At 47.3% G+C, this 56497-nt stretch carries 64 protein-coding genes, 1 pseudogene and 1 riboswitch (2 of these 66 cut by a window edge); of the genes and pseudogenes, 3 read left to right on the top strand and 62 right to left on the bottom strand.

The features are described from left to right. From DWW70_RS10165 to DWW70_RS10310, 29 genes are all read right to left on the bottom strand, one after another. A protein-coding gene (locus tag DWW70_RS10165) for a VanZ family protein (RefSeq protein ID WP_025580950.1) crosses the window boundary here: on the bottom strand, nucleotides 1-368 show its 5' portion. The gene continues 256 nt to the left of window position 1, outside the view; 368 of the gene's 624 nt are visible here — the first part of the coding sequence; its start codon is at nucleotides 366-368; its stop codon lies off the left edge, out of view. An 80-nt stretch (nucleotides 369-448) separates the two neighbouring features. Next, nucleotides 449-628, bottom strand: coding sequence for a cysteine-rich KTR domain-containing protein (locus DWW70_RS10170; protein WP_074021989.1), 180 nt, complete (start codon nucleotides 626-628; stop codon nucleotides 449-451). A gap of 128 nt (nucleotides 629-756) precedes the next feature. Continuing rightward, on the bottom strand, nucleotides 757-1407 hold the full coding sequence (locus DWW70_RS10175; RefSeq protein WP_006861334.1) for an ABC-2 transporter permease: 651 nt from the start codon (nucleotides 1405-1407) through the stop codon (nucleotides 757-759). Then, the gene (locus tag DWW70_RS10180) at nucleotides 1400-2260 is read right to left on the bottom strand and encodes an ABC transporter ATP-binding protein (protein WP_117686263.1); all 861 of its coding nucleotides are present in this window, start codon (nucleotides 2258-2260) and stop codon (nucleotides 1400-1402) included. Before DWW70_RS10180 ends, DWW70_RS10175 begins: the two co-directional genes overlap by 8 nt. After that, nucleotides 2253-2636 carry a GntR family transcriptional regulator gene (locus tag DWW70_RS10185; protein ID WP_002578893.1) on the bottom strand — a complete coding sequence of 128 codons (384 nt, stop codon included), beginning with the start codon at nucleotides 2634-2636 and terminating at the stop codon, nucleotides 2253-2255. Before DWW70_RS10185 ends, DWW70_RS10180 begins: the two co-directional genes overlap by 8 nt. Nucleotides 2637-2840: 204 nt before the next feature. Next, entirely contained in the window at nucleotides 2841-3611 is a 771-nt protein-coding gene (locus DWW70_RS10190) for a response regulator (protein WP_117686262.1), read from the bottom strand. Nucleotides 3612-3798: 187 nt separating this feature from the next. After that, nucleotides 3799-6183 (bottom strand): ABC transporter permease, encoded by a 2385-nt coding sequence (locus DWW70_RS10195; protein WP_117506281.1) that lies wholly within the window; start codon nucleotides 6181-6183, stop codon nucleotides 3799-3801. Between the two features lie 14 nt (nucleotides 6184-6197). Further along, on the bottom strand, nucleotides 6198-6863 hold the full coding sequence (locus DWW70_RS10200) for an ABC transporter ATP-binding protein (RefSeq protein WP_004611618.1): 666 nt from the start codon (nucleotides 6861-6863) through the stop codon (nucleotides 6198-6200). A 5-nt stretch (nucleotides 6864-6868) separates the two neighbouring features. Then, nucleotides 6869-7129: a hypothetical protein gene (locus DWW70_RS10205; protein WP_117686261.1), complete on the bottom strand. Its 261-nt coding sequence runs from the start codon at nucleotides 7127-7129 to the stop codon at nucleotides 6869-6871. Nucleotides 7130-7311: 182 nt separating this feature from the next. Next, nucleotides 7312-7728, bottom strand: a complete 417-nt coding sequence (locus tag DWW70_RS10210) for a hypothetical protein (RefSeq protein ID WP_004611616.1) — start codon at nucleotides 7726-7728, stop codon at nucleotides 7312-7314. A 27-nt stretch (nucleotides 7729-7755) separates the two neighbouring features. Beyond that, a complete protein-coding gene (locus DWW70_RS10215) occupies nucleotides 7756-8787 on the bottom strand; it encodes a sensor histidine kinase (RefSeq protein WP_117686260.1) in 1032 nt (343 codons plus the stop codon). Next, the gene (locus DWW70_RS10220) at nucleotides 8784-9476 is read right to left on the bottom strand and encodes a response regulator transcription factor (RefSeq protein WP_055158531.1); all 693 of its coding nucleotides are present in this window, start codon (nucleotides 9474-9476) and stop codon (nucleotides 8784-8786) included. Before DWW70_RS10220 ends, DWW70_RS10215 begins: the two co-directional genes overlap by 4 nt. 86 nt (nucleotides 9477-9562) lie before the next feature. Further along, nucleotides 9563-11971 carry an ABC transporter permease gene (locus DWW70_RS10225; RefSeq protein WP_118649807.1) on the bottom strand — a complete coding sequence of 803 codons (2409 nt, stop codon included), beginning with the start codon at nucleotides 11969-11971 and terminating at the stop codon, nucleotides 9563-9565. Between the two features lie 847 nt (nucleotides 11972-12818). Beyond that, nucleotides 12819-13304 carry an NUDIX hydrolase gene (locus tag DWW70_RS10235; RefSeq protein ID WP_223385983.1) on the bottom strand — a complete coding sequence of 162 codons (486 nt, stop codon included), beginning with the start codon at nucleotides 13302-13304 and terminating at the stop codon, nucleotides 12819-12821. Nucleotides 13305-13306: 2 nt separating this feature from the next. Continuing rightward, entirely contained in the window at nucleotides 13307-13963 is a 657-nt protein-coding gene (locus DWW70_RS10240; RefSeq protein WP_005361145.1) for an HAD family hydrolase, read from the bottom strand. After that, entirely contained in the window at nucleotides 13953-14594 is a 642-nt protein-coding gene (thiE, locus tag DWW70_RS10245; protein ID WP_077326105.1) for a thiamine phosphate synthase, read from the bottom strand. The genes DWW70_RS10240 and thiE overlap by 11 nt, the downstream gene beginning before the upstream one ends. An 11-nt stretch (nucleotides 14595-14605) precedes the next feature. Beyond that, nucleotides 14606-15409 carry a bifunctional hydroxymethylpyrimidine kinase/phosphomethylpyrimidine kinase gene (thiD, locus tag DWW70_RS10250; protein ID WP_004611583.1) on the bottom strand — a complete coding sequence of 268 codons (804 nt, stop codon included), beginning with the start codon at nucleotides 15407-15409 and terminating at the stop codon, nucleotides 14606-14608. Then, a complete protein-coding gene (locus tag DWW70_RS10255) occupies nucleotides 15406-16080 on the bottom strand; it encodes a TenA family protein (RefSeq protein ID WP_118535721.1) in 675 nt (224 codons plus the stop codon). Before DWW70_RS10255 ends, thiD begins: the two co-directional genes overlap by 4 nt. Nucleotides 16081-16303: 223 nt before the next feature. Further along, nucleotides 16304-16403: riboswitch (TPP riboswitch) on the bottom strand. 57 nt (nucleotides 16404-16460) lie between these two features. Next, the gene (locus tag DWW70_RS10260; RefSeq protein ID WP_118535723.1) at nucleotides 16461-17870 is read right to left on the bottom strand and encodes a relaxase/mobilization nuclease domain-containing protein; all 1410 of its coding nucleotides are present in this window, start codon (nucleotides 17868-17870) and stop codon (nucleotides 16461-16463) included. Nucleotides 17871-17958: 88 nt separating this feature from the next. Next, nucleotides 17959-18249, bottom strand: a complete 291-nt coding sequence (locus DWW70_RS10265) for a CD1845 family protein (RefSeq protein WP_117567363.1) — start codon at nucleotides 18247-18249, stop codon at nucleotides 17959-17961. Nucleotides 18250-18334: 85 nt separating this feature from the next. Further along, nucleotides 18335-18679: a plasmid mobilization protein gene (locus DWW70_RS10270; RefSeq protein ID WP_117468891.1), complete on the bottom strand. Its 345-nt coding sequence runs from the start codon at nucleotides 18677-18679 to the stop codon at nucleotides 18335-18337. Next, nucleotides 18676-19374: a hypothetical protein gene (locus DWW70_RS10275; RefSeq protein WP_118427316.1), complete on the bottom strand. Its 699-nt coding sequence runs from the start codon at nucleotides 19372-19374 to the stop codon at nucleotides 18676-18678. The genes DWW70_RS10270 and DWW70_RS10275 overlap by 4 nt, the downstream gene beginning before the upstream one ends. Further along, nucleotides 19374-20294: a DUF4316 domain-containing protein gene (locus DWW70_RS10280; protein ID WP_117504575.1), complete on the bottom strand. Its 921-nt coding sequence runs from the start codon at nucleotides 20292-20294 to the stop codon at nucleotides 19374-19376. The genes DWW70_RS10275 and DWW70_RS10280 overlap by 1 nt, the downstream gene beginning before the upstream one ends. 13 nt (nucleotides 20295-20307) lie before the next feature. Then, on the bottom strand, nucleotides 20308-20901 hold the full coding sequence (locus DWW70_RS10285) for a hypothetical protein (RefSeq protein ID WP_182438755.1): 594 nt from the start codon (nucleotides 20899-20901) through the stop codon (nucleotides 20308-20310). A 193-nt stretch (nucleotides 20902-21094) separates the two neighbouring features. Further along, nucleotides 21095-21463 carry a cysteine-rich VLP protein gene (locus DWW70_RS10290; RefSeq protein WP_117567357.1) on the bottom strand — a complete coding sequence of 123 codons (369 nt, stop codon included), beginning with the start codon at nucleotides 21461-21463 and terminating at the stop codon, nucleotides 21095-21097. A 5-nt stretch (nucleotides 21464-21468) separates the two neighbouring features. Next, nucleotides 21469-21852, bottom strand: a complete 384-nt coding sequence (locus tag DWW70_RS10295) for a hypothetical protein (RefSeq protein WP_117567355.1) — start codon at nucleotides 21850-21852, stop codon at nucleotides 21469-21471. Further along, complete coding sequence (locus DWW70_RS10300; RefSeq protein WP_118427312.1) at nucleotides 21849-23957, bottom strand: DNA topoisomerase 3; 2109 nt, start codon at nucleotides 23955-23957, stop codon at nucleotides 21849-21851. Before DWW70_RS10300 ends, DWW70_RS10295 begins: the two co-directional genes overlap by 4 nt. 3 nt (nucleotides 23958-23960) lie before the next feature. Continuing rightward, entirely contained in the window at nucleotides 23961-24086 is a 126-nt protein-coding gene (locus tag DWW70_RS10305) for a DUF3789 domain-containing protein (protein WP_081017347.1), read from the bottom strand. 65 nt (nucleotides 24087-24151) lie between these two features. Beyond that, on the bottom strand, nucleotides 24152-24661 hold the full coding sequence (locus tag DWW70_RS10310) for an SLOG family protein (RefSeq protein WP_117514300.1): 510 nt from the start codon (nucleotides 24659-24661) through the stop codon (nucleotides 24152-24154). 149 nt (nucleotides 24662-24810) lie between these two features. On the opposite strand from DWW70_RS10310, the gene DWW70_RS10315 reads away from it, so the two are divergent. After that, nucleotides 24811-25125, top strand: coding sequence for a helix-turn-helix domain-containing protein (locus DWW70_RS10315; protein WP_005361112.1), 315 nt, complete (start codon nucleotides 24811-24813; stop codon nucleotides 25123-25125). Between the two features lie 119 nt (nucleotides 25126-25244). Here DWW70_RS10315 and DWW70_RS10320 read toward each other — a convergent pair whose 3' ends face one another. The 23 genes and pseudogenes from DWW70_RS10320 to DWW70_RS10430 all read right to left on the bottom strand — a co-directional run bounded on the left by DWW70_RS10320 (nucleotide 25245) and on the right by DWW70_RS10430 (nucleotide 47872). Further along, nucleotides 25245-25658 (bottom strand): dUTP diphosphatase, encoded by a 414-nt coding sequence (locus DWW70_RS10320; protein WP_118427310.1) that lies wholly within the window; start codon nucleotides 25656-25658, stop codon nucleotides 25245-25247. Beyond that, nucleotides 25655-26422: an FAD-dependent thymidylate synthase gene (locus DWW70_RS10325; RefSeq protein ID WP_256372856.1), complete on the bottom strand. Its 768-nt coding sequence runs from the start codon at nucleotides 26420-26422 to the stop codon at nucleotides 25655-25657. The genes DWW70_RS10320 and DWW70_RS10325 overlap by 4 nt, the downstream gene beginning before the upstream one ends. Then, nucleotides 26418-26735: a hypothetical protein gene (locus tag DWW70_RS10330; protein WP_029676883.1), complete on the bottom strand. Its 318-nt coding sequence runs from the start codon at nucleotides 26733-26735 to the stop codon at nucleotides 26418-26420. The genes DWW70_RS10325 and DWW70_RS10330 overlap by 5 nt, the downstream gene beginning before the upstream one ends. 83 nt (nucleotides 26736-26818) lie before the next feature. Then, nucleotides 26819-27817 carry a nucleotidyl transferase AbiEii/AbiGii toxin family protein gene (locus DWW70_RS10335; protein WP_025577928.1) on the bottom strand — a complete coding sequence of 333 codons (999 nt, stop codon included), beginning with the start codon at nucleotides 27815-27817 and terminating at the stop codon, nucleotides 26819-26821. Beyond that, nucleotides 27814-28431, bottom strand: coding sequence for a DUF6088 family protein (locus DWW70_RS10340; RefSeq protein ID WP_025577929.1), 618 nt, complete (start codon nucleotides 28429-28431; stop codon nucleotides 27814-27816). Before DWW70_RS10340 ends, DWW70_RS10335 begins: the two co-directional genes overlap by 4 nt. Nucleotides 28432-28619: 188 nt before the next feature. Continuing rightward, nucleotides 28620-29102, bottom strand: a complete 483-nt coding sequence (locus DWW70_RS10345) for a hypothetical protein (RefSeq protein ID WP_071144309.1) — start codon at nucleotides 29100-29102, stop codon at nucleotides 28620-28622. A gap of 62 nt (nucleotides 29103-29164) precedes the next feature. Next, nucleotides 29165-34075 (bottom strand): class B sortase, encoded by a 4911-nt coding sequence (gene srtB / locus DWW70_RS10350; RefSeq protein WP_118595121.1) that lies wholly within the window; start codon nucleotides 34073-34075, stop codon nucleotides 29165-29167. Nucleotides 34076-34114: 39 nt separating this feature from the next. Further along, a complete protein-coding gene (locus DWW70_RS10355; RefSeq protein WP_117468867.1) occupies nucleotides 34115-35227 on the bottom strand; it encodes a DUF4366 domain-containing protein in 1113 nt (370 codons plus the stop codon). Then, nucleotides 35217-35462 (bottom strand): DUF4315 family protein, encoded by a 246-nt coding sequence (locus DWW70_RS10360; RefSeq protein WP_025577937.1) that lies wholly within the window; start codon nucleotides 35460-35462, stop codon nucleotides 35217-35219. Before DWW70_RS10360 ends, DWW70_RS10355 begins: the two co-directional genes overlap by 11 nt. Before the next feature lie 18 nt (nucleotides 35463-35480). Further along, nucleotides 35481-38159, bottom strand: a complete 2679-nt coding sequence (locus DWW70_RS10365; protein ID WP_118000663.1) for a CD1108 family mobile element protein — start codon at nucleotides 38157-38159, stop codon at nucleotides 35481-35483. 33 nt (nucleotides 38160-38192) lie between these two features. Next, entirely contained in the window at nucleotides 38193-40628 is a 2436-nt protein-coding gene (locus DWW70_RS10370) for a VirB4-like conjugal transfer ATPase, CD1110 family (RefSeq protein ID WP_415336853.1), read from the bottom strand. Then, nucleotides 40567-41001, bottom strand: a complete 435-nt coding sequence (locus DWW70_RS10375; RefSeq protein ID WP_071144312.1) for a PrgI family protein — start codon at nucleotides 40999-41001, stop codon at nucleotides 40567-40569. Before DWW70_RS10375 ends, DWW70_RS10370 begins: the two co-directional genes overlap by 62 nt. Nucleotides 41002-41037: 36 nt before the next feature. Next, the gene (locus tag DWW70_RS10380; RefSeq protein WP_330415222.1) at nucleotides 41038-41778 is read right to left on the bottom strand and encodes a hypothetical protein; all 741 of its coding nucleotides are present in this window, start codon (nucleotides 41776-41778) and stop codon (nucleotides 41038-41040) included. Between the two features lie 2 nt (nucleotides 41779-41780). Further along, nucleotides 41781-42338, bottom strand: coding sequence for an MT-A70 family methyltransferase (locus DWW70_RS10385; RefSeq protein WP_118000665.1), 558 nt, complete (start codon nucleotides 42336-42338; stop codon nucleotides 41781-41783). Beyond that, nucleotides 42338-42790 (bottom strand): SpoVG family protein, encoded by a 453-nt coding sequence (locus DWW70_RS10390; protein WP_117442477.1) that lies wholly within the window; start codon nucleotides 42788-42790, stop codon nucleotides 42338-42340. The genes DWW70_RS10385 and DWW70_RS10390 overlap by 1 nt, the downstream gene beginning before the upstream one ends. 38 nt (nucleotides 42791-42828) lie before the next feature. Beyond that, nucleotides 42829-43692 carry a VirB6/TrbL-like conjugal transfer protein, CD1112 family gene (locus DWW70_RS10395; protein ID WP_117442478.1) on the bottom strand — a complete coding sequence of 288 codons (864 nt, stop codon included), beginning with the start codon at nucleotides 43690-43692 and terminating at the stop codon, nucleotides 42829-42831. A 10-nt stretch (nucleotides 43693-43702) separates the two neighbouring features. Beyond that, nucleotides 43703-43918 (bottom strand): Maff2 family mobile element protein, encoded by a 216-nt coding sequence (locus DWW70_RS10400; protein WP_005361081.1) that lies wholly within the window; start codon nucleotides 43916-43918, stop codon nucleotides 43703-43705. Nucleotides 43919-44163: 245 nt separating this feature from the next. Continuing rightward, a pseudogene (locus tag DWW70_RS10405) lies at nucleotides 44164-45003 on the bottom strand (VirD4-like conjugal transfer protein, CD1115 family); the annotation flags it as partial. Nucleotides 45004-45089: 86 nt separating this feature from the next. Continuing rightward, on the bottom strand, nucleotides 45090-45455 hold the full coding sequence (locus DWW70_RS10410; RefSeq protein ID WP_009589131.1) for a hypothetical protein: 366 nt from the start codon (nucleotides 45453-45455) through the stop codon (nucleotides 45090-45092). A 78-nt stretch (nucleotides 45456-45533) separates the two neighbouring features. Further along, nucleotides 45534-45707, bottom strand: a complete 174-nt coding sequence (locus DWW70_RS10415) for a transposon-encoded TnpW family protein (protein ID WP_005924807.1) — start codon at nucleotides 45705-45707, stop codon at nucleotides 45534-45536. 64 nt (nucleotides 45708-45771) lie between these two features. Next, nucleotides 45772-46635: an ATP-binding protein gene (locus DWW70_RS10420; RefSeq protein ID WP_118649808.1), complete on the bottom strand. Its 864-nt coding sequence runs from the start codon at nucleotides 46633-46635 to the stop codon at nucleotides 45772-45774. Beyond that, nucleotides 46632-47360, bottom strand: coding sequence for a phage replisome organizer N-terminal domain-containing protein (locus DWW70_RS10425; protein WP_118649809.1), 729 nt, complete (start codon nucleotides 47358-47360; stop codon nucleotides 46632-46634). The genes DWW70_RS10420 and DWW70_RS10425 overlap by 4 nt, the downstream gene beginning before the upstream one ends. 113 nt (nucleotides 47361-47473) lie before the next feature. Then, nucleotides 47474-47872 (bottom strand): cysteine-rich VLP domain-containing protein, encoded by a 399-nt coding sequence (locus DWW70_RS10430; protein WP_118649810.1) that lies wholly within the window; start codon nucleotides 47870-47872, stop codon nucleotides 47474-47476. Nucleotides 47873-47998: 126 nt separating this feature from the next. Here DWW70_RS10430 and DWW70_RS10435 point away from each other — a divergent pair, with 126 nt between their 5' ends. Together DWW70_RS10435 and DWW70_RS10440 are read left to right on the top strand one after the other, a co-directional pair. Beyond that, nucleotides 47999-48277 carry a type II toxin-antitoxin system RelB/DinJ family antitoxin gene (locus DWW70_RS10435; protein ID WP_005924829.1) on the top strand — a complete coding sequence of 93 codons (279 nt, stop codon included), beginning with the start codon at nucleotides 47999-48001 and terminating at the stop codon, nucleotides 48275-48277. Then, on the top strand, nucleotides 48274-48564 hold the full coding sequence (locus DWW70_RS10440) for a type II toxin-antitoxin system YafQ family toxin (RefSeq protein ID WP_066085058.1): 291 nt from the start codon (nucleotides 48274-48276) through the stop codon (nucleotides 48562-48564). The genes DWW70_RS10435 and DWW70_RS10440 overlap by 4 nt, the downstream gene beginning before the upstream one ends. A gap of 107 nt (nucleotides 48565-48671) precedes the next feature. Here the strand turns inward: DWW70_RS10440 and mobQ are convergent, their stop codons facing one another. The 10 genes from mobQ to DWW70_RS10490 all read right to left on the bottom strand — a co-directional run. Beyond that, nucleotides 48672-50117, bottom strand: coding sequence for a MobQ family relaxase (gene mobQ, locus DWW70_RS10445; RefSeq protein WP_118649834.1), 1446 nt, complete (start codon nucleotides 50115-50117; stop codon nucleotides 48672-48674). A 187-nt stretch (nucleotides 50118-50304) separates the two neighbouring features. Next, complete coding sequence (locus tag DWW70_RS10450) at nucleotides 50305-50595, bottom strand: DUF3847 domain-containing protein (protein WP_118649811.1); 291 nt, start codon at nucleotides 50593-50595, stop codon at nucleotides 50305-50307. Nucleotides 50596-50623: 28 nt separating this feature from the next. Then, nucleotides 50624-51085, bottom strand: coding sequence for an RNA polymerase sigma factor (locus DWW70_RS10455; protein ID WP_118649812.1), 462 nt, complete (start codon nucleotides 51083-51085; stop codon nucleotides 50624-50626). 9 nt (nucleotides 51086-51094) lie between these two features. Beyond that, the gene (locus tag DWW70_RS10460) at nucleotides 51095-51547 is read right to left on the bottom strand and encodes an RNA polymerase subunit sigma-24 (protein WP_118649813.1); all 453 of its coding nucleotides are present in this window, start codon (nucleotides 51545-51547) and stop codon (nucleotides 51095-51097) included. A 103-nt stretch (nucleotides 51548-51650) separates the two neighbouring features. Then, nucleotides 51651-52064, bottom strand: coding sequence for an RNA polymerase sigma factor (locus DWW70_RS10465; protein WP_118649814.1), 414 nt, complete (start codon nucleotides 52062-52064; stop codon nucleotides 51651-51653). A 444-nt stretch (nucleotides 52065-52508) separates the two neighbouring features. Then, a complete protein-coding gene (locus DWW70_RS10470; protein WP_029732360.1) occupies nucleotides 52509-52970 on the bottom strand; it encodes a hypothetical protein in 462 nt (153 codons plus the stop codon). A 7-nt stretch (nucleotides 52971-52977) separates the two neighbouring features. Then, entirely contained in the window at nucleotides 52978-53757 is a 780-nt protein-coding gene (locus tag DWW70_RS10475) for an ABC transporter permease (RefSeq protein ID WP_002594767.1), read from the bottom strand. Between the two features lie 2 nt (nucleotides 53758-53759). Further along, nucleotides 53760-54545: an ABC transporter permease gene (locus DWW70_RS10480; protein ID WP_012816192.1), complete on the bottom strand. Its 786-nt coding sequence runs from the start codon at nucleotides 54543-54545 to the stop codon at nucleotides 53760-53762. Next, on the bottom strand, nucleotides 54538-55464 hold the full coding sequence (locus DWW70_RS10485) for an ABC transporter ATP-binding protein (protein ID WP_118649815.1): 927 nt from the start codon (nucleotides 55462-55464) through the stop codon (nucleotides 54538-54540). Before DWW70_RS10485 ends, DWW70_RS10480 begins: the two co-directional genes overlap by 8 nt. Before the next feature lie 134 nt (nucleotides 55465-55598). After that, nucleotides 55599-56497, bottom strand: partial view of a sensor histidine kinase gene (locus DWW70_RS10490; RefSeq protein WP_118649816.1) — the 3' portion only. 19 nt of this gene lie beyond the right edge of the window; only the last 899 of its 918 coding nucleotides appear in the window; the start codon falls outside the window, past its right edge; the stop codon is at nucleotides 55599-55601.

Consider the following 56497-nt stretch of genomic DNA (forward strand, 5'->3'; position numbering starts at 1 on the left):
AAAGAAAACAGAAAGCCAGTCAATGCAACCGTCTTCATGTGATGATATTTCTTGTACAGCAGCGGCAGGAAAAATCCCAACGGGACAAACAGAATAATATTCAGAATGGTATCAATTGGCCCAGTTATCATACCGATAAATGGAGTCCAAGAAATGTTCGGGCGAAAGGTCATTGTGCTTGTAAAGCCGATGCCTGTGACGGTCAAAAGTCCGAATAAATAATAACCAAAAACAAACACTGCAGCGGTATGGAGAAAACTTTGTGTTCTCCCCAATTTTTTGAGCCACAAGAAATACAGTACGAAGACTGGAACCATAAACACATACCCACTAATTGAGCGGATGAGAATATCAGAAATTGGTATCATTATTATCTCCTTGTCAAATTCAAATTTATTGCCCATTCCAGCATTGAGCATTTTCTCATAAAGCAAACAGAATACTGTCATTAGTAACGACGGTATTCCCATAATGCTAATCGTAAGTCTAATTGTTCAATGTCGATTAGACATTCACTTTTACATTTTGGACAAAAGAGAGGAAAATTTTTAAGTACGGTATCTTCCCGAATTTTGTCGCGTGTTTTATTCCCGCAGACTGGGCAGCGGATGAACTCTGTTTTCTCCATATTGTTCACTCCGAATTGCGATCATTCTTTTTCTTATCCCGATATTTCCGTATGAGTTTATTACGGATAGGAACGCCAACACCAAGCAAAAGCACAACTGCCAAAATTGTGAAATCCATACAATCACCTCACATTTCTTTGTTCTTCATAATCCGAATGGACAAGAAGATCGAAACCGCATACATCACGACAATAGCAAAAACCGCAAGGAAAACGAGAAGTATCGGAGAAGATTCAACGACTGAAATAATTGATTTCCCGATGGCTGGCATTTTAGAGAGAAGAAGTAAAGTCACCAAAAAACCGGCCACTGGAATATACATAAATACCCGTCCTTTGATTGAACCGTACTTGTAATATCCCGGAATCTGGAACACGGTATAGAGTGCAAATAAGAATACTCCTGCAATAGCGGCAGTTACAATGTCAAATACGCCAACTGTTTCACCCAGCACTTTCAAGACAAGCGGCTGTGCAATCAAAGAAATAATCAAGGAAAGAAGCCCCATTGCAAGGACGAAAACATAGCGTCCGATCACAAGCTCGCTTTTCCGAACAGGTAAAATACCAAACAGCCGATCCATGCTGTTTTTTTCTGTGATGGAAAAGGTATATCCCGTCGTCATAGCAATAAAGCACATGGCAAATGATACCCCTGTCAGCAAAGAACGGTTGATTGCGGCAAACACAATCGGCAGAAGCAGGGTAAAGCAAATCGTCTTAAAATATGGTTTTACCAATGCAATATCTAATTTTGTGGATTTCAAAATATTACTCATAATCGTCACCTTTCTTGCTTGTAAACACTACAATTTCATCAATAGTGGCAGGCTCAACGGTCAGGTTAGGGAAACCGCTAATATTTTCGGTTTTCATCAGCGCCTCAAATCCCGTAGGGAATGTACGAATACCAGCCGCCTTATTTTTCAGATCATCGGACAGTTCCTCAATTCCACCTTTTACAATGCGGAACATATCTACAAAATCATCTTTGCTGCCAGTAAAGAACAACTCGCCATAACTGATGTAGGTAATATAATCGGCTGCACGCTCCAAATCGCCTGTGATATGGGTGGAGAACAAAACACTATGTTCGCCATCTTCAATATACTCCGAAAGAATTTTCAAAAGTTCATCTCTGGAAACCGGGTCAAGTCCACTGGTCGGTTCGTCAAGGATCAGCAGTTTTGCGTCGTATGAAAACGCACAGGCAAGCATTAACTTCATCTGCATACCTTTGGAAAGTTCTTTTACCTTTTTGGTTGGTGCAATGTGAAATTTCCGTAACATATCCGCAAATTTCTGGCTGTCCCAATTTGGATAAAATACCGAAATAGACTTTTCAACCTGCGACACTTTCCAATCATCACTGAAATAATTTGTATCGAAAACAACGCCAAGCTCTGATTTTACTTTTTGTTCTTCTGCGATATTATCCAGCCCCATCACTTTGACTGTGCCGCCGGTGCGCTTGAGCATATTCAAAATCAGTTTGATTGTCGTTGTTTTGCCAGAACCATTCGGGCCGATCAAGCCCATAATATATCCCTTTGGCAAAGTAAAGCTGATATTGTGAAGTTGAAAAGAATCAAAAGATTTTGAAAGATTCGTTACCTCTAAATAATTAGTCATCTGTTTTTACCTCCGTTAAAATGTCCAAAAGGCGATGTAATTCCTCTGTGGATAGATTTGCCATTCTTGCAGCTTTTATTGCTTCGGTGAGATTGTTTTCTACTTTGCAAATAAGCTGCTCCTTAATCAGTTCTGAACCAGACCCCATTACGAAACATCCACGCCCCTGCACATTTTTAACAAAGCCCTCTTGCTCTAATTCTGTGTATGCCTTTGTCACTGTTAAGACGCTGATCTTTAAGTCTTTGGCAAGTGTTCTAAGGGAGGGCAAAGTTTCTTCGGCTTGAAGCTCGCCAGATAAAATAGCCGCCTTGATCTGCTGTTTAATCTGCTCGTATATGGGGACGCCAGATACATTTGAAATAATCAGTTTCATTGCTGCATCCTCCGTGTGTTTTAACTGTTGTGCTGTTATGTATAACAGTATAACACGAAATTTTTCAAAAAGCAATATAGTTTAAGAAAAGTTCATAATAGCAAAAATTGGTCGGGACAATAAATTTACTGTCCTGACCAATTTCTCATAAAAAAGCGTCTATCCTGTCCACTACAAAGACATATTTTTATATGTGTAACGATCTCATTCCACAAAGAACAGAACCCGCCGGATCAGCTCCGGGATATTGACCGGGGCGGTGATATAGTCGTTCACGCCCTCATGCCGGTATTCATATTCCGTGGCAGGGTCGTTGTTCTCGGTGAGGATAAAGAACGGCAGAAGCCGGACATGGGGATTCTTCATTTGGAACATCCCCGCCACCCGCCGTAGCGTATGAAACAGCTCCATTGCTGTGCCGTCCGGCAGTTCCAGATCGCACAAGATCAGTTCTATTTCCTTATCCTCAAAAATCCGGCGCTTGGCTTCCCAAATCGAGGAAACCAGAATCAGGTCAAAGCCCTTTTGTAGCATAGCAGCCCGCAGCACTTCGGCGCTGGTATCTTCTGCATAGACAAAGAGCAGCTTGTGAAAAGTCGGGGCCTTTTCGCCGGATAACTGCCGGTAGGCGTATTCCACCAGCTTATCTTGTAGTAGCAGTCCTTTCATTTTGTCCATGCACAGCGTCGCGCCCCGGCGCATAGCCTCCTGTTCGTAGTCGTCCTTGTCATGGCAGGACGCCAGAACAAAAGGCAGCTCCTTGTCTGCGGCCCGCACCTCGTCCAGAAAGTCCATGCCAGAACCATCCGGCAGGTCGAGATCACAGCAGACCACCAGCGGCATTTCCTCTTGGATGGCGGCCCGCGCTTCTTTCAGCGTACAAGCCGTTTTCACCGGGTAGCCCCGGTGCTGTAAGTATATTTTCAGACACCATGTATAGGTGTCGCTGTCGTCGATCAGCAGTATCTTTTTCATGTGTCCTCACCCCCAATATTGATTTACCACAAGCATAAACTACAAATGTTACACAAATGTCCGAGGTGCCTTTGATTTCGACAGAAAAACAGGCTGAATTGTTACAACGCTCGGACATTTCAAAAATTTTTTTGAGAAATGGCGAAAAAAGCGGGGCAGCACACGCCGCCCCGCCGATCCCATACGGCTATTCCATCGTCCTGATTTGCTCAACAAGAGATTGTTTTTTCAGATTTCCAGTTGTGTAAGAAATCAAGGTGAATTGCACAATCAGCAGGATTGCTAAATATATCAATACGATCAGCCACGGAAATGAATAGTAAAAGTATGGATTCATCGTTTTCACAACTACCTGTACGGATAGGAAGCCCAGTCCAGTCCCCAAAACCAATGTTACCAGCGTAGCAAAAACTGAATACATCAACCCCTCATAGCACAGCATTTTGATAAGCTGCTTTTTACTCAAACCAATCGCCTGTAACATTCCAATTTCCTGCCTACGGGATAAGAAGTTTGTGATTGTCGTATTGACAAGGTTGATTAAAGAAAAGCACACAACAATAACAGCCACGATCAACAATACCCCGATGGAAAGTTGTTGAAGTCCGCTATAATAAGTGATACTTTCTTTTATGGTTTCCATAACCAAATCGCTATTTCCGTCTATCAGTTGATTTAATGCAGCTTCAACTGTATCAAATTTTTCCATATCGGTAATTACAGAAATCGTACCTGTGCAATCTATCCCGGTCGCTTCATTCATAAACTGCTCCGGAAGCGCAAAGCATTTTGAGAAGCCGGAGTAAGAATATTCGTTTACAATGCCCATGACGGTATAGGTCTTTGTGCAAATTTGGCCGGATTCGGTTTTATAGTCCACTTCGACGGTATCACCCAACGCAGCCTCAATATCATAGAGATCGGCACGCTCTTGAAGCAAGACAATTCCATTTCCTGCCACCAGTTCATCATAATCAGTCGTTCCCGCAATTCGCTCTTTCTCCAAATTCTGCTGTTCATCTCGGCAAAAGCCCTGAATCCATTTTCCAGAATTACCATTTACACGATATTCTGCGTCCGTGTAATACCAGTGCTTGATTCCTGTAACGCCATCAATAGATTCTACTGCATTTACAAAATCGGCATTTAGAGAATTCTTTTGCTGCAATCCAGACAAAGAAATACCAGCAGTGTCCCACGATTGATTTGCGTTGAGCTGAATGTTAAATTCACCGACAGGGAACGCCCTGCCTCTTGCCTCTGCAACGCCATCATAGGAAACTAACATTGTCGAAATCAATACAACCAATACTCCGCCGAGTGAAAGAGAAAGTATTGTTAAAGTGGACTTTGCCTTTTGTCTGGACAGATTCATTTTAGCAAGTGAAGCAGGCGTTATTTTACGGTGCAGCACGGAACTTTCTTTCATTTTCCCCTGATAATCGGAATATCGCAATGCTTCCAGCGGAGATACTGCCGCAGCTCTTTTTACAGGAGTATGAATGGCAATCATCACAATAATAAATGCAAAAAGGCCAACCCCGGCCGTCACACATAAAGTGGTCAGCCAGTACCAACCGGCAGGAACCAGAAAGTACCCAATCACATTTCCAATAACCAGACCAATTGGGATAGCAATGGCAGCAAGTAATTTCCCCTCGCGGTAAACCATCTTTTTGATCTGTCGTTTTGTAGTTCCGATTGTGCGAAGCTGTCCATAGTTACGGATACTGCTTGCTACTGAAATATAAAAAATCGAATAGATCACAATGCCGGAACCAATGAAAGTTACAAAACCAATCAAGAAATAGAACAGCATATCGCTTCCGTGATTTTCGTCCTTTAAGTTAAAATATGTGGAACGGACAATCACATTATCATCGGAAATTTTTAATTGCTGCGCCAGAGTGTTTGCATAGTTGGTGGCTTCTTCCTCGCTCATATTTTGAGCGCCTTTCAGCCCAATGTAATAATCAATCATGCCCTCGTCGCCATACTGCTGTCTTACTAATTCTTTCGATATAATGGCTGTATAGCGCCCAATATCGCCGGTTTTCACATCTAAGATTCCCGTCAATTTGAAATCATGGGTAGTGCCGTCAGAAAAGGGGATTTGAATTGTCTGTCCCAATTCATTTGAATAGCCCAAACTATCCAAAAAGGATTCTTGCACTACAATTTCATTCTCCGAAGCTGGTAAATCTCCCGAATAGGGCATACTTTGGGATTTTAGCATATCTGCATTTGCATAAGTAAAATTCACGGTTGAATGGTTTACCTGTTCAGAAAATGCGTTAAAAAATTCCCCAACCCACGCAATTTCTTCTTGCTTGTATAGTTCCTGTCCCTGTTGTTCAGAAATCGCATGATACATAATCTGCGCTGTTTTTTGGTTGCGGTTCTGCGTTTCCTGCATAACCCCAAAGCCATAGAGGACAATAGCAGATAGCAATGCGCTGGCAAGTGCAATCGTCAAAATAATAAAGATATTTCTTTTTCGATTTGCCGATATACTGCGGTTTGATATGCGCTTTACTATGCCGTTGGTATCATTTTCAAAAGGCCATGTCATAGCCTGCCACCTCCTTACTCCACAATCTTTCCGTCCTCAATGCGGACAATCCGATCTGCAAGGCGGGCAATGTCGTCATTGTGCGTAATCATCACAACAGTTTGCCGGAACTCCGCACTGGTGCGCTTGATAAGCCCCAGCACCTCGGCGCTGGTCTTGCTGTCAAGGTTGCCGGTCGGCTCGTCGGCCAGCACGATAGCCGGTTTGGTAATCAAGGCGCGGGCGATAGCCACACGCTGCTGCTGTCCGCCGGAAAGATTGTTCGGCATATTTTTCAGTTTATCTTCCAGCCCCAGCAGGTGAACGATCTCGTCCAAAAACTTCTGATCCACCGTGTCCCCGTCCAGCTCCACCGGCAGGACGATGTTCTCATACACATTCAGGATGGGAACAAGGTTATAGTTCTGGAAGATAAAGCCGATGTTGCGGCGGCGAAAGATGGTGAGCTGTTCGTCGTTCATCTTCGACAGTTCTTTGTCCCGGACAATCACATTGCCGGAAGTAGGGGTGTCCAGCCCGCCCATCATGTGAAGCAGGGTAGACTTGCCGCTGCCGGAGGTTCCCACAACGGCCACAAATTCGCCGTCATTTACGGAGAAGTTCACGCCGTCAAGGGCGCGGGTGATGTTCGGCTCTGTGCCGTAATACTTTTTCAGGTCGATAGTCTGTAAAATGCTCATAAAATTCAATCCTTTTTTTGTTTGTTGTAAATGCGGAACGCTGCTGCGCCGGTGGCCGCCAACTGCACCAGAATCAGCACAGCGAACAGGCCGAAGCTCTCATAGTAGAACAGTTCATCCCAAAATAGGAGAACATCACAGAGAGCAGTCAAGGCAACCGTGCAGCGGATGTGCCGGACCAGCCATTGCCGGAACACCAGCACAAGGGCAACGGGCGGGACGATCAGCAGCGCCAGATTCAAAATCAATGTCGGGGTCAGTTCCATTGCGTCGCCTCCTCACTTTTGTTGATAAGGGTATTGTAAAACCCAAATGTCCGCGAAATGTTACAGCGGCCAAAAAATTTCATTGAAAATCGGGGTGAAATGTTACAACGCTCGGACATTTCAAAAAAATTCACGGCGGACAGCCGGAAATGGTCGTCCGCCGAATCATACTACACAATCTTTTAGATAGATTGATTGTGAAATAATTTCAATCCAATCACCACATCTATCATAAGTTCCACAATGAGAATTATACTAATGGCAACATTAAAATTACATAGGTTATATAATCCGATATAGATTTCACAAGTAAGAAATACAACTTGCAGACACAAATTTAAGTATGTCACTAAATGCTCGTTAGTTCTATTCCACAATCTAAACAGGAACATTGTAAAAATAGGTTTTCCCGTAAAAGCAAAAAGCACTGACAATACCGGCACCAAAAATACATAGTAAGAATCTACTGCATTGCTGGGGGATGTACCTACCCATTGAATTGCTATTTTATCAGGAACAACGAAAAATAAAACAATAGATAAAATAACATTGATTATTAAGATGATTGTTGTTGCTTTGCAAAAATTGATTTTTTTCATGGTGTTTTCTCCTGTTATAAGTGTGCTTTATTTAGTCGGCAACATAATGGAAAATTCCGAACCCTTGCCCGGCTCCGAAACCACTTTGATATAGCCGCCCTGCCGTGTTACGATCTCGCGGGCCAGATACAGGCCAATGCCCACGCCCTGCTGTTCGTGTACTTCTTCCTCACGATAGAAGCGCCGGAAGATGGCGGCCTGATTGCTTTCGGAAATGCCCTTGCCGGTGTCGGCTACTTTGATTTCCACATACATTTCCCACAGCACCACCGACACAGCGATTTTCCCGCCTGCCGGGGTGTACTTCACCGCATTGTCCAGCAGGTTAAAAAGGGCTTCGGATGTCCACTTGCTGTCATGGAAAACGGTCAAATCCTCCGGGCAGTCCACGGACACGACGATTTCCTTTTTCTCTGCTGCATACACAATTCCACTCATGGCCTGTGCCACGGTATCAAAGAGGCGGCCCGGTTTCTTATCCAACTGGATCACGCCCGTTTCCAGACGGGAGGTTTTCACAAGGGCCTGAAAGAGAAAGTCCAGCTTATCCGTCTGGCTGCGGATTCCCCGGATAAAGTCGGTGCGCTCCGCCTCGGTCATGGGCTTTTCCAGCAGCGTGTCCGTCGCCATTTTCAGATTGCTTACCGGCGTTTTCACCTGATGGGAAATATCCGATACAAGGGTCTGTAACTCCTGCCGTTCCTCGTCCACCCGGCGGCGGTTCTCCTGCATGATCTGGTAGAGCCTTGCCAGACGGTGCCCAATTCTGGCAAGCTGGGTTTCGCTGTCCTCTGGGCGCTGGGGCGCTTCATTCCCGGCGATCATGTGGTCTAAGGTCTGGCACAGGTCAGCGGTAAACTGCGACAGCCGCTTTCCAAACGCCTGCGTCAGTACGAAAATCCCCACAAGGGCGCACAGCAGCAGCGCCCCGCCTGTCAGCAGCACCGCCGTCTGTTTTGTCACAAAAAACAGGACTATGGTAATCCCGGACATGGAAAGGACAAGCCCCATTGCTACCCGGCCAAACAGCCGCTTTACCGAGAGGTTTTGCAACTTCATTTTGCCTCGCCTCCCGTCCATTGATAGCCCATGCCGTAAACAGTTTTGATGTAGGGCGCGCCGCCGTCGGATTCGATCTTACTCCGAATCCGGCTGATGGAGGTTGTCAGGGTGTGTTCGTCCACAAACTTCTCGTCTATATCCCACAGCTTTTCCAAAAGCTGCCCACGGGTCAGCACTTGCCGGGGATTTTTACGGAACAGGTTCAGCATTTTGTACTCCATCGGGGATAGGGTCAGGGGCTTGCCGTTTAAGGAAGCCGTCTGCTCCGAGAAGTCCAGAAACAGCCGCCCATCGTCGTAAATGTCCTTGGCCGGTTTGTGGTGTTCCAGCATGGCGAACATGGCTTTGATTTTTCGCTGCAAGGCCCCGATCACAAAGGGCTTTGTGATGTAGTCCACCGCGCCCACCTCATAGCCCCGTATCTGGTCGCTCTCCTGATCGTTAGCGGTCAGGAAAATCACAATGGTGTCCGGGTGCTGGGGCTTTATCAGTTTGCACAGCTCAAAACCGTTGCCGTCCGGCAGGTTGATGTCCAGCAGCACTAAGTCAAATTCCCGCTGGCGTATGGCTTCGGCTGCGGTTCTGGCGTTTAGGGCAGAAGTCACGCCGTAGCCGTCTGCGGTCAGGTTATAGGCCAACATCTTATTCAAAAAACTGTCGTCCTCGACAATTAAAATCTGCTTCATATCCTCACTTCCTTTGCTTCTTGTAGATAGTATAACAGGCAAATGTCCTTTGTTGCAGAAAACACAATTTTCTGATAAAGGAAAATTTACTCCATTGTTTTAATGCGCTCGATCACAGGATGTCTTTTGCTATATCGTACAGAGAAAACGGAGTAAGCGGCCAGTATGAAGAAAAGCGCTACAAAACATATGCTTATTTCTAAAACTGGAAAATGATAAGTCAATGTCCCGAATGTCCCAACCTGATTGAAAACTTTGCAAAGTACAAATCCTGTTAAAGTTCCAATCGTTAAAGTTAAAATAGTCGTACCAGAAACATAATAGAAACATTCTGTTTGCAGCATTTTGGAGAATTGCTTACTGCTCAATCCCACAGACTGTAAAATACCAAATTCCTGCTGTCTTGATATAATGTTTGTCATTAGCGTGTTGATAAGGCTGATTAGTCCAAAAACAGCAATGAAAAATACCAATCCGTATAACGGCATTTTTATGTTATCCATTTCCTCTTGCAGATAAGTAATAATATCGCTGATACTGAAAACTTCTATACCTCCACGATTTTCCGCCAACTGGAAAATCTTATTCTCAACTTCTGTAAGCTGATCTCTTTCCACATCTACAATGCAGGTTATGTTGAAGTTGGAAACATTTTCTTTCATCATAGGTAAGAGTTCCTGCGGAAAATAGAAAGAAGCTGAATCCCCACCGAGATTAGGAGCTTTCCCAATCCCCATTACAGTAAATTCTTCCCATTGTCCATCCGCTGTTTCCACTTTGACTATATCGCCAATTTGAGGAGTGTAATTATAATAGTCGCTTAACAGCTTGGCGGAATTATCTACAATAACTCCTTTTCCGTTGATAAGTTTCTGGCGGTCTGCGGTTCCCTCAATTAGTCCTTGTGAAAAGGCCTCGTACTGATTTTCGGGGATTCCAATTTGGGTAAAGAAATGGCTGTTACCATCCTTGAAAGGAGTGGGAAATTCCATATTTGAAACACAGCCCTGTATAAATTCAATATTCTTTACGCCATCCATATCTGAAATCGTTTCTTCCAAAACTTCATCCAATGGATTTTTCGTTTGAAGTGCATTGATCCCGGCGGGGCGATCTTCCGCATTTGTGTTGGCGGGATCAAGGGAAAGTACAATGTCGCCATTTGCAAATTGCTGTTTTGCCATGCTTTCTACATCAGTTGAATTAAGGTAGGTGGCGGCACACATCAGTAAAACTCCGGCAAATCCCAAAGACAATACGGTTAGTATAGCTTTTTTCTTGTTCCGGGCAAAGCTCATTCGGGCAAGCGAAGATGGCGTAATTTTTCGATGTTCGATCCGCGTTTTTTCTGTCGCCGGTGTATCAGTCGTATTGATTCGCAGCGCCTCAATAGGCGATACCATAGAGGCTTTCTTTACAGGGGTATGGACAGCAATTTTCAAGGCAATTTCTGTAACAAGGGCAATCACAACGGCACATTCCAGTGTAGTCATCCAATGCCAGCCGTCCGGGACGAAACAATAGCCCAAAACACTTCCCAATACAACACCGATAGGAATTGCAGCACAGGATAACAAAAAACTTTCTTTTCGCACGATACGCTTGATCTGAACCGATGTAGCCCCCAGCACACGCAGTCTGCCATATTCATGTGTTTTCCCGATAACAGAAATGTAGAACAGGCTGTAAATAACCAAAGAACAGGCCAGTACAATTAAACTGCTTGCTCCGATAATCACCAATAGCTCCAGCGTGGATTTTTCTTCTGCCAATCCAAAGTAGGTAGAGCTATACATAACATACTGTTCAGGTACACCGCTTTGTTCCGCAATTTCGTTTATCAGCAGTTTCAAAGTTTCGCTGTCCATATTTTCGGTATTTTTCACGCGAACCAAAAGATCGTAACAGTTTGCTTTTTCATACCGGCTATATAAGCCATCCGATACAATGACTTGATAAATACGGGACGCATTACTGCTTTGAATAATGCCGCAAACATGATATGTCTGATTTTTTCCAAAAGGCATATCCAGTGTAACGGTTTGATCCAGTTGAACCGGCAACCCTAAATGCTCCAAATAGGACTGTTCCACAATGATTTCATTTTCTGCCTCCGGCATTTTTCCCAGCAAGTCAGTAACGCCTTTTAGTTCAAGTGCATTTTGATCTCTGTAATACACATCCAAAGTATAGTCATTGATACGGCTCGTTCCCATTGCAGCCTCTTTGCCGACTGCTTCAATCTGGTTGTTATGTTCCAGTTTTTCAAAGACGGTACTGGTACTGTTAATAAAGCTGCCCTGATAGCGTCCTTGCAGATAAAGCCTATTTTCACGGTCTGTTCCGAGATTATATAGTGCTAATACCATCATCAAACTAACTGCAAAAGCAATCGTTATGATAATAAACGCATTGCGTCTTTTATCCGCTTTCATGCTTCGGTCTGCTAATTTTTTTACAATGGCGCTGGTGTCATTCTCAAAAGGCCATGTCATAGTTGTATCACCTCCATATTTGATAAGGCCATTGTAAACCCCAAATGTCCGCGAAATGTTACAGCGGACAAAAAATTTTATTTTTTTGCATTTCTCTGTTATAGCAGTTCAAAATAATAACTCTATTATAGGCAGTTATCAAAGGTTTATCAATGCGGCAACTGTAAACAGATTCTCTGCCAAAGACTCTTAAAACTACTGGCAAGCAATGCAATCTTACGTAAGATTGCGTATTTAGCAGAAATCCCGTTTCCGGAATTCCTGCTAATGCTTGTTGGTGACATATCCCCAAACCCCTGAGATCATTGCCGGTGGCAATGGCTGCGCGTTCCGTTGGAACGCTGAAAACCAAAAGCAGACAAATCTTATTGACGGGATTTTTCTGTGCTGCGCTGCGGTTGTGGTGGGGAAGAAATCTCTAATAGATATTCCACATTGGCCCGAACATTATGAAGTTCTTTCATATCATTTTTGGCCTGCTTATAGGCAGAATAGGCTTTCCGTTTTTGTTCCAGAAGATCGGTGTATTCCTCTCGGAGAGATTTGACAGAGGGGAGCTTTTTGATTCCCAGTTCGTCAAAATGATTCTTCGCTGTCTGGTGCAGTAAGATTTCCGCCTCATGTGCAACACGGAATTAAAAGGCTGAGCGCCAGCGGAAAAGATACCTCCTGTCTACGCATTTAGGGCGTTAAAAGTCCACGGAAATCAAGGGTTTTTCCGCATGGCAGGCAGGCAGGTGGATAAAGTTATCCTGTTCCCCGCAAAACGGGGTTCTAAATGCGGGAAAAATGACAAAAAAGAAGCGCCAGATGCAGAGGCTTTGATACCTCTGCGCCCGGCGCTTTTTCAGCCTATTAGCTGATCTACATAGGTAATTAGAGGGTGCAGATGTTTCAGGCGAAACATCTCAAATAACTTATCTGGATTTACCCATTGAACATCCACAACTTCTGTTTCCTGTAAACGCATTTCTTCAATCTTTATATCCTTATGAAATAGCCAAACATCGTAAAAATCCTGCACATTTTCCCGTCTGCTCTGATAAATCAATTTTTCACTTCCGGGAGTAAGCAGTATTCCTAATTCTTCTTTTACCTCTCGGATTGCTCCTTGTAAACTGGTTTCCCCGGAAAGTACAGAACCACCCGTACATTCCCAATAAAGAGGGTATTGCTTTTTCGGATGCCGCTGTGATAAAAGATACTGCCCCTGCTGGTTGACGATCCATACACTCACAGATAAATGATACAGCCCTTTGGGTATGATTTCTCCACGGCACACTGTTATTCCAGACTTTTCCCGTTTTGCATTATATAAATCCCATTTTTCCATTTTCATACCTCTTTGTGTGGGATCGGTGCTTGCCGAAAATCAAGTAAGTAAATATCCGCAATCCTTTCTATTTCTGTACGCTGATCTGCGGAATACTTATCATAAATCCCGCCTGCTAACATACGGGCTGCCTTTGCGCTTTTAATTGCTGGAAGCACATCATCAAACACAATACAGTGTTCAGGTGCAACCCCTAATTTTCTTGCGGCCAATTCAAAGACATCCGAATATTCTTTTCCCCGCTGAACCTCATCTGTTGAACATAGAGCGTCAAATAATTCTAAAATAGAATTGTTCTTTAAGCATGGAATATAGAGCTTTTCCGGCAACCCCGTAGCAACTGCAAGTTTTATTCCATGTTCTTTTAAGCGCAGAAGATAATCAAGGGCATGGGGCAGCAGACCGACATGGTTACTGTATTCCTCGACCGCCATATTATTCCATTCCTCAATAATTCCCTCTACCGTTTCCTGCAATCCAAAAAGATCAATGGTATATTGTGCGGCTTCCTCAAAACTCCTTGCACATATTTCAGTTACATAATTTTCCGGGACGGGAAGATTTCTCTTTTTCAAAAACTGAATATCTATATGCTCCCATACATCCATTGAATCCAGAATTGTTCCATCTAAATCAAAGATTGCCGCATTAAAATCCATTTTTCTTTTCCTTTCCGCAAAATAAATCTTTCAGTTCCGCAGCAGCAGCTTTTATATCAGACTGCGCTATGATGGCAGATACAACAGCCAGCCCGTCAATTCCCATGGGCTTGAAACGCCCTGCATTTCCCTTATTGATACCGCCAATAACAACTATCGGCAAAGAAACGGCTGCGCGGATTTTCTGTAATTCTTCCATTGATACAGAATCAGCGTCGGTTTTAGTTCCAGTAGGGAACATTGCGCCAACTCCCAAATAATCCGCACCATCCTGTTGTGCCTGTATTGCTTCTACAATGGAAGAAGCAGATACCCCCAACAGCATATTTTCTCCTATTACTTTGCGGACGGCAGCCGCAGGTAAATCATGCTGTCCAATATGTACTCCCGCAGCCTGCACAGCCATTGCAATATCTATTCTGTCGTTTATGATGAGGGGAATATGGTATTTATCCGTAACCTGTTTCACGGCAACAGCCTGATTGTAAAATTCTAATGAGGACAATTCTTTTTCTCGGAGTTGTATCATTGTGCAGCCTCCTAAAATTGCCTGTTCTACCGCTTCTGTCAGGCTATCGCAGCTCATTAGTTGACGATCAGTAACAAGATAAAGTGTATAATCAAAGTTCATTTTGCACCTGCCTATTCTTTAGATAAACCATGCTGATACAATTCGTAGAAATGGTGCGTCGGGCCACAGCCTTTTCCAATCGCAAGAGAGTGTTCGATTGCCATTGTGACATAAGCCTTTGCAGATTCGACTGCAAGCGGAACACTTTTTCCCTTTGCAAGCTGGGAAGCGATTGCAGAAGAAAAGGTACAGCCTGTCCCATGAGTATTTTTCGTATCAATGCGGGATGTTTCAAAATGGTAGAAATTTTCTCCATCAAATAGGACATCAACAGCATTTCCTATATGATGTCCACCCTTGACAACAATCGCCTTACAACCCATGGCATATATTTTTCTTGCGGCAGCCTCCATATCTGAAACTGTGGAAATCTGCATATCCGCTATTTTCTCTGCCTCTGGAATATTTGGAGTAAGTACATCGGCAAGTGGAATTACTGTGTCTATCAAGGTGGAAACCGCCGTAGGATTCATCAATGGGCAGCCATTTTTGGCATACATAACCGGGTCGATTACAACATTTTGGGGCTTATATTGTAATAGTTTCTTTGCCACCGCTTTCATACATTCTGGTGTAGAAAGCATACCGATTTTTACTGCGTCCACTTCAATATCTTCAAATACGGCGTCAATCTGTTTTTCAATCATATCCGGGGTAATATCTTGGATGTCGATAACACGGCTGGTGTTCTCTGCAACAACAGAAACAATAACACTCATTCCAAATACACCGTGAGCAGAAAAAGTTTTCAAATCAGCCTGAATACCTGCACCTCCGCTGCAATCTGATCCGGCAATGGACAATACTTTTTTCATTTTGCATTTTCCTCCATTCTCTCGTTCCGATAGGCCATCTTCCAAAAAGCAAGCTCTAACAAACTTGCTTTTTCAAAAATATCAGCCAGATACTTTTTATTTGCTACTGATAACCCGGCACATTTATGCTCTGCAAAAGCAGACCATTCTTTGCAGCTTTCTGCATATTGTTCATCCGCATGATCTTTGATAAAGTCCCAATATCTTGACTGTCTGCTTGTAGGAACAGCCGCCAATTTGCGGAATATATAGCTGTAACTTAGCATACAGGGAAGAACCGCCATTAAAATTTCTTCATTCTTTCCATGTGACGCAATCTCAAACATGAAATCAATGTAATTTTGATTTTCAGGCAGAGGAGCGATCAGTTCAATATCATTATCCGTCATGCAAAATTGCTTTAGATAATCCAGACGCACTTCTGATTCCGTATCATTTACAAAATTCAGCATGGAATAGTAAAGCTGAATTTCTCTTAATGTATCAGCATGAAAAATTGCCTTGCCGTATATACGGGCATAGTTTTTCAGATAGATACTATCCTGAATCATATATCTCTTGAACTTTTCAAGAGGTAGCTTTCCAGTTTGCACTTCCTGCACAAATGGGGTAGCTGCACATTCTTCCCAAATGGGGATGTTGCGGGTTAAAATGTCTTTCATAAATGCCATGTTTGTTCCTCCTAAAATAAAAAAATAGAGCCTCTAAAACAATTAGAAGCTCTTTCAGACGCAATACGAGCGTAAGAAATTGCTTCCCTACGCCGGTATTAGCCGACAGGTCCAGAGGTCAGGTCTTACCTTTTTCAACTTGTTCAGTTCCCTCGCAAACACATATCATATCTTATTCAATTAAAAAGGACATTCCCAAAACAGAGAATGTCCAAAAAATACGAATCTGTATTCTTTAGCTCCCTGCGTTGGTATTAGCCAACAGGTTCAAACGGTCAGGTTTTAACCTTCTCAACTACAAGGTAGTCCCCCTGCTTGAGTATTATTATAGTTAAGAAGTCCAGGAAAGTCAAGGTCTATAGAATTCAAGTTAGCAAACCTTATTGACGGGATTTTTCTGTGCTGCGCTGCGGTTGTGGTGGGGAAGAAATCTCTAATAGGTATTCCACATTGGCCCGAACATTATGAAGTTCTTTCATATCATTTTTGGCCTGCTTATAGGCAGAATAGGCTTTCCGTTTTTGTTCCAGAAGATCGGTGTATTCCTCCCGGAGAGATTTGACAGAGGGGAGCTTTTTGATTCCCAGCTCGTCAAAATGATTCTTTGCCGCCTGGTGCAGCAGAATTTCAGCTTCATGTTCTGTTCGGAATTTTTTGCTGTACCCGGCTTTGCGATATTCTACATAGACAGCCCGCGTTTTCGCATAGTTTACGATCTGTTTTTGCAGCTCGGCATTGGCGTTCATTTTTGACTCCAGATCTTTGATCTGAACGGATAAGGTATTGAAATTAGTGGTAGTGGCGTTGGCTTTTTCCAGAAGATCCTCATAACCCATATCGCCATGTTCTTTTAAGTAGAGCACTGCCTGAGAAAGCTGCTTTAGGTTGAACACTTTTGCCCAGCGCTCATAACCAGGGCCCTTGCCGGAACGGATTGCAACTTCAATATCAACCAGCAATCCAACTTTGGAAACCGTTTTTTTAGAAAAGGCATGGCGGGGTTTTACTGTCCGTGTACCGGCAATCCGTTCTTTGATGGCTTGTTCTGTATAATCGCCTTTGAGCGTATCGCATCGGGTATAATTTTCTTGTCCCGGAACTCGGAACCGAAGATGTTTTCTTTCACGGTTGACTTCCAGCCCAGCAGTTTCCAGCTTCTGTAGAAGTTCCTCAAAATCTTTTGGCTTTTCCTCTAATGCAGCATCAATAGCAATGCGTATCTGCTCCTGAAAGGAAGGCTGCTTTTTATTTCCCAGCCATGTGCCATAATGCTCCCGGCTGGGTTTCGGATTTTCTACAATCGAAAGTCCATGCTCCAAACACAGCTTGTCATTCATTCGCCGGATTGCCCAGGTAGAACCCCAGAAGTTGCGAAATTTTTTCTGACAGTCCAGTGTAGTAGAGTTGATAATGATGTGATTATGGACATGGTGCTTATCCACATGGGTGCAGACAACAAAGGCATGGTTTCCTTTTGTGAGCTTCAGTGCCAGCTCCCTGCCGATCTGATTAGCTTCTTCTGGCGTAACTTCGCCGGGCTTAAATGCCTGACGGAGATGGTAGGCGATCACATCATCTGCACCCTGATTTCTGCCGGTCAGATTTGCATACTGTCGTTTGGACAGAAGAAACTCTGCATCAGCAAGCCGGGTATCACACTCATAGCCATAAATGAATTTTCCCAAATCGGTTTTCTGCGGATTTTCTACATAATCAATAATATCTGCAATCGCAGTAGAAATATCCCGGCCTTTTCCTATGTGCAGCGGCATCAGTCTTGTGGTCGCCATTTTCGTCACCTCCTTAACTTAATTTCAATCAGAGAAGTTATAATTGCAGAAAAAGAGCGGGGCTGCCTATGCGCCCCGCCAAATCTGCTTAACCAAATATAAAATCCTTTAAGGCACTGTTTGTCCCACCAATGATCCCTACCAGCCATGCAGCCGCCAGAGGCAGACCGTATGGACTGATAAGAAAGGCGATCATAAGCCAGGCAAGACCCGGCAAAAATCCTGCGACAAAGAACAGCACCAATGCTGCCAAAAAGATGATCCCGGAAAGAATCCCAAGTACCGCACCGGAAAGGACCACCAAAAATTTACATACCAGATAAAGAATTCCCGTAACCAGCATAAAAGGAAGTGCCAGTAATTTACCTATCAAACGCATACGCTTTGCCTCCTTTCAGAAGGGTATCTGCCCTTATAAAAATTTTACCGTGACGGCAAAAAGAAAGCAACGGCTTTCCGGATGTTTATGAAATGTTTGCAAATCCCCGGATCAGTTTGTCCATGCCATCCCAAAGGCTGTCCAGACGGGTGCGGATGTCCTCTATATCTGCGGCATAAATATTGCCGGTCTCATTGGCCCGTCTGGTATATTGGTTTAAGTTATTGGAACAAATGCGGAGAAGCCGGATCATTTCTTGAATGTCTCCCATATCAAGGTGAATGATGTAACCGTCTACGGCCATCTTTCGCAGATATGCCGACAGATTGGTAATGCCAAGTTCCGCCATGCGTTCTTTTACCAGTTCGGCCTCCGCTTCGGACATGACAAATTCGACGCGGACAGATTTTTTGTTATGCCTGCCCTTCATCGTTCCAACCCTCTTTTATGAGATGAGACCTCCTGTGTTGAAACCACCGTCTTTGCTCTTTTGAGTTTTTCCCGCAAGGTGGTCTTTTCCAGCTTATCAAGATATTCCTCCAGATTTCCGGCTGTCGCATGATAGCTGCGTTTGAAGCGTTCCCGTTTTAGGATCATCATCAACTCCGGCTCATTTTCTGGCAGATACGTCATTGTTTTAGGTGCTCCATGCTCTGGCATAAGCCGGTTCATAAGCTGTCTCCGTTCCTGATAGGGAATCGTGATAATATTTCCATCCTCAAATGCAACGGCTACATTTCCGATTGGACAGGTCAGTTTTTTCATCCGTTCCACATGTTCTCTGTAATTTAGCGGATAGAGATCGCCAAATATTTTTCCGTCCCTGACTTCTTTCAAAGAGATAGCATAAGCCAAAACGGGATCATTTGTATGTTCCTGGTAAAACCGCCACACTTTGTTTTCATGGCTGCCCTCCAGATAAACTTCCCGTTCACGCAGGGTATAGGTTCCGCAGGGGCGTGACATCCAAAGAAGCTGTTTATCCTCTGAACGGTCTGACACAGCCAGTTTTGAGATCAGTTCTTTATCCAGGTCAAAGTCCTCTTTATAATGTTGGGTATGAAGATCTACGATACGGGAAAGAGCACCCAGAAGATCTACATCCTCAAATCTTACCCCAGCCATCAGCGTTCCCTTTCCGGCACCGGAGGGATCATCTGCCTTGCTTCATGCTCCGGTTTATCTGCTTTCAGACGGTCCATCAAGGACGGCTTTGCTTCCGGCACCAGCTCCCGGATTTCTTCATCCGTCTGTCCATCTGTCAGATCCGGACGCACAAGAGGTTCGTTGTTCAGCCTGCCATCCAGCATATTGTAGTTGCCGGTTTGTCCTTCCTCATAAAGTTCCGCATTGCGAAGATAACTTTCTGGCGCTTGAAATGGCTGTCCGGCAAACAGGATTTCTCTTTGTGTGGTAAACTGTGCAAGGACGCCATTTTGCAGTCTCGCAAATTCTTCATACTGGCGCAGGGTAAGCCCTCGTTCCAGCATTTCCGTCTGGGTATGCGCCCAGCCTTCTCCATAAAGAAAATAATACATGTCGGGCTGATCACAGACAAAGCACAGGGAACCATCCTGATTGTCATAGTAAGATGGCTGCATATCCTGACAATGGCAGCGTTCCTCACGCCCCAAATACACACGGTTGTCCGCACCCAGCATAGCGACCATGCCTGCGTAATTACTATGAACCGCAGAGCGGATTTCTACCAGCGGATCTGTTTGAGAAGGAATCTGTCTGCCCGGAATCTCATTTTGTTTTTCCGATGCATCATTTCTTGGTGTCACTTCTTCATGGCTGCGTGCATCCAGCTCCGGTTGAGATGTTCCTTTCCGAACAGCACCGGGTTCCGGTTCTTTTTCTTTCACATAGTATCGGACATTTGCTGTCGTATGCTCGTTGGCTTCCTTTGCATAGTTTTCAGCATCGGCTTTGCTATCAAATTCCAACGGTTTTCCATTTTCCTTGCACCAGCTTTGTGCCGGTCCGAAAATAGAAGTGCTGCTTCGTACCGCCCATACACCATAGGTCAGTTTCTTTTCCATTCCGCATCCCTCCTTATCGTTCCTGCTGTTTGGAAGTTTGCTGCTTTTTTACCGGGTCTGCCGGTTTTGTTGCTTTTAGCTGCTGACGGAGAGAATTCTTATGCTCCGGTTCGGAATCTGTGATGTTGACATATTCGCCAATGATACAGAGCGCTTCTCCATAACTGCCGGAAGCAAATACCCGATCAGACATTTCTTTTGCCTGTTCTTTCAGACCATGCTCCCGCAAAGTACGGGAAGCAATACCCAGCAGATTAAAAATGTTCCCATCTGCTCCGATCAGTGGACAATCCGGTTTATCTGCCAACGCTTCCGGTGTTTCTATAAATCCGCCTAAATAATTCGGCACAAAGTCCGACAGCCATGTGCCGCCATAGACTTCATGGGTCTGTAAACGCCACAGGGCAAGTTTTCCTATATCCAGTTTCACATCATCAAACGGGTAAAGCAAACAGGTCAGTTCTCCGTGCTGAAAAGCAAACACATTCTCAAACTGACTGCCATCTTTCAATATGCCTGCCTGTGTCAGCATTTCATTGATTCCGTCTACCCATTCTGTCAGATCCCCGCCACAGCCCTGTAAAATCAGTCCTTCCTTATCCGGCATGCGGCGAAGATCCTCCGCAGTAATCGTGTTGATATTCAAAAAAATCGCCTCCTATCGTTTTTGTTAAAATATATGTTTTGTCCGCAACTTAACCTCATTTCAAAGCACTGGAGTATTCTTATACAGCGCCCTTGAAAACAGGTGCAAAAAGCCCTTGAAAATCAAGGACTTTTGGGGCTAAGTTGCGTACATATCATAGTTGGTTTTGCCGCTTCCGGCGTTTGCGTTCCCGCTCGGATTTCCGTCTTGCATAGATCCGGCAGGCATCAGAACAATATGCCTGGCTGGTTATAGGAAGATACACTTTTCCACACACAGGGCATATTTTCTGTCTCATGGAGGTGTCCTCGCCGGTAATGGCTGATTCCAGTGCTGCATCCACCGGCAGCACCGCTTTTTCAAAGTACCTGCAATAAGCACCGGTCCACCATTTATTCAGCATATAGCAAGGACTGTCCAAAGGAAGGCAGATCTTATCCTGAGAGTCATAGTTGGCGCAAAGCTCCGTAACCAGCTTTCGGATCGCAGCCCGCTCCGAGCGGTTCAATTCTCTCTCTGCCATAACGCCTACCTTTCCGGGGCACTTCTTTGCCGGCCGCTGGAAAATCCGGTTATATCAGTAACATTCCTGGACTGTGAAAGGGCATCGGCAATAGAGTTCCGCTTTTTCTGTTTTGGTTCATGGTAAATAAAAAGTTCGTTTTTCCCCGGCACATACAACAAACCATTTTCTTCGCACCGGAAAATGTCACATTCTTTGTCGGTTGCGACGGTATAAAAGTCTTTGTAATCATAAGGTGCTTTTTGCCGATCCTGATAGGTACACAACCCTAAGTTGAAGTCACTTGCCAGCCGTTTCGATATGACGAAAAAGTCGCCTTCTTTTTTGTGAAATTTTCGTATGGGCGTGAAGTGATAACCGCCATATTCAAAGGTTTTTCGGTCACTCATTTACGCCTGCCTTTCTTTACGGGAAATTCCAGCTTGAAATTCACATATTTACCGCCGGTATCATCCAGGATCACTTCCGCATCATAGGTCTTTCCTGTTTTTTCACTGTAAAGCCCGGACATAGAAATACGGCCCTCTTTCAAAAGAGCCGCTGCCACAGACTTTGTGATGGACTTTTTCTTGCTGGAAAAGAAACGGTTATCTTTCCAAAGAGCAAAAGAACATTCCCTGTTGTCGCAGAAAAAACCTTTCTTTCCTTCATATACCGGGGCTCCGCAGCGAGGACATACCCCCACGGCTTCATGTGCAGTTTCTCTGGAAGAAGGGAACAGATCCGCAAAACGTTTCTCCGGGGCGGTATGTTCTTTTACCAGCGTCCGGCTCATATCTGCAATCTGATCCATAAAAGATGTTGCCGACAGTTCGCCATGTTCCACTTGTTTCAGCATAGATTCCCATTCTGCAGTTAAAATGGGAGATTTGATATTGTCCGGCAGGACTGCGATCAGGTTCCTTCCTTTTTCCGTAGAAATGAGCTGCTTTTTCTTTCTCTGTACAAATCCGGCAGAAACCAGCTTTTCCAGTGTTGCCGCACGGGTAGCCGGAGTACCCAATCCTTTACGCTTGGCATCGTCCGGCATATCTTCCGCACCGGCCGTCTCCATAGCGGACAGCAGCGTGTCCTCCGTATAATGTTTCGGCGGTGAAGTTTTCCCTTCACGGAGACTTGCTGACACAGTTTCAAAAGTCTGTCCTTCCTTCAGCACAGGGAGAGCGGCATCTTCATTTTCTCTGTGTTCCGTTTCACTCTGCCTGATACTCATACGGTGAATCCGTTCCACCTCTTTCCAGCCGGACTGTAAGATGGTCTTTCCTTTTGCCGTAAAAGTATATCCCTGGCAGTCTAACATAGCGGTGACCGCTTCAAACCGGTTTGCCTGCGTTGTGGCACAAAGCAGTCTGACGGCAAGCAGGGTAAGCACATCCCGCTCCCCGGAAGGAAGCTCCGACAGGTCTGTCCGTGCAATCTCCACAGTTGGGATGATGGCATGGTGGTCGGTCACTTTGCTGTCGTCTGTTACCCGGTCAATGTCCGGCTCTCCGGCGCAGCCTTTTCCAAAGGGCATATTGTCACGCAGCCATAGGATCAGGGAAGCGGCGGTTGCCTGCATGTCCTTCGTCAAATACTGGCTGTCCGTTCTCGGATAGGTTGCCAGCTTCTTTTCATAGAGAGATTGCACATAATCAAGGGTCTGTTGAGCCGTATAGCCATAAATACGGTTACATTCCCTTTGCAGAGTTGTAAGGTCATAAAGGCGGGGAGGCTGTATAGTTTTTACCTGCTTTTCCACAGAACGCACAAAAGCGGAGTTGTGGTCACAGTCCATACGGATTTTTTCAGCCTCGGATCGTTCCGTCATTTTTTCGCCGGAAGCAGTAAAACCTCCGCAGGTGATTTCCGGCACATAAAAAGGCTTACTGATGAAGGATTCAATATCCGACTCACGCTGTACCAAAAGTGCCAGTGTCGGTGACATAACACGGCCGACATTTAGGGTGACACCATACAGGACAGAAAAAAGCCGGGTGGCATTGATCCCGATCAGCCAGTCGGCTCCTGCCCGGCAGACCGCCGCATCATAGAGTTTATCGTAATCACTGCCGGGACGGAGATGGTCAAAACCCTCACGGATCGCCGCATCCTCCATACTGGAAATCCAAAGGCGTTCCATAGGCTTATTACATCCGGCATATTCATAGACCAGACGGAAGATCAGTTCTCCTTCTCGTCCGGCATCCGTAGCGCATACCACGGAATCCACCCGTTTGTCCTTCATCAATCGGCACAAAAGGGCAAGCTGCGTTTTCTTATCCTTTGGCACTTCATATTTCCAGTTTTCCGGTAGGATCGGAAGATCCTCATACCGCCATTTGGCGTACTGTTCTTTGTAAGCCTCCGGCTGTGCCAGTTCCAAAAGATGTCCCACGCACCAGCTCACCAGATAGCCGGAACCTTCGAGATAACCGTCTTTTCTTTCCGTTGCGCCTAATACTGCTGCCAGTGACATAGCAACAGAGGGCTTTTCTGCAATCACAAGTTTCAATTTTTATTCCTCCTTCATAGTTTCAAATTCTTTATCCGCAAGTTTTCCGGTTTGCATAAGACACATCAACATAACGCCGGAAGCCATTCCTCCGGCAAAGGTAAGGAAATGTGAAATCAGGTTCCACATAAGCATTCCTCCTAAAAATGGGTAAAGAAAAACGCCCACTTCAAAGTGAGCGCATCAACAGGTATCTATTTTGTTTTTGGTTTCAAGTGATCCGGCAGGACGATTTCTCCAACTGGGATTTCCCGCAGTTCCTTCTTCATCCGGTGGGTAAAGCGGATCGTCTTTGCTATACCTCCGGTTTCCCGTCCGTCATATACAGCGATCACTCGGTCGGAGTGTTCCACCATATAACGATTTCTGTGGGAGTAGACGCTTGGGAGATATTTTTCCTGTATCACAACAACATCCGCACAAGCCTCCAGCAGTTCACGGGTTCTTGTTTTCTTATTTAGGCTGTCCAGACGCTTGCGGTAAGGGATCACTGCGATCAGCTCCAGTGCCGGGGTGGTCTGCTTTCTTTCCAGCACCAGCTCCACAAAATACTGGTCTACGCCATCTGCAAAACCGCTCATAAAACAGGTGAACCCATCTGTAACAGCAGCATCGATCTCATGTGCCAAGGCTGTTTTTATTTTGTTGATCTCATTCTGCGGTAAATCCCTGTGTCCGGTAACACAGCAAGTTTTTCCTTTCATCGGTCATCCCTCCATCTGATAGGTAAAATTCTTCACTTTTCATATAGTAATAGATTTAATTTAGCAAGTCAACGATAATACCCTTTTTCCTTTTGCGGATAATAAAGGGGCGTGAGGTACAATCTATTACAGAATGGGAGGTGAAGGCGATGTATGAAGATTTTGTCCCGGAACGATTAGCGAAACTGCGGACACAAAAAGGAGTTTCCGCACGCGATATGTCTTTATCGTTAGGTCAGGCAAACAACTACATCAATAATATTGAGAATAAAAAGTCACTTCCCGCTATGCAGTCTTTTTTCTACATCTGCGAATATCTGGGTGTGACACCGCAGGAATTCTTTGATGAAGGAAATACCTACCCGGAAACCTTAAAGGAATTCATTGCAGAGGCAAGACAGCTTGATCCTCAATCCATGCAATATATCCTCGGTATTATGAAAGAACTCAATAGCAGAAAGTAAGCGGTCACGGTAAAGGCCGCTTTTTTCGTGACTTTCTTTATTATATTTTATAATGTTCTCGAAATGTCCGCTCCCTATACCGATAAGTATTCAAAAACTGTTCTCCAAACAGCCTTTTTCTATTCGCCGGTACTGCCAAAGCTGCCGGTTCCTCGTTCTGTTCCCAGATCGGTTACAAAATCCGCAATGACGATCGGCGTGATCACAAGCTGCCCGATACGGGCTCCCTTAAAAAGAGACTGCGCCTGATTGCTTACATTGCTGATGATCGCATGGATCTCTCCACAATAGCCGGAATCCACAGGCGGCAGTTCACAGACCAGACCTTTTACCGCCATGCTGGTACGGGGAAAGATATATCCCGCATATCCATCCGGTATTTCCAGTCCAAAACCCAAAGGAATTTTGGCGATTTCTCCGGGCTGTAAGGTACAGTCATAGGGCAGATAAACATCCGCTCCGGCATCATTGCCATGCGGACGGTAAGGACGCTGGTGCTCCGGCACGCCAAAGTCGATCAGTTTTATTTTCATCGGCAGTCTCCTTCCCAAAGAGCAGGATAATCTTTTTCCAAAATATCCTCTGGCGTCATATTTGCCTGCAGTTTTCGTCCGCAGGTCATTTTCCCTTCCAGACATCGATCCATCTGACAAAAAGGCCCGGTCAGTGATGGGGCAAACAAAGCAGGGCTTAGTTCATAAAGTTCTTTCCAGACCTTTAGCAGCACGATCCTTGTTTCATCTGTATTTCTCCGGCATACCCGCTGGCTGATGATATGTTTCCACTGATAAGGGGTGGCGCTGATGAGCAGTACATTCCGCAATCCCTGGGGCGTGGCATAGCCGGCCGCATCGTGCCCGCTTCCGGCAGTGCACAGGGCTTCATAACATTTCATGCTTTCATTACAGCTTTTTAAGTACAGTTCCCGTACCACTGCCGGAGCCGTCATAATAGAATACGGGACAGCGAAATCCGCCTGTCCCGTATAGTTGCTGTACTGCAGCGATGCACTCATAAATTTTACTTCGTTCTGGTGGCGGGTGATCTGCGCCAGAAAACGCCTGCTGGCGCCGACAATGGCTACCGTGATCACCGCAAATTTCTGGATGGTAGGATGGGGAAGCGCCCCCATAGCCGCTACTGTCTGAACGCTGAATGATTTTTCGTAGAGCTCCATCAGGTCGTCCATTGAGGCAATCTTATGTCCCTGCTGGGTAAGCCTTGCCGCAAAGACCATGTTTTTTTCTGCTTCCGCTACCGCCTGGCAGTTCAAAATTTTTACTTCAATCTGTTTAATTGGTATGTCCCTCCTTTACAATCGCTTTCAGTAAGAACAGATAGTTAAGACTGTCTGTGATCTTTTCGTCCCATGTGTCCATCGGATAAACCACTTCTTCGGCAAAGCACATATCGTATAGAGAAACAATATGCTTTGCCAGCATACCGGCAAGGGCACGCTGGGGCGTTGTGTGCTGTAAAGCTGCCGCTGCCTTAAATGCACCCAGCCGGTCCGGGTCATCCCCGGTGTATTCTTTGGTTTTCCGTTTCAAGGTATCAGCACAGAGCCGCACCTGTTCGTCAAAAACGGCATTGACTTCATTTTGCGTAATATAGCATCCCTCCTTTGAAAACAAGAAACCGGCTATTCTAAAGCATCTTAGAATAGTCGGCAAATAAATGGATATGTAATTGTTTATAGTGTATTGATCTCTTTTTCCAGTTCCTGGACCGCTGCTATGACTGTCTCAAATGTCGGAACATCCCCATACAACATATCCTGCATAGAGTTATAGTCCGCTTCCAATGCTGCAAACCGATATTCCGGCGGGAGTAATTTTAATGTGCCCGGCACAGCCTCCGGGTACTTCGCCCATGATCTGGGATAGAATTTCATTTTGAAATCTACAACTTTCTTCAGGAGATCCAGCCTGGAAAAAGCAGCTTCTTTAACCGGTGTTGCAGCCATGCGGTAGAGATCATAATAATGTCTGGAATACCGCTGCGGCATTTCCAAATGTTCCGGTCTGTTCGCTTCATGGTGCAGGATTGTGGCTTTTTCCCAGAAGGTCCGTTCCGGGGCAACGGTAAGGATTGCGGTTTCTTTTTGCTCAAAAATCTTCGGATAATATTTTGCCGCGTAAGGTTCGATCTGCGCTGTTTTTGCAGGAGTCCACGCTGCCAGCGCACCAATCTCTAAACGGATCACCTGTAAGGTCGCCGTATTTGTAAAAAGGTGCGGATAGGCGAAAATGACCGTCTGTTTATCCTTTTCATCTATGTAGACATTTGCTTCACAACCGATTTCCTGGGATAAGCCGGCTTTGACTGCCGGGCAGAATGTTTCGGACAGAAATACCTCCGCACGCGCATTGGCTTCTTTGTTAAAAGCATCCTGTTTTGTATTGGAACGTTTCTCCCATGGTTCATCTTTGCCATATCCCAATACACGCCAGTCCAGAATCAAATCAATATCTTCTGAAAACCGGCTGATCAGGTGAAAGGCTTTTGAAAGGCTGGTACCTCCCTTAAAGGTGATGGACTCTTTCCATGGTGAGCGGTGAAATAAATAATCCAGCGTAAAACATACCCAAAAGTCTTTTTCTACGATGGCATCATTCAGTCCCATTTTATCTGCTGTATTTCTGAACAGCTCCCTGCGGTCGTTATCTGAAAGTCTTGCTATATTTCTCATTGTACCTTTTCACCTCCACAAATCTGTCGTATCGTATCGTAAACCCAATCCGTAGACTCTGTTGCTTCCTTCAAACAAGCCTGTTTATCCTTGTCTGTCAGTTTTTCGGAAAGCATCTGTATGACTTCTGGCGTAACATTCGATTTGCCAAGCGTTTTTAATGCCTGTATAACCAAACTTGTCATATAGGACAATCCGGTAATCTCCTTATTGGTCCGGTGCTTAAATTCCAGCTTTGTAGAGTTCCACTCGTAGGTCTTATATGGACCATCGCTGATATAGGACCATACTGCTGTTACCTGTGTTGAAAGACCTAACAGGTTCAATGCTGTATTCCCACATGGGGCAATCGTCCAGTGATAACTTCGTGCCAATGCGTTCGCCACCGCTTCCGGGTCTGCCGCCACATATTCATCCAGAAGTTTGCTATATTTTGGTTTTTCATAAACACCTTTCAAAATGCGGCGAAGCATACCTGCCTGTGTAAGCCGGTTTAAGTTCCGTCTTATGGTTTCCGTATCGGCAATATCCGCAAAATCAGAACTGATGAAAATAGTTCCTTCCGCCGCTGCTTTTATCTGCTCCTGAATCTGTTTGGAATAGCCATTTGCCATATTGCTCACCTCCTTTTGTCCCGAATATTATATATTATTCGGGACAAATTTTCAATAGGCTTCAAGAGTTTTAGCAATAGTATTCCACATAGAACAGAATTTATACATCAGTTTCAAATTCTATATCAGGAGATGGGAACTATCGTATTCTTATTTTGTCCCGAATATTGTGTATTATTCGGGACATTTTAAGCACTCGGCAGGTAGATCCAGTCGTGCATCAGGCACACGCTGGGTTCGTCCTCCCTTGGAACCAGACGGTAGGTACATTCCCCATAGACCGTGCGTTTGTCCTCGATCTCCATGCCATAGGCTTTATAAAAGCGGTATTCCAGATTGGAGATGATACAGCGCAGGGTTTGCAGAGCCTCCCTCTGAGCTGATACGATCAGGTCACGGTCAATGCTGCGCTTCAAAAACAGCAGCGACTTGTAAAGCTGTACCTCTGTGCGGTAAGGGCGGCAGTCTTTCGTTTCCAGCCATCCGCAAAAAGCGACCGGTCCGCTCTGGATCACACTGCGGTCCGGGTGATAATACTCGTAGCAGTCCAGGTTTGCCGTATTCAGAAGATAGAGCATTTCCCGGACTTCATTTTCCGGCATGTCGTAAAACCGCAAAAGTGAGCGGTAAAGATGGACATAGCCGGGAATGGAAATCATGGTATTTACCATAAAATAAAATCCTCCTTGTAAACAGCAGGTGCGGGAGCTTTTGCCCCCGCACCGTCTAAAATCTATATTTCGTTATCTACTTTCACGAGTTTTCCCATGACAAGGAAGCGTCCTGTGCCGCCCGGCGTACAGGTAGAAAGGGTCAGTACCTTATCGCTGCAGGTCACAGTCACATCACTTTCCACCGCAGAACGTTCCTTCATAGCTGTAAGCCAGGTAGTATAAGCACCGTCATCCTTCCAGGAAAGCTGCCAGGGAGAAGTTTCACTGCCGGATTCTTCCGGCTTTGCTGCAAAAGCCGCAAAGATCTCCATGACATAACCCCCCTTCGGAGTAACGAGATACATCTGCCTGTGAGCATCAAAGTAACTTTGTTCATCGTACCGGTTCAGCAGCGCAAACATGGAACCATCCCGCATATTATGACCATAAATGATCGTATTGCGGTCTGAAAAATCTGCCCGGTTTTCATAATCGGCAAACAGGCAGCCAACCTTGTTATAGGTTCCGTCATAAAGATGGTTCAGGTAATATTCGTTGTTGTCGGTCTGCGTTACCGGATAATTGAGCACCGTATCAGGAAGGGAAAGCCATCCGATGATGTCCGGTCCATTTTCACGGAGCGTTTCAAAGTCTACCGAAGGCAGGACAATATCGGCATCGTCCCGTTTTGGTTCTGTCGGATCGGGTGCCGACTCCGGGGAAGCTGTCTGCTCCGGTACTTCCACATATCCGGCAAGATCTCGATAGGCATCTTTACTCTCAGCATACTGGTTCAAGTCACGGAACACCAAAAAACCGCTGCCAAGAGCCACCAGAACGCAGAGTGAAAGGACAGAAACCCCGACAGCCGTTCTTTTCGGGGAAGTCCTGCTGTATTTTCCCTTTTTGAAATAATACACAGCAAATACGCTGCCGCCGATCAGTACGGCTGCCAGCAGTCCGCCATACAGGAAAATATACGGATCATCCCCGGTCTGCGGTACCGGCTTTTGAGGGGTGGAAGGATTGGAGGGAACAGAAGGCTTTTCCGGGTTCTTTGGGTTATCCGGCTTTTCCGGTTTTTCATTAAAGAACTGGACTGTAGATGTCTGATCTGCCTTAATCTCCACCGTGGCGGCATCAGGAATGATGTAATCCTTGCTTGCCCGGTTTGCAACTTCTGTTACGGTATAAATACCGACACGAAGGCCCTTAACTTCAATCACGCCGGATTTTGGAGTGGTGAATGTCTCGCAGTAGGAGCCGTCCGCACTCTTAACCTCGATGGCAAAACCATCTTTGCGCCCGTCGCTGGAATCCTTTGTGATCTTTAAGTTGCCGCGGTAAGCCTCATTGGTAAATCCGTGCCCGGCTTCTCCATTTTCCACAACTGCGACCTGTCCATCTTCTGTGATGGAAAAATAGTAAGCGTTTGAGTCAGGCTGATAGCCCTCCGGCGCTTTGCTTTCTTTGATAAAGTAGCCGCCAGCCAGAAGGTTTTCCGCCGTATGATAGCCTGCATCGGTTTCTTTCAGCGTACCGATCTTTTGATCGTCAGGATCATATTCCTGGTTGGCGTTGAAATCCGCATACAGGTCGAACACTGCACCGGGCAGGAAGCGCAGGAAAGAATTCTTGTCTTTCTTATCCTCCTTTTCCACAGGGGACGGTTCCTCCACAGCTTCGGTTTTAGTTACCTGCACACTGCCGCGGATCAGGGTGTTTTCCACACGGATCTCGATATGCTGTCCGTCTGCACCGATATATACATGGTGCTGCTGCGGGCTTACCGTATAAAGGTCAGGGGCAGAGATCTCCTTGACGATCCAGTGTCCGTAAGGAATGTTCTCAAAGGAAAAACTGCCGTCTTTTCCGGTAATAGCAGTAAGCAGCGCATTTTCTTCAGTAAATTCTTCGGTATCAGGTCTAAACAGACCCATGAGCGCACCGGCAAGCGTGACATCCTCGCCGCCTTCCGGGTTTTCCCCGACTTTTACACCGTCTACACGCCCACGGAGAAGTTCATTGGAAACAGCCTCGCCTTCATTGACAAGGATCTGTACCAGGGCGGTTTCCTGACCAGCATACTCAAAGACAACCGGATATTCCTGATTCGAAAGGATATAGGCGCCGTTGGTTGTGCGTTCCTTGACATAATAGCTGCCAAAAGGCAGGTCGGAAGCGAAGGAAGCGCTGTAACCGCCGGATTCCTCAGACGAAACAGAGACCACTTCCAGAAGTCCACCTGCCGGGATTACGCTGCCATCTGCCGCCGTCAGGTCTGCGGAAGCATAAAGTCCAAAGGAAATATCCTTATATTCCTCGTTCATGCCAAGACCGAACAGGTCATCGGTCTCCATTGCCTTGAAAAGTGTGACATCCACTTTCTGGCGTTCGTCATAAAGACCGGCCGCTGTCTGTGTAACCTCTACGGTCTCACCCGCATAGGTCAGTTCCACATATTCCGGTTGAGGATTCAACACACAGCCGGAAGGCGCCTGACGTTCCTCCAGACGATAACGGCCAAGATAGAGAGACCCGCTTTTCGCTGTGCCGTCCTCGCCGGTCGTAAGTGTTTCCACAACCGTATCTTTTTCTGCCCGCAAGGTACCGTCACCGGTATAAATATCTTCATCTGCGATCACATCATAGACCGCTCCGGGAAGTCCGGCAACCTCATATACCGGTTGGTACAGTCCGTCGTTTTCCTGGACAGAAGCAAATACTTCTCCGGTCTTTGTGATGGTAAGCTGGCCTTTCTGCGGCATATTGTACTGAGTGACCGTCACAACCGCCTCGCTGCCGTCAATGGTAAACGGTACCGGCTGATCGGAAAGCACATAGCCATAAGGGGCAGCCACCTCATAAAGTTCATAATCCCCGGCGGCCAAAGGCTCCGGCAGCATCAGCCAGCCCTCGTCAGAAACATAGAAGGTATCCAGTGTTTCCGGGTTCGGATAGTAGACGGTCTGGGTGATAAATTCCCCGGTGGAAAGATCCTTGATCTGAAAACCGGTTCCGGTCACAGGGATAATCTTTCCGGTCTCTGCGTCACATTTTTCAACTTTCAGACGGGCTGTGATGGTGCGGTTGTTCAGGATATAGCTGTAAGTCTTTCCGTCAGAGGAAATGAATACCGTAAAGTCCGGGACAAAGGCTTTGCCTTCCTCGCCTGCGATCTGATGGACCGTATAATGTCCATAAGGAAGCGGTTTACTGGAAGCAAAACCATCCGCATCCGTGGTAAGAAGGTCACGTTCACTTTCCTTTGCCGCGTCATAGCTCCCGGCTGCCTTTAAGTAAACTTCAAAGACTGCGCCTGCTTCCGGGCGTTCGATGATACCAGCATTGGGATCGTCGGTATTTTCGCCCTCAGGCACATCCGGGTCCAGGTCATCGGTGTGCTTGACAAGCTGGATATTTCCGTAAATAACCGTTTCCGTCACCTGATTTTCTGTGGTATTGAGTTCCACTTCATACAGGGAAGGGGATGCACCCACTTCATAAATGGTTTCATTCAGAAGATACCCGGTGCTCGGTTCGATTTCCCGGATCGTCCAGCCATCCCCGCATACATAATAGCGGGTCATAAAGCTGCCATCCGGTCCGGTAGTATAAGTGTCGATCAGTTCGCCATCACGGAAGATCCCATAGGCCGCCCCTGCAAGCGTGGCATCCCCCTGAGCATTTCCGGTGTCAGCATCACTCTTTACCACATGGACGCGAAATTTCTTCAGAATATTGCTGAAATGTACCGAAGAAGTCTGCCCGCTTTCAATGGTCACGTACTGTGCGGAAGGGGTCACATAGCGGTCCACCGGAAGTTCTTTTACCAGATAGGTTCCCGGCAGGAGCTTCTTTTCAATCTGGCCGTTTTCTCCGGTCGTAACTTCCTCATTGACTTCATTTCCCAAAATGTCCGTACCGGAGATATGGAAGGTGATACCGGAAACAATGCCGTCCTCACTGGTCTTGACAAGTTTTGCGGTACCGTAAGTTTCCGTTTTGAATTTTACAAAGAAGGAAACCGGATCGCTGGCGCCGGTCATCATGGTCTGGTAGCCGGGTCTGCCCCAGATCAGCATGTCGTTTGCCACCGGGATATTCTTTCGGAATTCAAACAGCACCGGGTCCATCATCATCTGCCTGCTGGTAAAGGTGTATTCATTTCCGTTTCTTGTCACAGAAACGCCGCTGCCTTTCAAAGCCTCCAGATCGATCTTCAAGTTATTGGTATCTGTGACCGTCAGGGTATAGACCTTTTTTTCTACATCCCATTTCAGTTCCAGTTCCGGTGCTTCGCTTTTCTTAGAAGAAGTAAAGGAAGGTACTGTGGAATGGGAAGCGACCTGTGCAAGAATCCAGTCATAGGCTTTTTCTGCCGGTCGTCCGGCGATCACGCTGAAATACTGGTCGGCGTCTGCGTGGCCGTTTCCGTGGCGGCTGTACGGATCGCTTCTAAGTTGCTGCTGGTATTCCCAAAGGATGATCTGGGTTGCCATCTTATAGTCATCCTCGTTGATTCCGGAAACAGGGAGCGCCGCACCGGGTTTCCAGCCATAGATCGCAGTCAGGGTGATCCCCCTCCTTGCCTCGGCAGGAAGCAGGTTCAGGTATTGGCTGTTGGTCCCGCTTTCCGAAACATAGGTATTTTCCGAAGTATGGTAAGGAATCCCGCTCTCCACACAGTAAACCTGGTGGCTGATCCCGTCAGAATCCGTCAGCATATAGTGCCGGTAAGCATTGCCCCCGGAACTGGTGTGTACATCGATGGTTCCGTCTGCATGGTAGGCAAGATAGGTGTAAGGCGCCGGGGCACGGTAGTGGTTCCCATCAGAGCCCACATACTGGTCGCCCAGCCAGGAGCTTGCCGTCTGTCCGACAGACATGGCAAAAGCCTGAGCCGGAAGAAGCCCCAAAATGCTTGCCATACAAAGCAAAAACGCCAACAGCTTGCGAAAGCCGCGGCGTCTGGTTATGATATGTTCCATGAAAAAATCCTCACTTTCATAAAATCTAAAAGGACGGCCTTATTTGCTGTCCTTGTCGTCAAAATCATCCTCGGAAAGATATTCCGGTTCCCCGTATGCCTCATCCGGGTCAAAGCCTTCGCCATAACCGTCATCCTCAAATTCCGCATCGTCCTCGGCCTGCTGTTTCGGACGCACGATTTTTACATAGTAACCGATCCCGCCGACCGCAAGTAAGGCAGCAAGGATAAACAGGATCGTGCCGACGCTGCCGGTTTCTTTCTTCGGCTTTTCCGGTTCTGCCGGTTTTTCAGTTTCCGCCGGCTTTTCTTTTCCTTTGCAGCCATTTAAGTCATTTTTGCAGACCGGACAGCCGGTATTAACCTTTCCTGCCTCACATTTTTCTGTGCAGTTACAGCTTTCTTCCTGGGGGATCATGCTCATGCTGCCATTGTTCTTTTCTGCAAGTGCCATCAGGTCGGACTCTGTGACGCCGTTTAAGAAGTAGACATTGTTATCTTCCCGTTTCCCGTCGATCACCAGATAAAAGACATTGCCCGCGTCCGTAGTGATGGTGTAAAACTGTTTTTCCCCATCCGTACCGCTGATGTTGTCCTGTACCGTTCCGGTGCCTTCCGGGGTAAATGCACCTTCCGGGATCGCAGAAGTATTTTCCTGCTGTCCGGTACTGTTATCTGAACCGGAAGAATTTCCGCCGCCGGAAGGGGTTGCAGCGTTTGAGCCGGAAGGTTTTTCTTCCTTAGGCGGTTTTGTCTGTGTACCGGACGGACTCTGGGGTGCTGTCGTAGCAGGTTTCTTTTCAGGAGCCGGTTCTTTGTAATACGGATTATCCAGCTTTACCACATCAGAACGGTTGCCGGCATAATCTTTTGCGTATATGCTTACCTGTTTTTCTGTTCCGGCATAATCTTTCAGTGCGACCGACGCTTTCCCGTCGGTGAGGGAGTTGATACGGTTTTCATCAACAAAGACCGCCTCCACGCCGGATAGATCGTCACTGCTTTCTATTTTCAGGGCATCGCCCTCCATGGAAGCAGTCAGCGTTGGCGGTGTGGTGTCTTTGGAACCGCCGGCATGAGCCGTTACAGGTAATGCGCTGACACTTACAAGAAGCGTAAGCGCCAGCAGCAGGGAAAGTTTTTTAAGCCTCATGCACATCCTCCTTCTCCTGCGGTAAAACAGTTTCCGAAGGGGCTGCCTGCTGTGATTTCAAAAAATCCGCAAGCTGCTGGGGCGTCAGTTTGAAACTGCGCGCCACCGCTACATAATCGGTATTTTCCAGCTCTGTTTTCTGTTCCTCCAGCTTATGGAGCTTTGCCTGCATTTCCGCAATCTTTGTTTTGGTCTTTTCAATTTCCTTTTCCAGTTTTTCAATTTTAGGATTCAATTTATTACCTCCAATCTGTTAAGGCAGACGCCCAAATGTATAAAAATGCTGCTGCCAGTAGCTTGTATTGATGTTTGCATAAGAAATCGGGTCTCCACAGTGGATCATCATTCCATTTCCCACATAGATCCCTACATGGCTTGCGCCGCTGGTGTTGTAGGTCCCCTGGAAGAAGATCAGGTCGCCCGGTTTTGCATCCGCACTTGATACCGGCGTACATACACCTAAAAGACCATCCGCGGTCAGCCTTCCAAAATTCCAGCCAACGCCGCAGTTGTTGATTACCCAGGACACATAGCCGGAACAGTCAAAGGAAGTGGAAGGGCTTGCGCCTCCCCATACATACGGATAGCCAAGATATTTTTCCGCCTCGGCCATCATTGCGGCAAACTGTTCATCTGCAAGGGCTTCCGGTGGAATGTCATAATCGAAGTAGTTTCCTGTGCCGCCTGAACCAACTTCCGGCAGGTGCCGTTCGCTGGTATCGCCGGTATCGGCAAAATACAGGGGATTCAAATACTGGCCGTCAACCAGGACTTCTAAGTGCAGGTGGGCCCCGGTAGAATTTCCGGTATTCCCGACCTTTGCAATCACATCCCCGGCTTTGACCTCCTGCCCGGCAGAAACAAGGATCTGGGAACAGTGCCCGTATTTGGTCGTCAGGGTATGTTCTTCGTATGCCTCGCCTTCAATAGCGACACACAAGCCATAACCGCCGGCATTTCCCGCAAGGGTGACCGTTCCGTCATGCCCGGCAAGGATCTCTGTGCCCTCCGGCATCCCGATGTCCACACCGGTGTGATAGTTCTTTTCCCCGCTGATGGGATGTACCCGATAGCCGTAGTAGCTGGTCACATAAGGAAGCCAGTTGGTGCCAAAGACATTTTTGACATACTGGCGGTTTCCTTTTGTCTGCAGCAGGATCTCGCAGATCTCTTTCTGGTCTGCGTTCATCCGGGAAACGACCAGGTTTTCCAGAGGTGTGACTGTGAGCTTGACATTTAAGATGCGCCATTCATAAGGCACTTCCTCCTGGGTTTCTTCCCCGGTTTCCGGGTCAACGGAAGTTTCTGTGCGATAACGGATCTCGGTTTCTTCTGAAAAGGACAGGGTATATTGTTCCTGAAAAAGCTGCCGCAGCACGCTTTCCACTTCATCGTAAGTAAATCCCTGATAAGCAGAAGTCAGATACCCCATCAGCACATACGGGTCATGCTCGATCGCGCCCAGGTTATACCGGTATTCGTCATAGCCGGGGCGGTCTGATTCCACCCGGTCTATTTCCATTTGCAGATCTGTTTCCCACTCGGTATAGGTAAGCTCCGCCTGATTGATGTCCTGATCGTCTGCAAGATAGGTAGAAGCAGCCAGACTTCCCAGACCGCCGGTTCCGATATTGGAGAATGTAGAAAACAGGGACATGATCAGGAAAATTACCAAAAGGAGAAGCAGGAGAACAAGGCAGATCACAGGGTGCTGTTTGACCGCATGGACAATACCGACGCTGACCCTCTCTGTTGCGACTGCGGCATTTTTGGCCTGTTTCCCGGCTTCACGGGCAGCCTTGGCATACTGCCTTTTCAGTTTTTGTTTCTGCCACATCCGGGCAATCGCATGTTTCTTCAACTCCGGGTGGTCGCTAAGAGCCTGCCGGTGGGCAAGTCTTGCGTTTGCCTTTGCTGATTTTTGCTGTAATTTCGCTGCCTTTCGGTAGGGGGCAGTTTTATGCCGGTGATATGCCGTGCGAAGCCCCGCCTCGCCCACAAGTTCAGAGCGGTGGGCTGCCTTGATCCCCACATTTTCATCCTCTGCCTCATAAATCTTTTTATGAGCGTAACCAATGGCAGTATTGGCGCCCGCCTTGACCGGACGCAGAGGTACAGGTCCTTTTACATGGGCCTTTTGGGATTTAACCTCCTTTTCAAATTTTAAGTGTTTTTTGGCTTTTCCGGTCTCCGGGTCGGAAACCGTCTCCATGCGCAGTTTCTTCCGGGCTGGCAGACGGTCTTGTGCCTGCTCTGCTTTTTGTGCAGTCCGTTCCGCCCTCCGTCTTGCATGGGTGAGCTTTTTATCCTTTGGCTCCGGCGGCAGTTCATCCGCAGTAAATTCCAGTTTGGATGTTTTCGGCGGTTCGCTATCCATACCCTTTTCCTTCTGCGCTGCCTGTTCCTCCGCCTGTGCCGCTTCCTGAAAACGCTGCTGATATTTGTTCCCATGCTGGTGTGTTCGGTAACGGTGTTCCTGACCGGATCTGTCTGTGCCGTTCGGTGGGGCTGAGCCTTCGGAAGAAGGAGCATATTTTCCGGTATCATGGTCTGTCACATCCTCTGTTACAAAAGAACGCCTGGAAGCCTCCTGCCGGAAATTGCTTCGCACGTTGTCCTGTATCGGGGGCGCTGTCCTGGTAGCATCCGGTGTCTCAAAGTGTTCCGAAAAACCATCCAAAGCGGTTGCATACGCTTCGCCCTGTTCCAGCAAGGACGCCGGTGTTTCCGGTGACAGATGGGAAAATTCCGTCTGTACAGGGATGTCCTGCCTGTGTGTCTTGCCGTTGACAGAAGAAGGGGTGTCCCGTGCCCTGCGCAGGTCAAAATTCTGTTCGGTCTGCCTGGCTGCCGGTTGATCCTCCCCGTGGGAATCACGCACCGGCATCCGGGTATCTTTGCGCCTCCTTTGAAATTCCCTGTCGTGTGCCATTGTTCTCACCTCCGATCCATTTTAATTTTTGTCTCACGCTTTGGTCCCCGCTACTTCATCCGGTCTTGTGGTAAGCACGCTGTACAAGAGTGTGTCCTTCGGGAAGTGGTCCACAAAAGGGATGATCACATTTCCAAAGAACAAAAGCCCCTCGCCGGGACCGGAATGGGTCACATACGAAAGCTGGTGCGGGGAGATTCCCAACTGCTTTGCCAAAATCTGACGGTCTCCCTGGGCCTGGTTGAGCATATAGATAAAGTCCGAGTTCTCAAAAATATTTTCGATCTCACGGGAAGCCAGAAGGTCCTTGACATTCTGCGTTAAACCTGATGGGATTCCGCCCCATTTACGGAAGCGTTTCCAGATCTCCACGCTGAAACTTCCTGTCTGCCCTTTCAAAAGAAGATGGAATTCGTCGATATAGAACCAGGTTGTTTTATGTTTGGAGCGATTGGCCGTGACACGGTTCCACACCGCATCCTGCATGATCAAAAGCCCGATTTCCTTTAAGGCTTTTCCCAGTGACTTAAGCTGGAAACACAGTACCCGGTGTTTATCCATCTGGATATTGGAACGGTGGTTGAACACGTTAAGGGAACCATTGACATAGATTTCCAGCGCCGTTGCGATATTCTGTGCCTCCGGTTCAGACTGTTTCAAAAGCAGCTCGTAAAGATCACCTAAGATCGGCATATTTTCCGGGCACGGGTCCTGCAGGTATTCCCGGTACACCAGTCTGGTACAACGGTCGATGATCGTCCTTTCAATGGGGGAAAGTCCTTCTTTGCCGCCGATGATAAGGTCACACAGCGACAGGATAAAATCACTTTTCAAAGTGATCGGGTTTTCATCATCGGAATAGTCCAGATTGATGTCCATCGGGTTGATGTAGTTCGTGGAAGTAGGGGAAATATCAATGACCTGCCCCTGGGAACCGAACTGCTGTACCAGCGGCCCATACTCATTTTCCGGGTCGGCGATAATGATGTCGTCCTCCGTCAGAAGGAACACATTGACGATCTCACGCTTGGCAGAGAAAGATTTGCCGCTTCCTGGGGTACCGAGAAACAGCCCATTGGGGTTTTTCAGCGTTTTTCTGTTCGCCATAATCAGGTTATTGGAAAGGGCGTTCAGGCCGTAATACAATGCCTCGCCCTCCTGGAACAGTTCACAGGTGGTAAACGGTACAAAGATCGCTGTGCTGCTAGTCGTAAGCCCGCGCTCAATCTCAATCTGGTTCGTACCAAGAGCAAGCGAGGACATAAGCCCCTGTTCCTGCTGGTAATCCAGCCGTTTTAAGGCACAGTTGTATTTCTGTGCCACACCCGAAGCGGCAAAAATATCATTGAACAGCTTCTGACGTTTGGCAGCGATATTTTCCACCAGTACCGTCACAAGGAACATGCGCTCATTGCGGCTCTGTAAATCCTGCAAAAGATTTTTGGCTTCTTCTCCATAGGTGGCAAGGTCGGTGGGAATGATGTCCATGTCATACCCAGATCGGACCGCTTTCTTTTGTTCCTCAATGGTCATTTTCTGCAGGTCCGACATTTTACGCTTGATGTTTCGGATCGCCTGCGCCTGGTCGATAGACTGGATATGCAGGTTGACGGTCACGGCGTCGTTTAAGTCAAGAAGATCCGCTAAAAGCCGGTCGGTAAGCTCCGGCGCCAAAATCTGCAAAAAGGAGACAGCACCGGAATGATCGCCTACCCGGAATGTCTTTCCATCCTTTGAAAAAGACAGCCCGGATGGGGAAATGAAGTCTTTGGTAGAAAGACCGGTCTTAGGCAGATCCGACCACTGGAAATGAAACTTTTCCTGACCGTCCGGGTGAAGCTGGCTGTGAAGAAGCTCCAGACGTTCCAGTCCGTTTAAGGATCTTGCCTGGACTCCAAGGGTCTTGAAATTTGCCAGCACATCCGTTTCAATGCGTTCCAGACGCATTTTCGCAGTACGCAGGTCATCTGCCTCGATCCCAAAGGTAATGTATTTACGTTTGGTGAGACCGTTATTTCCTTTCTGCAACTGGTTCTTTAACATATCCCCGTATTCCCTGCGGATTCCGTCATACTCGTCGCCGCGGGGAGGGATGTCAATGCTTCTGGTAAAATCCTGCATATTGGCCCGCTGGTTGATAAAGGTAAGCTGCACATGGATCGAGGCGTCGAAGTAATTTAAGAAATCGCAGTAACCCTCGAAGATCTGTGCTTTATCATCTGCCTGTGCAAGCTGATAGTTAATATCAAAAAACTGCACCGTTTTGGTGTAAAGGGTATCAGTCAGCCGGCAGATCCCATCCCGGTACATTTCACGGTAGGGAATGCTCTGCTGGACCGTCTGCGGGGCATCTGCTTTCAGCCCGGCAAAAAAGCCGCCTTTTTTAGACGGCTTGGAACGGGCAGACTTAGTTTTGCCCTGCTTTGCATCGGCTCTGGTCTTTTTGGCCTGCCTGATGTTTTTTTGCAGACGCTTTTCCTGAGCTTCCTGCTGCTTGTTTTTTGGCAATCTTTGTAACCTCCTTCTTTGACATAGATTTATACAGGTTATCCGTCCTGTATGGACGGTCCTTCGGCCAGAGCTTATAACGGAGCCGGTTCTTCAAAATCTTTTCTGCCGGCTGCCCGTCACGCTCATACATGGCGAAGAAGAAAAAGGGCATCATCAGCCCGATCATCAAAAGTACAGCCGCCGAGTTCCCGATCGCCCCGCGGGTAAAGAAATACACCGGAAGGCCGACAAGCCCGGCAAGGCTGAAACAAATAAGCTGGCGCTTCGTCAGATTGAAGGCCAGCTTGGTCTTAACTTTGGTTAAATCCTTTGGTACAGGTACATAAGGCATCTATACACCTCCCATCGTAATATAGTTTCCGGTCCATTAGCGTGCACCAAAATCGCGTACCGCTTTCTCCGCAGCCGGACATTCCCGCACTTCCTGAGCCGCATTTTGCAGCCGTGCCAGGACAGAAACAGCCGGCTCTCTCTGACACAGGTATTCCTGGCTGTCTCGGATTCCGGCAATATTTTCCCGAATATCCATATCCACGTCGAACACATCTGAAACCGGCATAAGCCAACGGTCTGCAAAGTATTTCAAAGGATTCTCAAGCGCCAGCACATCATCCAGCATTTCATCCCTGAACTCAAACTTTGTTGTCAGATAGGAATACGCCTCCTGCATGGCTGTAATTTCAGCAGCTTTTTCAATTAAGGATTCCTTATCTCTTGACATAAGGCTTTCCCTGTAAGCAAAGTAATTCTGTCCCAGCCGTTTCATCAGGAGCGTATATTTGTCCTGTGCGGAAGGTTCGCTTGTGAAATGTTCAAATTTTTGCGCTGCATCAATTTCTTTGAGAAGATCGCAGATCGGGAAACTGTGTTCATGGTTATTTTCTTCCCAACACCATCGGGCTACATCCAACGGGTCCTGAAAAGAAAGAAGCGCCTCTACTTCCGCCGGAGTAAATACATGCTCAACCTTCAGATAATAGTGGAGTTCCGAAAGTCCCTGTAACTCGTAAATACTGCCGATGTTCTGTGCATCCAGCATATCCGCATGAACCTTCAAACACTCGTCCAGCCGTTCCATAAGCAGCCGCTTTGCATCTTGTTCTATCAAAATCACCCCTTTCGCTCCGGTATAGTCAGCGTACAGTTCACTTCATTGCCCCATACATCCCAGCCGGGTGTCTTTTGTCTTGCAAACAGTTCCACTCTGGGCTGATCGCCCATGAGTTTTACGATCTTATCCCGCACCTCGTCCGGTTTCTTGCTGTGCTGCTCAATATGGGAGATCACAAACTGATGGATTCCCGCACATTGGCGTTTCGGACGGCCTCTGGTTGCCAGCAGGCAGACCTCCGCGTTTGAGCGGGTCCAAAAGCCCATGCCATAAAACCAGCTATCCGCTTTCCGGTTCTGTTTGAGCCATAGAAAAGCCAGCGTTTTATATTTGAATCCCCAGACATCGATCACCCGGAAGGCTTCATTGAGCTGCGGGAAGGTCGCCCACAGAAAAAGGGCACTGTCTTTTGCGGCAAGTTCCGATACCGGCAGGGCACAGATTTCTTCAATGCTCATTGTGGGGTAATGGTTTTCCGCAACGCCGCTTCCATGTTTCCTGTCATAATGCCAGGGCGGATCGGCATAGATAATGCCGTACTGTTTCGTTTCCGGCATTAGCGAGCCTGCTCATTCTTAGATGTGGCCGGTTTGGCCGGCTGTTCTTTGACCTTACCGGCATTTTCTTTCAATGCACCGGTCAGGGAAGGTTTTTCCGCTGCTCCCTTTGTCGCTTCAAGAGTTGCCTGCAAATTTTCAATAGCCTGCCCGTACCCATCGATTAAGGCATCGTTGAGCTGCTTGCGGAACTCTGCCGTAACCGGCCAGCAGACATCTTTCCAGTTGCCTCCCTTATCCTGGGTTGCGGGCATATTGACATACAGCCCCTTTTCACTGGAACAGATACGGAAGCCGTCAATCTTAAAGCATCCGCCAATCGTAACATTGGCAAACGCCAGCAGGTTTCCCATTGGGGCAATCGGACGCACGCGGACATCCAGCTTCATGCCGTTTGCCATTTCCGGCGTCTGTGTCTCCGGCGCCATTTTTTCTGTATTGGTTTTACTCATATATAAAATCCTCCTTTTTAGAATTGGTTTTGTTCATGCTATCTTGCATTAAATATGGATTTGGATAACGAACCTGTCTTAAACAGGGCAAAAGCCAGCAGTACCGTATAACCCGCCGTTCCCCAGATCGCGCCGTGCACGTCGCCGGACGATGGGATAGACTGGACCAGCACTGCATAAATGGCAACACAGATCAGGATCAAAAACCCCTGAAAGCCCAGGGCAAAAAGGGAACGCAGATACCCGGTTCCCATTTGTCCCCATTCCCGGTTTGCCATTGTGGAAAACGGGATCGGTGCAAGGCTCACGGTTAAATAAATCTCGATCATACGGCCATATACAATGACAAAGATCACGATGGACAGTACCCACATACACAGATTGATGATGTTGGTTTCCAGCCACAGTCCAATCAGTTCCCACATTCCCATTGCTTCAAGCTGGGTTTTCAGATCAGACAACGCCGCCTGCACATCCAGGTTCCCGTTTATGACACCGGCACTTTGCGACACCACATTTTGGGCCACATCAAAGACCGCCATCACAATCGTAAAACAGTTGGTGAGCAGGTAAGTGGCAACAAAAGTCTTGAAAATCCACTTGAAGATGTTGAATGTATCGAATTCGTGCATGTTGTTCTTTTCGAGAATCATCTGGATCAGTTCATACACCAGAACAAAGGTCAGGATCATGCCCGCAATGGGAATGACGACGGTTTCTGAAAGATTCTGAATCATGGAAAACACGCCGCCATTCCAGCCCTGCGGGGTCTGTCCTACCTGATTTGCCACATCCGCAACCTGATTGTTGACGGAGTTGAAAATACTGGTGTACTGTCCGGTGATCGCATCGATCAGGCCCTCTTTAATCCAGTCTGTTATCCATTCAAACAGACTGCCCATAAGTCAGCCCTTAACCGAACAGGCCGGAAAGCAGCGGGATCAGCGTTGCACCAACCAGAGCGATACCTCCGCCTGCCATAAGCTGCTTGATCCCCTGGGATTTTGCACCTGGGTTATCATTTCCGTAACCTTCGAGAAGGTTTACAACACCCCATGCGCCCAGACCTGCGCCCAGGGCGATCACAAGGATCTTCAAAGTATCAATCGCGCTTGCAAAAAATGCCATAATGTTCCTCCTTTAATTTCAGAAATTTTAATTTGTGATATGGCCGTATCAGGCCGGAAACAAAAAAAGCCGCCGCACTGTTTTTAGAAAAAAATCTGTTTCAAACAGCACGGCGGCATGGGGCAGGAAAAATCCTGCGGTTATTTACTTTTCAGGGAGAATCACGAATCCTCAAAATATCCTCCTTTCATCGTGACAAAAACAAAGCCTGCCAGGGCGTCATGCTTTGACAGGCAGGAACAACTCTATAAAGTCTGGGAAGCCAGATCTTCGGCTGTGACTTCATAATTACGGTATCGTTCACCGGGACGCATCGGCATCCGGGTAGAAAGAAACTTTTCGATATTAAAAGCGTTCTTCTCATTAAAATCGGAAAGCAGTTTGTAATTTGGGTGTTTGGTTATATCGTATTTCCGGGAGAGGAACGGCCGCACACCCCTGATCTGCAGCAGACATTTGCCCCCGTCCATAACTGCCAGTTCATCCACCGACATCAGGTCCTTTCCCAGCTTTTGAAAATTTTGTCCGTGGGATTCCTGATTTCCCTTTGTGACACTGGTGTTATACAGATCAATAGTCTCTTTCCCTAATAGGGAGTTCCAGCTTTTTAAGGTAGTTTCTTCTTTGCCTCCTAAGAAAAGAGAGGCGTCACAGTTACCGATGATGGTGTCCATGTTGTCTTTATACAGGGCTTTGAGCTGGCTTTGCGCCTGCAGCACCAAGCAGGCAGAGATCTCACGGCTTCGGATGGTCGCCATAAGACGCTCCAGGTTCGGGATCTGCCCGATATTTGCCGCCTCGTCGATCAGGCAGCGCACATGGATGGGAAGCCTGCCCCCATATACATCATCCGCCCGCTCGCATAAGCGGTTAAACAAAATGGAATAGATCAGACTGATCAAAAATGCAAAGGTTCCGTCCGTATCACTCATAATAAGGAAAAGAGCGGTCCGTTCATCCCCCAGCATATCCAGATCCAGCTCGTCATACATGGTAATTTCCCTGACTTCTTTAATGTCAAAAGGAGCCAGTCTGGAAGCACAGGAAATAAGGATCGACTTCGCTGTTTTTCCAGAGACAAATTGTCAAGGACTTTTTCATCAAATTCACAAAAAATCTACAAAAAAGGTGCCAGAAGCATTGTATGGCTCCTGACACCTCGTTTGACAGATTACATTTTTCCGTTCAGCAGGTCTTTGCAGAGATACGCGTAGTCTGGCAGCTGGTTGATATATGGCTCCCAACGCCGCTTGATTTCGGCCAATTCCAGCGGGTCGGCTGCTTCCAGCGCGTGATCGTTGCCCGTCATATATAGAACATCCGTAGCTACATCGTCCAAACACCTGTAACAGAGATCGGCGGCAGATTCGATTCTGATACCGGTATCCACATAGACTGGATTTACGCCAATCGCCAGCCAGACATAACCTACCTTGTCCGACCAGAGCAGTTCAAAATCAGGGCTTTGCCGCAGATGTTCCGCAAAGACCTCCTTTACTCGCTCAATTTCATGTTTCTCTTTTTCTGTGTAAAGCATTTTCGTGTCCTCCTTGGCTAAAAGTTTTGGCGTGTACCATCATCAGTTTAGCACAAGGCGGCTTCGTTTATCAGTCTTTCACATCTGCTGAATTTCATTTTTGAGCATACGCTTGATTTTATCGCTCATGGTTTCTGTGCTGGTATTGCTGAAATGGACATGAACCTTGTAGGTTGTCTTACCGATTTTCTTTACCATCGCTGGCGTGTTTTCCGGCGCTCTGGACGCAGTAGCGGCGTCTGCCACCTGCATAGTACGGGGTTCTCTGTTCATGGCGCTCCTTTCTCCGAACGGGTCTGTGCCGCCCGGTAAAAAATCAGTCATGCTTACTGCTTACAATGTCTTTTGCTGCCTGTCGGGTAGCACCGGCATTTTCTTCCCGGAAATTCTTCCCGTCAAAGAGAATCGGCGCACACCGTTCCAGAATACGGTCATAGATACGGGCGTGGGCCAGATCAGGCGGGTTTTTCAGCTCGGACAGTTTCAAGTTTGTTGTGATAATCATGGGCCTGCGGCTGCGGTAGCGGCTGTCGATGACGAAAAACATCTGCTCCATAGCATATTCGGTACTGCGCTCTACACCCAAATCGTCAATGATAAGCAGGTCGTACTCATCAAAGCTGGCAATAAACTCCGACCTGTCCTCAGAGAACATCCCGGTCAGGCGGTTCAGAATGGTGGGAAAGTTCGTCATCAGCACCGGCACATCTTGGTCAAGTAGAGCATTGGCGATACATCCGGCGAAGAAAGACTTGCCGGTTCCCACATCCCCGAACAACAGCAGGCCGGTGTTGTTTTTATATGCCTCCTTCCAGTTCTCCACATAGGCGCGGGCCTTGTCCATCAATGGGTTTTTGCCGTTGTCGTTGGCAAAGGTGTAGTCATAGAGATAGCGGTCTTGCAAACCCTGTGCCTTTCGGCGTTTGATACGCTCCATGCGGCGCTGCCGTTCTTCAGCAGCCTTGCGCTGCTCCTCAGCCTCCTGCTGGCACTGGCAGATGCAGCGTGGCATAAAGTAGCCGGATTTCCCAAAGCATGGCACAACGGTCTGCCTCTGGCCGCCGCATTTCTTACAGTGAATGAGACCGTCTGACGGATCTATATACTCGCCCTCAGCCAGTTCCGCACCAGCAGCTGCCTTGTCGATGAACGCCCGGATTTCTGCGGTAATCTTAATCATACAGTTTCATCCTCCTTTACGCTGTAATCCCGGTTGCGTGAGGGTGTGATCGTTTTTTTAGCGTCCTCACCGGCCCAGCGCCGGATGGTGGCGGCATGGCTCTGATAACGCTTGCCGGTAGAAGCCATGTACTCGGACAGCTTTTCGATGTACTGGCCCCATACAGTGGGAAAGCTGGCCTGTAAGTCTGCCAGTTCCCCGTCCGTCAGGAAAACATTCTGGTAACGGCCATAGGCGGGGGCGGGGTGTCCCTTCTCTATCTCTCTATTTATCTCTATCTCTTTCTCTATCTCTATCTCTGGTGGACGAATGTCGGACAAATGTCCGCCGTTTGTCCGGGGCGCAGAAAGAGCCTTATTTTGGAGCCTCGCAGCCCGCTTTCGCTCAGCCTCGGTAGAGGACTGGCCGATTAAAAGTTCGATGTTGCTCATGTAGAATGTGCCGCTGTCCAGCACCTCCACAAGACCCAGCTTCAAAAAGATCTGCAAGGCTCTCTCCACAGTGCCGATCTGCTGGCGGGTAATGGTGGCGATCATCTGCGCCGTGTAAGGAATGTCCTCGTCAAGTTGAAGACGTCCACCATGTTTCAGCGATTTCAGATACAGCTTGAGCAGAATGTTGGAATGCAGCACACCATCCTGCATACTTTCCAGCAGCACGATGGAATCATCGTCAAAATAGTTTTCTTTGAGTTTCAGGTAATAATATTTTCGGTTGTCTGACATAGGGTTCCTCCTTGGGGTTTCTCTTGGGATTCTGTACGCATTTTAAGGCCGTTTTAGGGGTCAGAGGATAAATCTATCAGCCTGCCTTTGACACCCTCGAAAAAAGCCTTGATTTACAAGGGTTTTTCAGCCCCTAAAGCGTGACATTTCTCCCGTTGTTTCCGCTTGCGCTTTGCGGCATTGATCCGCTTCATGCGTGCGGCACATTCCGGGCAGTATTTGGCCCGGTTGGAACCGGGGGTAAACAGCGCCCTACATACGGCGCACTTTTTCGCATTCAGCCGGTGGAACAGCGCCGTTTCCAGTTCCTTATTCTGCGGCAATACCGCCGTCCGAAACCACCTGCACAACAGGGAATAGGAAATGGACTGGACACAGACACATTCCTCCCCATCGTCCAGGGCGATACAGTTTCCGTCGATGTAGTTACAGCACTCATGCACCAGCCTCCGCACTCTGCGGTACTGGCGGTAATCCATGACGGGGATAGATTCAGACTTATTGTTCTTCATAAATGATTTCTTTCATAAAGTCGGTAACCTCCTTAAATGAATTTATTATTAAATATTCGTGCAAAGTATTGTTTTCTTCGTGCAAATGGCATATACTATAATTGCCAGCAGAAAGGGGTTGATCGTATGGCTGGAAATACCACAAACATCAGTATCCGCATGGACGCAGATTTGAAAGCACAGGCGGACGCACTGTTTACTGAACTTGGCATGAACCTGACTACGGCGTTTAACATCTTTGTGCGCCAGTCGCTTCGTGAAGGCGGCATTCCCTTTGAAGTAAGGCTGGAACAGCCGAACAAAGAAACGGTTGCTGCCATGCTGGAAGCGGAAAGGATTGCAAAAGACCCGTCTGTAAAGGGCTACAATGACCTTGACGAGTTATTTGCTGACCTGAAAAGATGAAAGAAACCAAATATACCGTCAAATACACGACCAGTTTCAAAAAAGACTACAAACGAGCCATCAAGCGTGGCTTGAAGATCGAGGTGCTGGAGCAGGTCGTAGCGTTGCTGGCGATGGGCGAACCGCTGCCGGATAAGAACCGTGACCATGACCTATCCGGCGATTGGGCAGGTCATCGGGAATGTCATATTCTCCCGGACTGGCTGCTTGTCTATCGCATAGAGGATGATGTTCTGGTGCTGACGCTGGCCCGCACCGGCACACACAGCGACTTGTTCGGCAAATAAACAGTCTGCCGCCGTATGGGGAAACCTGTACGGCGGTTTTTCTGTATGCAAAAGTATGTCGTGAAACGCGACGCACTTGACAGGGGTACGCCAAAATGCAGTATCCTTTACCGCTCCGGCTCCCGGTCGTGAGACTTATCCCTTTCCTGTCGTGACAGCTGATCGGCGGTTTTGCGGAGCCGTTCCACTGCTTTCAAATCCTCCCTCATGGATTTCATGGCAAGCGTGTCCGTCTGCTTTCCGGCGGTCAGCTGGTCGATCTCCCGCTGCCATGCCTTCGGGGTGATCCCCTCGCCGCTGTCTTTCAATTCTTTCAGATACCGGGCTGCTGCGTCATACAGGATCAGTTCCCGGCTGTGGCGCTGCTCAAACTGTTCCCGCTTTTCCGGCTTTACTTTGGCAAGCTGTTTGTGGATGGACTTGTACTGGTTGTACTGTTCCCACATCTCCCCGCGTTCGGTAAGAGTGGCGATCCGGCGCTCAGCCTTGACGATCTTTCCCCGCAGGTCATAGTAACGGCTGTTCATATCAGCGATTTTTTCATGAAGCTGCTGCATAGACTGGATGCCGTTTGCCTGCAAAAAGCTGAATAGTGCAGCGCTTTCCTGCAAAGCCCGGATTTTGCCGGTGCGGGTGCGGGGAGCGTTCAACTGCTGCTGGGCCTCCCACAAAGCTGTCAAGCTGCTTTGCTGTGTTTGTGGTTTTTCCGTTTCGGCGTTCGACCAGCGATAAAGACGGGTAATGCGGGCTTTGATTTCTTTCAGCAGCTTGTTGTCGGCGGCGATCTGCCGGTTTACTTCGCCCTTGTCGGTGCGGATGCCGCGCTTTTCCATTTGGCTGGCGGCTGGCCCCAGATGGACAGAGGGAATTTTATCAATGCCCTGGCGCTTGTAGCTGCGGTGGTCTACCAGGGCGGGCTGACCGGCGGCCTCCAATGCCCGGTTGGTATAAGCCGCCCATGCCGCCCGCCAAATCTCCACATTCCCTTTGTCGTTCCAGTCGGTGGTGTCCTCCCGGTGGTTCTTCCAGCCGCCTTTCCCATCCGGGATACGCTGGCCGTTTTCGTCCAGGTCGTATGCCTTGCGGCACTTCGCGCCCCATGCGCCATTTTCTTTCAGGGGCCGGACGGTCAGCATGATATGAACATGTGGGTTGCCGGTTTCCTTGTCATGGATGGCAAAATCAGCGCACATCCCCTTGTCCACAAAGTTGTCCTTCACATAGGCCCGGACAAGGGCAAGCTGCTGTTCCCTGGACAGTTCGCGGGGCAAAGCCGCCTCGATCTCGCGGGCAAGCTGGCTGTCCCTGGCTTTCTCGATCTGCTCCACACTGTTCCAGAGGGTGGAGCGGTCTGCAAACTCCGGCGGGGCGTGGGCGGGCAGCATGATTTCCGCATGGACAACGCCGCTTTTCCGGGTGTAATCGTGGGTCAGGCCGTCCCATTCATTCGTCAGTTTGGTTCCGCTTCGGTAGGCGGCTGCGGCAACAGCGGAACGGCCCTCGCTGCGCTTGATGATACTGACGGGAAAATGACAAAAATCTATGGGTGGCACCTCCTTTCGGCGGGGATATTTCAGGCTCCGTGGAGCCGAACAGACGCGAAGCGGGTGTTTGGCTGCGCGGGGCGCACAAGGGGTTTGGGGAGTGTAGCTCCCCATCGCGGACGAAGTACGCAACAGCCCCCGGCAGGGCGCACGACACCGGCAACGGTGTATAAGTGCGCCCTTGTAAACAAGGGACTTACGGCTTGTCCCCGGATTTCGGCAGTTTTGCGGCCAGTTCCGCCGCCCCCGGAAGATGGGACAGGGCAATCAGGAATGCTTTGACCTCTACGCCGGAAAGGTCGGGGGCCAGAGGGAAAATGCCCTCCAAAATGGCTCCGCGCTCAATCAGGCGGCGGGTGCGGGCCTTGCGTTCCTCGTTACGCTGCTTGTTCTCCAAAATCTTCTGGCGGTTCTCAAGCTGCCGGATTTCCTTCAGGACTTTCTCCCGTTCTTCTTTTTGGGGGTGGGCTGTAATTTTTTCGTTCATGTCAGGCACCTTTTTTCTTTGGAAATACTCATAGATTGACCGTCCATTTCTGTCGAGCAAAGTACCGGCGCAGCCTCCGCAGTGCAGCGTGGATGGATTTTCCCGCCTGTGATGGCGTGATACCCTCCATTGCGGCAATATCTTTCACTTTCATACCCAGCATATAGCGGGCGTGGACACGGCGAGCCTGCATAGGCGGCAGGGAGGAAATGGCTTCATACAATCGCCGTATCAGTTCTTCGTATTCGGCTAATTCTTCTTTTTCTATCAGGTAGTCCTCCGGCGATGGCTGCGCCCAGCCGATGGCGGCATTTTCGATTCCATCGTTACAATCGAGGGAATAAAACGCCTTATACCGGAACATCTTGCGATCTCTGGCGGCCTCGACTCTCTTGTCCAGAAGAAACGCTTCGACGATCTCATCGGACACCTCCACAAAAATGTCCTCTTTGCAAAATGGATAATATTGTTTGAGATTGATGGTCTGCATAGGCACGCCTCACTCTGTTTGAAAAAGGTCATCATAGCAGCGGCGCATATTCCGCAGCCCCCGACGGATGGAAACGCTGACCTTGCTGCTGTGGACGCCCTCTCTCCGGGAGATTTCCGGCTGCTTGATACCGGCAATGTAGTAGGCGTGAACTCGGCGGGCCTGTGTCGGAGTGGCATGAGCCAGAGCCACCGGCAGAGCTGCAATCAGGTATAGGCGGGTGGTCATTTCTTCTCGTTCCAGCAAAATATCTTCCGGCGATCTGCTGTGTTCCAGTGCGTAATTTTCCAGCCAGCTGTATGCGTCCAGAGAGTAGTAGGCGCGGTGGTAGACTTTCCGACGCTCATAGTTCTCCATCTCCCGCTTGGCCTGATACATCGCTGCCCATACCTCGTCCGTAACATCCACAAACTCGTCATGCCGGTAGTGGGGATACATCCACCGCAGATTGATTGTTTTCATAGGCTTACCTCCTGAAAATCGGAGAGGCGGGCAGCTTGTCCGCTGTCCGCCCCTCGCTGAGATAAGGGAAATAATCCCTTTCACTTGGTAGCCCGAAAACAGGTCATTCGTTAAGCCTGTTCTCAAAGAAATTTATAAATTTTTTTCTGACCGCCTCCACACTTTGATAAACAGCCACTTTGGAGCAGCCGCACAGCACACCGATCTCTGCAAGGCTCAGCCCGTCAAGCGCATAGAGCAGGAACCGGCGGCGCTGGGCCTCGGTACAGGTGTCCAGAACAGCCATCAGCTCATGCAGCGTTTCCATGCGGCAAAGGTATTCCTCCGGCGTTTCGCCGTAGACCCCTACACCCTCGGTGGTAATGATGTACTCGTCAAACTCCCGGCCATCCCAATGCCGCCGCTGTTCATGGAACAGGTTCTCCGTTTTGTGATCGGCCAGGTCAAGAAATTCATAGACTTCCAGCGTGACCTCCACGGCCACAGCTTGTCCGTTATAATTGATGGTAACTTCCATCTGCCTTTCCTCCATTCAGATTTTTTCGGGAAAATCTGAATGGGGCGGCGGAGAACGGCACCGGGGATAAAGTTCGGGCCATGCTGACCCGATGTTCCGGCTCCATAGGGACAAAAAAACGCCCGGACGGCATAAAGCCATACGAGCGTAATAGAGTATATTTTGCTGTTTAGTTACATGGTATAGTGCATACTTCTGACCGCATTGCTCCGCTGCTGGGAACAGGCTTTTTTTAACTGGTGCCGATCATGGATACTGCGAAAAAGAGAAAAGGACACGGCAAATTAACCTCCTATCGGCTACCGTGTCCCTGCAAGTCGTCATAGGATTGTGTAAACGCAAAGAAACGGCGGCTCTGAAAATCAAAGCCGCCGTTTCATAGGCGCGTGAAAATGTGTCTGCTCTGCGACGGCTTTTTTTCTTTTGCCGTCGCCCGGCAGAGTATTATTCAATATTTAATTCAATGTTTCCAGTGAAATTCTCACATTCAATGCCAATATAATTTCCACCATCAGGAAGTGTAATTGTGTCACTATAAGTTCCGGTTGCTTCAATCAACGTGACTGCTTCATCAGATCCAGAAATCCAAAATACTTTTGCAGTACCTTCCGTAATCTCCAAGGTGCAATCAATGGACAGCTCCTTACCGGCTTCTCTCTTTATGGAAGTTCCTCCGAACAAATACTCTGTACCTGAAAAGTTCGCATAATCAGCCGTATAAGTCCCTGTATAATCATCAATTCCTTTTTCTTTTTCCCCTTGCAGTGACGATTTCCCTGTCAGTTCTATGGAGCCCGCAGATTGAACAATGTTATTGTAATGATTGAGAATTTCATCTTTTGAACAGCCAGCAAGCATAAAACTTCCCACAAGGACGAATGTTAATGCTAAAACTATTTTCTTCATAAAATCATCACCAGCCTTTCTTTGGAGCTACCTTTTTGGCCTTTTTCTTTGTTTGGGTTGCTTCTCGTTCTTTCATGCACAAAATCAAGATGGCAGAAATAACGACAGCAAGCGCAAGACTGCAAGAACAGGTTCCGATATTCCAGTTGACTGCGGTATCATAGCTGCGGTAGCCTACCATTCCAAGACTTGCGGTAATCGGATAAAGGTTTGCTAATGTCATATTTCCTGCGGCAAACATCCCTCCATATCCATAGACAAAAGCAATGATTACACCGACTAAAAAGCTGCCTGCCCTCCGACAAGTAAGAGCGATAATCGGCAGAACCGCAAGATATAAAAAGAAATTAACTGCAGTAATCTGCAAGGCTGCTTTTAGAGCTAAGGAAATCTCAAAGCCGGGAAATCCCACAATCATTTCTGCTATGATTGTAAACAGACTGCATATCAGCCCGAAAATAATAGACAATACGCCGCACACAATCAATTTTCCGGTCAACAGTTTCTTAAAAGAGATCGGCACAGTCAGAATATTTTTCAATGTGTCATCCGTCTGCTCACGAGAAATCATATATCCAGCAATTAGGCTGATACACATCGGAAAAATCATGGACATATTGTTTTTGATGACCTGTTCTGTAAGATAGGCAAAATCCCAAACGGAACCATCATTCGCCATAGAGGTAAACAAGGTCAGCAGGACGGATAGGAGCATGAGTGCAACGCCCGCCCAAAGGATATGATACCTTTTCAATTTATAAAATTCTGTTTTTACAATGCGAACCATGTTTATTCCCCCCTCTGCTTATATAATCTGTCAATCAGTAAGAACGAAACCAATGCCATGATCCCAAGAATGAATACAACTTGAAATGTTGAGGGAATTAGCCCTGTCATTTGCTCCAAGTCCATTTTTATTCCATGAGCCGCCATATCTCCCGCACTCCAAAATGTAGTCAGTGGCGTGGGCAGAAGCCATAACATAGTTTTAGGCAGTGTGTCAAACAATGCCGTAGCACTCATGTTCAGAACGCTGTAAAAGACACACAACAAAATGGAAAAAACATAGGTCTTACTGAAAAAGACAACAAGGACAATCAACGGGAGTGTTCCTGCCGTAATGAAGATCCCCGTTTCAACCGCCAAAAACAGCTTATAACCAATTCCATAAACTTCTAATGTTCCAATTCCGCAAAGAATTGTTGCAATGGTAGAAGCCACACAAAAAACAATTCCAAAAAGAAAGAGGACAATAATCTTTGCAAGCACCATTTGCGTGCTGGTTACGGGAATTGTACGCAGATTTTTGAATGTATCGTTGTCGCGTTCCATAAAGAACAGGATAGCGGCAATCACTCCAATAATGCAGGGCAGTAAAAACTGGATACCATATCCCAACACCATGTTAAATAGTCCATCGAAAGCATCTGCCCGATCCGTATATCGCTCCATCATAGAGGGCGTTGTCATCAGATAAGTCAGCGGGATTGGAAACAGGAAAGCAGCCAGAATAATCAGCGGAATAAATTTCTTCCGTTTCAATTTCAAAAATTCGCATTTGATTAGTTTAAGCAATTCCTTCGCCCCCTGTCACACGCTTGAAGTAATCTTCAAGACTTTCTTCACAGGTATGTGCTTCTGATACCTCCAATCCGTTTTCTACAAAGGCAGTTACAATTTTACCCACAGGCAGATCCAGGTTGTGCAGGCGCAGATTATGGTCGTCCTGTATGGAAAAATGGTTTTCATGGAAATTGCGTTCCAAAATTCTTGCCGCCTGTGCAGTATCCGAAAGCGTAAAACGGATATGCTTACTGCTTTTTTGCTCCAGCTCAGCAAGGCTTTCTTCTTCCAGCAATGCGCCGTGGTCGATAATTCCAATATCGTCAGCCAGCAAGGAAATCTCCGAAAGAATGTGACTGGAAATCAAAATGGTTTTTCCTCGCGCGTCACAAAGCTCACGAATAAAGGAACGTACTTCTGCAATACCGATGGGATCGAGGCCGTTGATCGGCTCATCCAAAATCAAAAGCTCCGGATCGTGCATAACGGCAAGGGCGATGGCAAGCCGCTGCTTCATACCAAGAGAATACTGTGAAAAGAGCTTTTTATCTTTGTAGGGCAGTCCTACCAGATCCAGAGCATCTTTGATGGCATGATTGTTTGGTACGCCCCGCAGAGTAGCAAAGATACGCAGGTTCTCTGTGCCGGTCAGATTGGGATAAAAACCGGGGGACTCAATCAGGCTTCCGATACGGGGCAACAGCTTCTTTTCATTCCCTTGCAAAGACTTTCCCCAGATTTTGACCTCCCCGGAAGTCGGATTCGTTAAGCCCAACAGCATTTTCATGGTAGTGGTTTTTCCGGCTCCGTTTCTGCCCAGCAGACCGTAAATTCTCCCACGCTTCACATGAATATTTAAGGCAGCCACACTCTTTTGTGAGCCGTATTGCTTTGTCAGATTTTTTGTTTCAATAATATAATTTGAATCCATATTCAAAACCTCCTGTTCTGTAAGGTATTCTATCATGCCAACCTTGCATTAACCTTGCCGCAACCTTGCATTAACCTTGCAATTTGAAATCCAGTAAAATGACAAAGGCTCCCGCCATAAAGACGGGAGCCCGCTTAACTCTCCAAAGGAAAAAGCAACATAAATTCAGTTCCTTTTCCCGGCAAACTTTCAACTGTTATACTCCCACCCATCTTTTCTACAAGCTGATGGACAATAGAAAGACCAAGACCGCTTCCTTTTTCAGACCGTCCTTTGTCACACTTATAGAGCCGTTCAAAAATGTGTTTCAAATCTTCCTTCTCAATTCCCACTCCATTATCCGCCAGCAGCAGCTCCATGTTATTTCCCTTCTTTGACAGGGCAATTTTGATTTTGTCTGCATGGCTGTGAGCGATTACATTTTGAATGAGATTATTGACAATCCTCATATAGCTGTCCATATCCAATCTTACCCGGACAGGCTGTTCGGGAATATCGATGTCATACTCAACCTGTTTATCCTCAAAAATCGGTATCCAGTCAATGAGAATATTTCTTGTCAGCTCTGCGGCCTCAACGCTCTGGATTTCCAAAGTAAACTCGTTTGAATTTAACTTGAACCAGTCAAAGAGTACATCAATATATTCTTTCAGATCATGGGCTTTCCGGCGGGCGGTTTCAATATAATCATCCCGGTCTTTTCCTGTGACCAGTCCTTTGTGTGCAGCGTCAAGATACCCAATCAGAGTAGTAAGGGGCGTTCGCACATCATGTGAAAGGCTCGTCATAAGCTGGCGGTTGGTTTCTTCTGTCTGCCGTACAGTTGAAAGTCTGCTTTCATAGGCCACAACGATCTCGTTGATTTCATAGGCAAGAGGTGCTGTCAGTTCATTTGTTGCAGATAGAATACGCCGGTTGCCATTTCCGTTTTTCACATCAACCAGCGCATCGGTCATTTCTGCTATTTGTTTTTTTACACGCCGAACGAGAACGATGGAAGTCAATACAGCCACAACAGCAATCACAATGGACA

Source organism: Coprococcus sp. AF16-5 (assembly GCF_003479365.1).
Lineage (GTDB): Bacteria > Bacillota > Clostridia > Lachnospirales > Lachnospiraceae > Coprococcus > Coprococcus aceti.

Coding starts and splice junctions, on each gene's coding strand:
- DWW70_RS10170 (WP_074021989.1), bottom strand. CDS start 628: ATGGAGAAAACAGAGTTCATCCGCTGCCCAGTCTGCGGGAATAAAACA.
- DWW70_RS10175 (WP_006861334.1), bottom strand. CDS start 1,407: ATGAGTAATATTTTGAAATCCACAAAATTAGATATTGCATTGGTAAAA.
- DWW70_RS10180 (WP_117686263.1), bottom strand. CDS start 2,260: ATGACTAATTATTTAGAGGTAACGAATCTTTCAAAATCTTTTGATTCT.
- DWW70_RS10185 (WP_002578893.1), bottom strand. CDS start 2,636: ATGAAACTGATTATTTCAAATGTATCTGGCGTCCCCATATACGAGCAG.
- DWW70_RS10190 (WP_117686262.1), bottom strand. CDS start 3,611: ATGAAAAAGATACTGCTGATCGACGACAGCGACACCTATACATGGTGT.
- DWW70_RS10195 (WP_117506281.1), bottom strand. CDS start 6,183: ATGACATGGCCTTTTGAAAATGATACCAACGGCATAGTAAAGCGCATA.
- DWW70_RS10200 (WP_004611618.1), bottom strand. CDS start 6,863: ATGAGCATTTTACAGACTATCGACCTGAAAAAGTATTACGGCACAGAG.
- DWW70_RS10205 (WP_117686261.1), bottom strand. CDS start 7,129: ATGGAACTGACCCCGACATTGATTTTGAATCTGGCGCTGCTGATCGTC.
- DWW70_RS10210 (WP_004611616.1), bottom strand. CDS start 7,728: ATGAAAAAAATCAATTTTTGCAAAGCAACAACAATCATCTTAATAATC.
- DWW70_RS10215 (WP_117686260.1), bottom strand. CDS start 8,787: ATGAAGTTGCAAAACCTCTCGGTAAAGCGGCTGTTTGGCCGGGTAGCA.
- DWW70_RS10220 (WP_055158531.1), bottom strand. CDS start 9,476: ATGAAGCAGATTTTAATTGTCGAGGACGACAGTTTTTTGAATAAGATG.
- DWW70_RS10225 (WP_118649807.1), bottom strand. CDS start 11,971: ATGACATGGCCTTTTGAGAATGACACCAGCGCCATTGTAAAAAAATTA.
- DWW70_RS10235 (WP_223385983.1), bottom strand. CDS start 13,304: ATGGAAAAATGGGATTTATATAATGCAAAACGGGAAAAGTCTGGAATA.
- DWW70_RS10240 (WP_005361145.1), bottom strand. CDS start 13,963: ATGGATTTTAATGCGGCAATCTTTGATTTAGATGGAACAATTCTGGAT.
- thiE (WP_077326105.1), bottom strand. CDS start 14,594: ATGAACTTTGATTATACACTTTATCTTGTTACTGATCGTCAACTAATG.
- thiD (WP_004611583.1), bottom strand. CDS start 15,409: ATGAAAAAAGTATTGTCCATTGCCGGATCAGATTGCAGCGGAGGTGCA.
- DWW70_RS10255 (WP_118535721.1), bottom strand. CDS start 16,080: ATGGCATTTATGAAAGACATTTTAACCCGCAACATCCCCATTTGGGAA.
- DWW70_RS10260 (WP_118535723.1), bottom strand. CDS start 17,870: ATGGCGACCACAAGACTGATGCCGCTGCACATAGGAAAAGGCCGGGAT.
- DWW70_RS10265 (WP_117567363.1), bottom strand. CDS start 18,249: ATGCGTTTGATAGGTAAATTACTGGCACTTCCTTTTATGCTGGTTACG.
- DWW70_RS10270 (WP_117468891.1), bottom strand. CDS start 18,679: ATGAAGGGCAGGCATAACAAAAAATCTGTCCGCGTCGAATTTGTCATG.
- DWW70_RS10275 (WP_118427316.1), bottom strand. CDS start 19,374: ATGGCTGGGGTAAGATTTGAGGATGTAGATCTTCTGGGTGCTCTTTCC.
- DWW70_RS10280 (WP_117504575.1), bottom strand. CDS start 20,294: ATGGAAAAGAAACTGACCTATGGTGTATGGGCGGTACGAAGCAGCACT.
- DWW70_RS10285 (WP_182438755.1), bottom strand. CDS start 20,901: ATGCCGGATAAGGAAGGACTGATTTTACAGGGCTGTGGCGGGGATCTG.
- DWW70_RS10290 (WP_117567357.1), bottom strand. CDS start 21,463: ATGGCAGAGAGAGAATTGAACCGCTCGGAGCGGGCTGCGATCCGAAAG.
- DWW70_RS10295 (WP_117567355.1), bottom strand. CDS start 21,852: ATGAGTGACCGAAAAACCTTTGAATATGGCGGTTATCACTTCACGCCC.
- DWW70_RS10305 (WP_081017347.1), bottom strand. CDS start 24,086: ATGTGGAACCTGATTTCACATTTCCTTACCTTTGCCGGAGGAATGGCT.
- DWW70_RS10310 (WP_117514300.1), bottom strand. CDS start 24,661: ATGAAAGGAAAAACTTGCTGTGTTACCGGACACAGGGATTTACCGCAG.
- DWW70_RS10315 (WP_005361112.1), top strand. CDS start 24,811: ATGTATGAAGATTTTGTCCCGGAACGATTAGCGAAACTGCGGACACAA.
- DWW70_RS10320 (WP_118427310.1), bottom strand. CDS start 25,658: ATGAAAATAAAACTGATCGACTTTGGCGTGCCGGAGCACCAGCGTCCT.
- DWW70_RS10335 (WP_025577928.1), bottom strand. CDS start 27,817: ATGAGAAATATAGCAAGACTTTCAGATAACGACCGCAGGGAGCTGTTC.
- DWW70_RS10340 (WP_025577929.1), bottom strand. CDS start 28,431: ATGGCAAATGGCTATTCCAAACAGATTCAGGAGCAGATAAAAGCAGCG.
- DWW70_RS10345 (WP_071144309.1), bottom strand. CDS start 29,102: ATGGTAAATACCATGATTTCCATTCCCGGCTATGTCCATCTTTACCGC.
- srtB (WP_118595121.1), bottom strand. CDS start 34,075: ATGGAACATATCATAACCAGACGCCGCGGCTTTCGCAAGCTGTTGGCG.
- DWW70_RS10355 (WP_117468867.1), bottom strand. CDS start 35,227: ATGAGGCTTAAAAAACTTTCCCTGCTGCTGGCGCTTACGCTTCTTGTA.
- DWW70_RS10365 (WP_118000663.1), bottom strand. CDS start 38,159: ATGGCACACGACAGGGAATTTCAAAGGAGGCGCAAAGATACCCGGATG.
- DWW70_RS10375 (WP_071144312.1), bottom strand. CDS start 41,001: ATGCCTTATGTACCTGTACCAAAGGATTTAACCAAAGTTAAGACCAAG.
- DWW70_RS10385 (WP_118000665.1), bottom strand. CDS start 42,338: ATGCCGGAAACGAAACAGTACGGCATTATCTATGCCGATCCGCCCTGG.
- DWW70_RS10390 (WP_117442477.1), bottom strand. CDS start 42,790: ATGAGTAAAACCAATACAGAAAAAATGGCGCCGGAGACACAGACGCCG.
- DWW70_RS10395 (WP_117442478.1), bottom strand. CDS start 43,692: ATGGGCAGTCTGTTTGAATGGATAACAGACTGGATTAAAGAGGGCCTG.
- DWW70_RS10400 (WP_005361081.1), bottom strand. CDS start 43,918: ATGGCATTTTTTGCAAGCGCGATTGATACTTTGAAGATCCTTGTGATC.
- DWW70_RS10410 (WP_009589131.1), bottom strand. CDS start 45,455: ATGCTTTACACAGAAAAAGAGAAACATGAAATTGAGCGAGTAAAGGAG.
- DWW70_RS10415 (WP_005924807.1), bottom strand. CDS start 45,707: ATGCAGGTGGCAGACGCCGCTACTGCGTCCAGAGCGCCGGAAAACACG.
- DWW70_RS10420 (WP_118649808.1), bottom strand. CDS start 46,635: ATGATTAAGATTACCGCAGAAATCCGGGCGTTCATCGACAAGGCAGCT.
- DWW70_RS10425 (WP_118649809.1), bottom strand. CDS start 47,360: ATGTCAGACAACCGAAAATATTATTACCTGAAACTCAAAGAAAACTAT.
- DWW70_RS10430 (WP_118649810.1), bottom strand. CDS start 47,872: ATGAAGAACAATAAGTCTGAATCTATCCCCGTCATGGATTACCGCCAG.
- DWW70_RS10435 (WP_005924829.1), top strand. CDS start 47,999: ATGGCTGGAAATACCACAAACATCAGTATCCGCATGGACGCAGATTTG.
- DWW70_RS10440 (WP_066085058.1), top strand. CDS start 48,274: ATGAAAGAAACCAAATATACCGTCAAATACACGACCAGTTTCAAAAAA.
- DWW70_RS10450 (WP_118649811.1), bottom strand. CDS start 50,595: ATGAACGAAAAAATTACAGCCCACCCCCAAAAAGAAGAACGGGAGAAA.
- DWW70_RS10455 (WP_118649812.1), bottom strand. CDS start 51,085: ATGCAGACCATCAATCTCAAACAATATTATCCATTTTGCAAAGAGGAC.
- DWW70_RS10460 (WP_118649813.1), bottom strand. CDS start 51,547: ATGAAAACAATCAATCTGCGGTGGATGTATCCCCACTACCGGCATGAC.
- DWW70_RS10465 (WP_118649814.1), bottom strand. CDS start 52,064: ATGGAAGTTACCATCAATTATAACGGACAAGCTGTGGCCGTGGAGGTC.
- DWW70_RS10470 (WP_029732360.1), bottom strand. CDS start 52,970: ATGAAGAAAATAGTTTTAGCATTAACATTCGTCCTTGTGGGAAGTTTT.
- DWW70_RS10475 (WP_002594767.1), bottom strand. CDS start 53,757: ATGGTTCGCATTGTAAAAACAGAATTTTATAAATTGAAAAGGTATCAT.
- DWW70_RS10485 (WP_118649815.1), bottom strand. CDS start 55,464: ATGGATTCAAATTATATTATTGAAACAAAAAATCTGACAAAGCAATAC.